At 43.7% G+C, this 57,671-nt stretch carries 51 protein-coding genes and 1 pseudogene (2 of these 52 only partly in view); 38 read left to right on the top strand and 14 right to left on the bottom strand.

Going from position 1 to position 57,671, the window contains the following annotated elements; translation table 11 throughout:
* From lolB1 to AABK40_RS01285, 10 genes are all read left to right on the top strand, one after another.
* Positions 1–703, top strand: partial view of a lipoprotein insertase outer membrane protein LolB1 gene (lolB1, locus tag AABK40_RS01240; RefSeq protein ID WP_479681202.1) — the 3' portion only. Its footprint begins 149 nt before the window's first position; only the last 703 of its 852 coding nucleotides appear in the window; its start codon lies off the left edge, out of view; the stop codon is at positions 701–703.
* Positions 690–1,922: a murein hydrolase activator EnvC family protein gene (locus AABK40_RS01245; RefSeq protein WP_332919824.1), complete on the top strand. Its 1,233-nt coding sequence runs from the start codon at positions 690–692 to the stop codon at positions 1,920–1,922. The genes lolB1 and AABK40_RS01245 overlap by 14 nt, the downstream gene beginning before the upstream one ends.
* A 97-nt stretch (positions 1,923–2,019) precedes the next feature.
* Positions 2,020–2,199 carry a Sec-independent protein translocase subunit TatA/TatB gene (locus tag AABK40_RS01250; RefSeq protein WP_332919823.1) on the top strand — a complete coding sequence of 60 codons (180 nt, stop codon included), beginning with the start codon at positions 2,020–2,022 and terminating at the stop codon, positions 2,197–2,199.
* Between the two features lie 405 nt (positions 2,200–2,604).
* Positions 2,605–4,035 (top strand): lytic transglycosylase domain-containing protein, encoded by a 1,431-nt coding sequence (locus AABK40_RS01255; protein WP_338397433.1) that lies wholly within the window; start codon positions 2,605–2,607, stop codon positions 4,033–4,035.
* A gap of 159 nt (positions 4,036–4,194) precedes the next feature.
* Positions 4,195–5,319, top strand: coding sequence for a DUF4837 family protein (locus AABK40_RS01260; RefSeq protein WP_332919821.1), 1,125 nt, complete (start codon positions 4,195–4,197; stop codon positions 5,317–5,319).
* Positions 5,320–5,555: 236 nt separating this feature from the next.
* Entirely contained in the window at positions 5,556–7,817 is a 2,262-nt protein-coding gene (locus tag AABK40_RS01265) for an NADP-dependent malic enzyme (protein ID WP_338397434.1), read from the top strand.
* A gap of 253 nt (positions 7,818–8,070) precedes the next feature.
* Entirely contained in the window at positions 8,071–9,681 is a 1,611-nt protein-coding gene (nadB, locus tag AABK40_RS01270) for an L-aspartate oxidase (protein ID WP_332919819.1), read from the top strand.
* A 248-nt stretch (positions 9,682–9,929) separates the two neighbouring features.
* Positions 9,930–10,709 (top strand): septal ring lytic transglycosylase RlpA family protein, encoded by a 780-nt coding sequence (locus tag AABK40_RS01275; protein WP_338397435.1) that lies wholly within the window; start codon positions 9,930–9,932, stop codon positions 10,707–10,709.
* Between the two features lie 152 nt (positions 10,710–10,861).
* Entirely contained in the window at positions 10,862–11,098 is a 237-nt protein-coding gene (locus AABK40_RS01280; protein WP_338397436.1) for a cysteine-rich CWC family protein, read from the top strand.
* A gap of 51 nt (positions 11,099–11,149) precedes the next feature.
* Positions 11,150–12,829, top strand: coding sequence for an FAD-dependent oxidoreductase (locus AABK40_RS01285; RefSeq protein ID WP_338397437.1), 1,680 nt, complete (start codon positions 11,150–11,152; stop codon positions 12,827–12,829).
* Positions 12,830–12,890: 61 nt separating this feature from the next.
* Here AABK40_RS01285 and AABK40_RS01290 read toward each other — a convergent pair whose 3' ends face one another.
* Positions 12,891–14,021 carry a serine hydrolase domain-containing protein gene (locus AABK40_RS01290; RefSeq protein ID WP_338397438.1) on the bottom strand — a complete coding sequence of 377 codons (1,131 nt, stop codon included), beginning with the start codon at positions 14,019–14,021 and terminating at the stop codon, positions 12,891–12,893.
* A 175-nt stretch (positions 14,022–14,196) separates the two neighbouring features.
* On the opposite strand from AABK40_RS01290, the gene AABK40_RS01295 reads away from it, so the two are divergent.
* The 3 genes from AABK40_RS01295 to AABK40_RS01305 all read left to right on the top strand — a co-directional run bounded on the left by AABK40_RS01295 (position 14,197) and on the right by AABK40_RS01305 (position 18,242).
* Complete coding sequence (locus AABK40_RS01295) at positions 14,197–15,120, top strand: ABC transporter ATP-binding protein (RefSeq protein WP_338397439.1); 924 nt, start codon at positions 14,197–14,199, stop codon at positions 15,118–15,120.
* Entirely contained in the window at positions 15,120–16,421 is a 1,302-nt protein-coding gene (locus AABK40_RS01300; protein WP_338397440.1) for an ABC transporter permease, read from the top strand. The genes AABK40_RS01295 and AABK40_RS01300 overlap by 1 nt, the downstream gene beginning before the upstream one ends.
* 486 nt (positions 16,422–16,907) lie before the next feature.
* Positions 16,908–18,242 carry a DDE transposase gene (locus tag AABK40_RS01305; RefSeq protein WP_338397441.1) on the top strand — a complete coding sequence of 445 codons (1,335 nt, stop codon included), beginning with the start codon at positions 16,908–16,910 and terminating at the stop codon, positions 18,240–18,242.
* 305 nt (positions 18,243–18,547) lie between these two features.
* Here the strand turns inward: AABK40_RS01305 and dnaJ are convergent, their stop codons facing one another.
* From dnaJ to hpt, 5 genes are all read right to left on the bottom strand, one after another.
* A complete protein-coding gene (dnaJ, locus tag AABK40_RS01310) occupies positions 18,548–19,702 on the bottom strand; it encodes a molecular chaperone DnaJ (protein WP_338397442.1) in 1,155 nt (384 codons plus the stop codon).
* Between the two features lie 101 nt (positions 19,703–19,803).
* Complete coding sequence (locus AABK40_RS01315) at positions 19,804–20,406, bottom strand: nucleotide exchange factor GrpE (protein WP_332919811.1); 603 nt, start codon at positions 20,404–20,406, stop codon at positions 19,804–19,806.
* A gap of 110 nt (positions 20,407–20,516) precedes the next feature.
* A complete protein-coding gene (gene obgE / locus AABK40_RS01320; protein WP_332919810.1) occupies positions 20,517–21,524 on the bottom strand; it encodes a GTPase ObgE in 1,008 nt (335 codons plus the stop codon).
* 234 nt (positions 21,525–21,758) lie between these two features.
* A complete protein-coding gene (locus AABK40_RS01325; RefSeq protein ID WP_332919809.1) occupies positions 21,759–22,334 on the bottom strand; it encodes an adenylate kinase in 576 nt (191 codons plus the stop codon).
* A gap of 87 nt (positions 22,335–22,421) precedes the next feature.
* The gene (gene hpt / locus AABK40_RS01330; RefSeq protein ID WP_332919808.1) at positions 22,422–22,949 is read right to left on the bottom strand and encodes a hypoxanthine phosphoribosyltransferase; all 528 of its coding nucleotides are present in this window, start codon (positions 22,947–22,949) and stop codon (positions 22,422–22,424) included.
* A gap of 386 nt (positions 22,950–23,335) precedes the next feature.
* Between hpt and upp the strand changes: the two genes are divergently transcribed.
* From upp to AABK40_RS01345, 3 genes are all read left to right on the top strand, one after another.
* Positions 23,336–23,992: a uracil phosphoribosyltransferase gene (upp, locus tag AABK40_RS01335; RefSeq protein ID WP_332919807.1), complete on the top strand. Its 657-nt coding sequence runs from the start codon at positions 23,336–23,338 to the stop codon at positions 23,990–23,992.
* 147 nt (positions 23,993–24,139) lie between these two features.
* On the top strand, positions 24,140–25,093 hold the full coding sequence (locus tag AABK40_RS01340; protein ID WP_332919806.1) for a calcium/sodium antiporter: 954 nt from the start codon (positions 24,140–24,142) through the stop codon (positions 25,091–25,093).
* 122 nt (positions 25,094–25,215) lie between these two features.
* Positions 25,216–25,632 carry a small multi-drug export protein gene (locus tag AABK40_RS01345; RefSeq protein ID WP_332919805.1) on the top strand — a complete coding sequence of 139 codons (417 nt, stop codon included), beginning with the start codon at positions 25,216–25,218 and terminating at the stop codon, positions 25,630–25,632.
* 244 nt (positions 25,633–25,876) lie between these two features.
* On the opposite strand, the gene ispF is transcribed toward AABK40_RS01345, so the two are convergent.
* Entirely contained in the window at positions 25,877–26,356 is a 480-nt protein-coding gene (gene ispF, locus AABK40_RS01350) for a 2-C-methyl-D-erythritol 2,4-cyclodiphosphate synthase (RefSeq protein WP_421953294.1), read from the bottom strand.
* Between the two features lie 143 nt (positions 26,357–26,499).
* Between ispF and AABK40_RS01355 the strand changes: the two genes are divergently transcribed.
* Complete coding sequence (locus tag AABK40_RS01355; protein ID WP_332919804.1) at positions 26,500–27,846, top strand: YihY/virulence factor BrkB family protein; 1,347 nt, start codon at positions 26,500–26,502, stop codon at positions 27,844–27,846.
* 90 nt (positions 27,847–27,936) lie between these two features.
* Here the strand turns inward: AABK40_RS01355 and AABK40_RS23820 are convergent, their stop codons facing one another.
* Together AABK40_RS23820 and AABK40_RS23825 are read right to left on the bottom strand one after the other, a co-directional pair.
* Complete coding sequence (locus AABK40_RS23820) at positions 27,937–28,665, bottom strand: M16 family metallopeptidase (protein WP_421953303.1); 729 nt, start codon at positions 28,663–28,665, stop codon at positions 27,937–27,939.
* 135 nt (positions 28,666–28,800) lie between these two features.
* A pseudogene (locus tag AABK40_RS23825) lies at positions 28,801–29,232 on the bottom strand (M16 family metallopeptidase); the annotation flags it as partial.
* Between the two features lie 181 nt (positions 29,233–29,413).
* Here AABK40_RS23825 and AABK40_RS01365 point away from each other — a divergent pair.
* From AABK40_RS01365 to coaE, 6 genes are all read left to right on the top strand, one after another.
* Complete coding sequence (locus AABK40_RS01365; RefSeq protein ID WP_338397444.1) at positions 29,414–32,029, top strand: hypothetical protein; 2,616 nt, start codon at positions 29,414–29,416, stop codon at positions 32,027–32,029.
* 21 nt (positions 32,030–32,050) lie between these two features.
* Positions 32,051–32,386, top strand: a complete 336-nt coding sequence (ytxJ, locus tag AABK40_RS01370) for a bacillithiol system redox-active protein YtxJ (RefSeq protein ID WP_332919801.1) — start codon at positions 32,051–32,053, stop codon at positions 32,384–32,386.
* Between the two features lie 97 nt (positions 32,387–32,483).
* The gene (locus AABK40_RS01375) at positions 32,484–33,215 is read left to right on the top strand and encodes a hypothetical protein (protein ID WP_332919800.1); all 732 of its coding nucleotides are present in this window, start codon (positions 32,484–32,486) and stop codon (positions 33,213–33,215) included.
* Positions 33,216–33,437: 222 nt separating this feature from the next.
* The gene (gene lipA / locus AABK40_RS01380) at positions 33,438–34,334 is read left to right on the top strand and encodes a lipoyl synthase (RefSeq protein ID WP_332919799.1); all 897 of its coding nucleotides are present in this window, start codon (positions 33,438–33,440) and stop codon (positions 34,332–34,334) included.
* Between the two features lie 217 nt (positions 34,335–34,551).
* Positions 34,552–35,475 carry a YbbR-like domain-containing protein gene (locus tag AABK40_RS01385; RefSeq protein ID WP_332919798.1) on the top strand — a complete coding sequence of 308 codons (924 nt, stop codon included), beginning with the start codon at positions 34,552–34,554 and terminating at the stop codon, positions 35,473–35,475.
* Position 35,476: 1 nt separating this feature from the next.
* Positions 35,477–36,082 (top strand): dephospho-CoA kinase, encoded by a 606-nt coding sequence (gene coaE / locus AABK40_RS01390; protein ID WP_338397445.1) that lies wholly within the window; start codon positions 35,477–35,479, stop codon positions 36,080–36,082.
* Between the two features lie 389 nt (positions 36,083–36,471).
* Here the strand turns inward: coaE and AABK40_RS01395 are convergent, their stop codons facing one another.
* Complete coding sequence (locus tag AABK40_RS01395) at positions 36,472–38,064, bottom strand: sodium:proton antiporter (protein ID WP_338397446.1); 1,593 nt, start codon at positions 38,062–38,064, stop codon at positions 36,472–36,474.
* Positions 38,065–38,543: 479 nt separating this feature from the next.
* Here AABK40_RS01395 and AABK40_RS01400 point away from each other — a divergent pair, with 479 nt between their 5' ends.
* From AABK40_RS01400 to AABK40_RS01430, 7 genes are all read left to right on the top strand, one after another.
* Positions 38,544–39,293, top strand: a complete 750-nt coding sequence (locus tag AABK40_RS01400; RefSeq protein ID WP_338397447.1) for a type III pantothenate kinase — start codon at positions 38,544–38,546, stop codon at positions 39,291–39,293.
* On the top strand, positions 39,274–40,635 hold the full coding sequence (bamG, locus tag AABK40_RS01405) for a BamG family beta-barrel-assembly machinery protein (protein WP_338397448.1): 1,362 nt from the start codon (positions 39,274–39,276) through the stop codon (positions 40,633–40,635). The genes AABK40_RS01400 and bamG overlap by 20 nt, the downstream gene beginning before the upstream one ends.
* A gap of 12 nt (positions 40,636–40,647) precedes the next feature.
* Entirely contained in the window at positions 40,648–41,955 is a 1,308-nt protein-coding gene (locus AABK40_RS01410) for a hypothetical protein (RefSeq protein ID WP_338397449.1), read from the top strand.
* A 92-nt stretch (positions 41,956–42,047) separates the two neighbouring features.
* Positions 42,048–42,638, top strand: a complete 591-nt coding sequence (gene lptC / locus AABK40_RS01415) for an LPS export ABC transporter periplasmic protein LptC (protein WP_332919791.1) — start codon at positions 42,048–42,050, stop codon at positions 42,636–42,638.
* Positions 42,639–42,892: 254 nt separating this feature from the next.
* Entirely contained in the window at positions 42,893–44,170 is a 1,278-nt protein-coding gene (locus AABK40_RS01420; RefSeq protein WP_338397450.1) for a hemolysin family protein, read from the top strand.
* Positions 44,171–44,515: 345 nt separating this feature from the next.
* Positions 44,516–46,624 carry a peptidylprolyl isomerase gene (locus AABK40_RS01425; RefSeq protein ID WP_332919788.1) on the top strand — a complete coding sequence of 703 codons (2,109 nt, stop codon included), beginning with the start codon at positions 44,516–44,518 and terminating at the stop codon, positions 46,622–46,624.
* Positions 46,625–46,768: 144 nt separating this feature from the next.
* Entirely contained in the window at positions 46,769–47,041 is a 273-nt protein-coding gene (locus AABK40_RS01430) for a DUF493 family protein (RefSeq protein WP_332919787.1), read from the top strand.
* A gap of 76 nt (positions 47,042–47,117) precedes the next feature.
* On the opposite strand, the gene metK is transcribed toward AABK40_RS01430, so the two are convergent.
* The 4 genes from metK to AABK40_RS01450 all read right to left on the bottom strand — a co-directional run bounded on the left by metK (position 47,118) and on the right by AABK40_RS01450 (position 50,822).
* Positions 47,118–48,374 (bottom strand): methionine adenosyltransferase, encoded by a 1,257-nt coding sequence (gene metK, locus AABK40_RS01435; protein ID WP_332919786.1) that lies wholly within the window; start codon positions 48,372–48,374, stop codon positions 47,118–47,120.
* 147 nt (positions 48,375–48,521) lie between these two features.
* Complete coding sequence (locus AABK40_RS01440; protein ID WP_338397451.1) at positions 48,522–49,235, bottom strand: SAM-dependent methyltransferase; 714 nt, start codon at positions 49,233–49,235, stop codon at positions 48,522–48,524.
* The gene (locus AABK40_RS01445; protein ID WP_338397452.1) at positions 49,236–49,991 is read right to left on the bottom strand and encodes an alpha/beta fold hydrolase; all 756 of its coding nucleotides are present in this window, start codon (positions 49,989–49,991) and stop codon (positions 49,236–49,238) included.
* A gap of 117 nt (positions 49,992–50,108) precedes the next feature.
* Positions 50,109–50,822, bottom strand: a complete 714-nt coding sequence (locus AABK40_RS01450) for a pyridoxine 5'-phosphate synthase (protein WP_332919783.1) — start codon at positions 50,820–50,822, stop codon at positions 50,109–50,111.
* Positions 50,823–50,958: 136 nt separating this feature from the next.
* Here AABK40_RS01450 and AABK40_RS01455 point away from each other — a divergent pair, with 136 nt between their 5' ends.
* From AABK40_RS01455 to AABK40_RS01490, 8 genes are all read left to right on the top strand, one after another.
* Complete coding sequence (locus AABK40_RS01455) at positions 50,959–51,411, top strand: GatB/YqeY domain-containing protein (protein ID WP_332919782.1); 453 nt, start codon at positions 50,959–50,961, stop codon at positions 51,409–51,411.
* Positions 51,412–51,420: 9 nt separating this feature from the next.
* The gene (locus tag AABK40_RS01460) at positions 51,421–51,927 is read left to right on the top strand and encodes a CvpA family protein (RefSeq protein WP_332919781.1); all 507 of its coding nucleotides are present in this window, start codon (positions 51,421–51,423) and stop codon (positions 51,925–51,927) included.
* A gap of 1 nt (position 51,928) precedes the next feature.
* Positions 51,929–52,498, top strand: coding sequence for an anthranilate synthase component II (locus tag AABK40_RS01465; protein WP_338397453.1), 570 nt, complete (start codon positions 51,929–51,931; stop codon positions 52,496–52,498).
* Positions 52,499–53,078: 580 nt separating this feature from the next.
* A complete protein-coding gene (locus tag AABK40_RS01470; protein WP_332919779.1) occupies positions 53,079–53,744 on the top strand; it encodes a CBS domain-containing protein in 666 nt (221 codons plus the stop codon).
* 86 nt (positions 53,745–53,830) lie between these two features.
* Positions 53,831–54,703 (top strand): NAD kinase, encoded by an 873-nt coding sequence (locus AABK40_RS01475; protein ID WP_338397454.1) that lies wholly within the window; start codon positions 53,831–53,833, stop codon positions 54,701–54,703.
* 157 nt (positions 54,704–54,860) lie between these two features.
* A complete protein-coding gene (gene porG, locus AABK40_RS01480; RefSeq protein ID WP_338397455.1) occupies positions 54,861–55,661 on the top strand; it encodes a type IX secretion system protein PorG in 801 nt (266 codons plus the stop codon).
* A 77-nt stretch (positions 55,662–55,738) separates the two neighbouring features.
* Positions 55,739–56,485: an isoprenyl transferase gene (locus tag AABK40_RS01485; protein ID WP_332919776.1), complete on the top strand. Its 747-nt coding sequence runs from the start codon at positions 55,739–55,741 to the stop codon at positions 56,483–56,485.
* Positions 56,482–57,671 carry the 5' portion of a BamA/OMP85 family outer membrane protein gene (locus tag AABK40_RS01490; RefSeq protein ID WP_332919775.1) on the top strand. 1,510 nt of this gene lie beyond the right edge of the window, so 1,190 of the gene's 2,700 nt are visible here — the first part of the coding sequence; it begins with the start codon at positions 56,482–56,484; its stop codon lies beyond the right edge, outside the window. Before AABK40_RS01485 ends, AABK40_RS01490 begins: the two co-directional genes overlap by 4 nt.

Genomic DNA, 57,671 nt, shown 5'->3' on the forward strand with positions numbered 1-57,671 from the left:
GGTTGGCTTCTCCGATGGCGACAAAGAAATCGGGGCGACGGTCAATCTTCGGATGAAAGCCGATTCCATTATCTGGATGTCGGTTTCTCCAGGCTTGGGCGTAGAGGTGATGCGTGCGCAGTTTACCCCAGATACCATCATGATTATCAATAAACTGAAAAAGGAGGTATATGCCCTCTCCTATTCACAATTAAGCGAACGCTATAAAGTAACACTGGATTTCCACACCCTGCAATCTATTATTGTAGGGGATTTGGTGGAAGATAAAATGCCCAAAGACCGTGTGAAACGGGAAAGCAGTTATTTTTTGCTCGATCAGCAGCGTGATAAAATGCGCTACCAGTCGCAGGTTGATCCACTGACTTACCGAATCGTACAGACACAGGCCTTGCAGCCTACAACGGGCAACAGCCTGACCCTTCAGTATGCGGACTTTCAGGACATCAAGAGTAAAATCAAGAAAAAACAGCATAAGAAAGAATACAAGGAAAGTAAAAATACAGATAACCCGATGATGAAGCTGAGCCGTCGGGAGCGAAAATCTGATATTTTTCCTTTTGAGAATACCGTGGACTTGGTATTTTATGACCAATCTGGACGTACCCTTTCTACCAAGGTGAAAATGCACTTCCAGAAGGTTGATATTAATGAAAAGAAGCTGAGCTTCCCTTTTAAAGTTTCCTCGCGGTATGTCATTAAATAAGTTATTTTTCAGCATCCTTTTTTCGCTCTTTGTTTTCACCTGCCTCCCGCAGGTTACTTTTGCGCAGCGCAATAAACAGCAACTCGAGCGTGAGCGTGAGCAAAACAAAAAGAAGATTGCCGAAACCGCCAGAATCCTTTCTCAGAATGCCAAGACCACCAAAGCGACGGTCGGGGAGTTGAATGCACTAAATGAGCAGATAAAAACCCGACAGGAGATGATGTCTTCGATTACACAGGAGGTAGACGTGCTCAATGGTCGTGTAGAGGAGCTTGGTGAGGTGATCGAAAGCATGAGCAATGACCTTGAAGGGCTGAAGAAAGAATATGCTAAAATGGCGCATACGGCTTATAAGTCGCAGCTCAGTCAGAATAATCTCCTCTTTTTGTTTTCCGCAAAAACATTTCACGACTTCGTGATGCGGGTGCAATATATGCGGCAGTACTCCAAGGCGCGTAAAAACCAGATTGAAATGATTCTTTCCGTTCGCCAGACACTCGAAGATCAGCAGCAGGCGATCAATGAGGCCAAGCAGGAAAAAGATCAGTTGCTGGTGGCAAAAATGGGAGAGTTTCAGGAGCTCGAAGCCTTGCGTAAAAAACAGGGCAGCGTATTAGCTGAGCTGAAAAAGAGCAGCCGAAAACTAAAGAAAGAACTGAAAAAGCGGAAGCAGGCTGATGCGCATTTGGCCACCCTGATTGCCGATGTTATTCGGGAGGAAATGGCCAAGGCGAAAGCATCAAGCAAGACCTCAAAAGCGAAGAAATCTGCTAAGGTAAGTAAAGCGAATGTGGCCTTCATTGGTGCGGATTTCTCGAAATTCAGAAAAAAATTGGATTGGCCCGTAAATTCTGGCTTTGTGAGTCAAAGCTTTGGAAAGCACCCTCACCCTGCCCTGAAGGGGGTAATGATTGAAAACCCTGGCGTTGATATTCAAACTAAATCAAAAGAAATCGTTCGGGCAGTACACAAAGGGGTTGTAAAAACTGTTGCACATGTACCTGGGGAGATGAATACGGTCATTATTGTACAGCATGGGGAATACTTTACGGTTTACGCCAAGCTGAAGCAAAGCACGGTGAAAGTAGGGCAAGTGGTCGAAGATAAAGACCCGATCGGGATTGTAAGTACCGATGCTGATGGAAAATCGGAACTTCAGTTTCAGGTTTGGAAGCAGCGCGAGAAACTGAATCCGCAATCTTGGTTGCGAAGTCGTTAGCTGTCATTAATTTGAAATGAAATTTGTGTTTTGTCGTCGCAGTCGGATTGTGTATATTTGTTTATAGAACAAGAAATTATATTTAAAGATTAGTGATATGTTTAATATGGGTGGCTCAGAATGGATAATTATTATTCTGTTTGTTGTAGTGTTTTTCGGAGCAAAGAAAATTCCTGAATTGGCGCGTGGCTTAGGAAAAGGAATTCGCGAGTTCAAAGATGCGACCAAAGAGATTAAAGATGAAATTGACGATGCAGGTAAAGAGATCAAAAAATAACGCTTGATCTTCTACATAGGGCCGCCGCAAGCTGCGAAGGCTAAAAAATAATAAAGACTCCTACTTAAATCGTAGGAGTTCTTTTTTTGCAATTCCTGAAAATAAAGCAGCTAAACTTTCCTTTTGACCCCTATATCTCGAAAAAAATCGTCATTAAGTCATACAATTGTAAGGGTAATCTGTATTTTTGCATCTAATATCCTTATTAACAGTCTTTTAGTGCGGTAATGGTTTTGCGGGTAGAATATAGGCTGGGATGTAATTAAATAAGTTGGTGCAAATTCAGGTTTGGAATCAGCCTTTGGTCTCCTCTTTGTACGAGGCAAGAGTTGATAGCCTGAGCTGCAGGTGCCTTGATGGCAATCACCGCATAAAGCGTGATTTTGCGTTGGAAGAAGAATGATTATGAAGAAAACAATAGGATTGGTGAGCTTGATGTTGGCCCTAACCGCAACAGTTAAAGCTGAGCATACTGATAATAACAAAGTTACCCCCGATCATGAGGTGTCGATGCCGATGGTATCACCAGATTATGATTATGAATATATCCCAGATCCTGGTTATAAGGTGGTTGGTGAGCGTATGGCATTGTTGGATGCCGAGCAGCGCATTCCAATGCATTATAACGAAAAGGTGAAGAATTTTATTGACTACTTCACCCTGCGTAACCGTGGCTATACCAAGGAAATCATTCGAAAATCACATATGTATTTCCCGATTTTTGAAAAAACACTGGCGCAGTATAATCTTCCCGATGAGTTAAAATACCTTTCTATTGTAGAATCAGGGCTGAGGCCTGCAGCAAGGTCGCACGCAGGGGCGATGGGGCTTTGGCAATTTATGTATTTTACAGGTCGTGAATATGGGTTGCAGCGCACCTCCTATTATGACGACCGAGTGAATCCTGTGAAAGCCACAGAGGCCGCCTGTAAAATGTTTACCAGTTTGTACAGTCAGTTCAATGACTGGGAATTGGCCTTGGCAGCCTACAACTGTGGGCCAGGAAATGTGCGTAAAGCCATTCGTCGATCAGGAAAAAAGACCTTCTGGGGAATTTACAATTACCTCCCGCGCGAAACCCGCTCCTATGTACCGCAGTTTGCGGCGGTCGTTTATACCATGAAATATGCTGAAGAGCATAATTTGTATGTCGATGACCCGGCCTATTTGCCAGATTTTCGAGAGGTGCTGGTAAGTCAGTTTACCAACCTGAAAGTGTTGGCCAATCAGTTGGAGATTTGCCCTGAGGACCTTCGCAAGCTCAACCCATCATTAAAGCACGATGCTATCCCTCCTTTTGCAAAATCTTACCCATTGATTTTGCCTGTGGAAGCTGCGGAGCGGTTTACTGCCGATGCTGAAATTTTACTGGATTCAGCAACTTACGGTCAGAAGGAAATCGACATGATCGCGCGAAATATTCCTGGCAGTGTATACGGACGTGAGCGTATTCGTCACAGAGTACGGTCAGGGGATGTGCTTGGCAAGATTGCCCGACGGTATGGGGTTCGGGTTTCGGATGTCCGTGAGTGGAACAACATTCGAGGCAACATGATTCGGGTCGGTCAGCGTCTTGATATTTGGGTGAAACCATCGTATTTCGACCATCAGGCAAAAAAATATAACCGTCAGCATTCCGCAAAGAAAACAAGCTCTTCGAAGAGGTCAACAGCTAAAAGCAAACCAATTTCAGGCAAAATTTATGTCGTTAAATCTGGGGATAGCCTTTGGAGCATCTGTAAAGAAATTGACGGCCTAACGGTCAGTCAGCTGAAAAAATGGAATGGGCTGAGATCTAATCACCTCAAGGTGGGCCAAAAACTTAAAGTAGGATAACAACTGCTGAATAGAACCGAGCAAATGCTCGGTTTTTATTTTTTAGGGGGATCTTGGGCTTTTCATTCGGTAGGATAAATTGAAATTTATAACTTGGAGCTTGGAACGTTTCGCTTCCTATTTTAATTGCTTTATCCGCCAACAAAATCCGTAATCATAATGAAAAATATGTTGAAGTCCGCAGGGGCTGTTTTTGTACTGTTACTTTTAATTTTAAGTTCTTGTGATACCGATTCTTCAGGCCGTCGCAAAAAAGAATACCTTCCCGCGGCTACAGGTCAGTTTGGGCAGATCATTCTTGTGATGGACTCTGTAGCGATGAAAGGGGCCGTTGGTGAGGCAATTGAAGATGTGATTGAGAGCAATTACCCCGTGCTCCCACAGCCTGAACCCCGCTTCAAGGTGATTCACGTTACTCCAAAAACTTTCACGGCTTCTTTATTGCACCAGGCAACGATCATTAGGGTTTACACCTCAGATAATAAAAGCCGAGGCAACGCACTGACTAAAAAGGCTGTTCCAGCGAGCATCAAAAATAAGCTGGACAATGCGAACCCAGGCGACTATATGTCTGTGGCCAAAGATGTTTATGCGCGCGGTCAGGAAGTGGTTTTCTTCTATGGTAAGACACAGGAAGAATTGGCAGGGAAAATTATGGTGAATGCTGAAGTGATTCAAAATTACCTGAACAATCGCGTGAAGAAGCGTGTGATCAGGGATTTGTACACCAAGGAATCAAAAGTAGAGGCCTTTAACATCACTAAAAAATTCGGGGCGAGTATGCGCGTTCCTTTTGGTTACAAAAAAGCGGAAGAGGCGGAAGATTTCTTGTGGTTCCGTAACCCAGGGCAGAAAATTGATAAAAACTTCTTTATGGCCTCCATACCATTCACTGATGAGTCACAGCTTGAGCCTGATGCTATTGTTGCCTGGCGTGACCGCCTTTGCAAGCAGCATGTTTTGGGCAGCGATGACCCGAACTCTTATATGGAAACCCAAAAAATCCTGAAGCCAGAATCAAGGGTGGTGGATTTTAATGGGAAATATGCCGTAGAGATTCGAGGCTTGTGGCGATTGCACGAGATTGCCATGGGTGGAACTTATGTGGGGTACGCTATTGTGGATGAAGCCCAAAAGAAACTGTTTTATATTGAAGGCTTTTTGTATCGCCCAGGTGGCAACAAAAGAGAAATGATGCGTGAGTTGGAAACGATCCTTTGGACCTTCAGAACCTCTGACCAATTGCCTAAAGGAAATACAGCCACAAAACCTCAAAGTAAGTAAACAGTTATAAATACCTGATCATATTCAATTCATGGCTTGTTGAAGGACTTATTTTATATGAGAAAGACTTCGGGCCTGAGTAAAGGAAGCTGGTGTTTTGTGCCTGATGACGGAGAGAAAATCGGTCGTGTGTCAGTTACAAATCACCCGTTCTTTTAATAGGTTGAATATGATGATTCGCTGATCACCCACCTCTCCTATAGATCCCTTACGACTCTAAAAATTAACAATAATATATGTCAGACAAATTAAAGCGAGATGCCTTAGCTTACCATCAGCAAGGCACTCCAGGAAAGATTGAGGTTGTTCCTACCAAACCAGTAAGTACCCAGTTGGATTTGGCCTTGGCTTACTCTCCAGGGGTAGCAGAGCCATGTCTTGAAATTGCTAAAGACAAAAGCAATTCCTTCAAATATACCGCCAAGGGGAACCTTGTAGGGGTAATTTCCAATGGTACAGCCGTTTTGGGCTTAGGAAACATCGGTGCAGAAGCCTCCAAGCCTGTGATGGAAGGGAAAGGTGTCCTTTTCAAAAAATTCGCAGGGATTGATGTCTTCGATATTGAAATCGATGAGGAAGATCCTGACAAATTTATTCAGATTGTAAAAGCCATGGAGCCCACCTTCGGGGGGGTAAACCTTGAGGATATCAAGGCACCAGAAAGCTTTAAAATTGAGCAGACGCTGATCAAGGAAATGAACATTCCTGTGATGCACGATGACCAGCATGGTACAGCCATCATCTCCTCCGCAGCATTGTTGAATGCCATGGAGATTGTTGGCAAGAAAATCGAAGAAATGAAGTTTGTGGTGAATGGCGCAGGAGCATCTGCAATCGCCTGTACCAAATTGTACGTTTCTTTGGGAGCAAAAAAGGAAAACATCCTGATGCTCGACTCCAAGGGTGTGATTAAAAACGACCGAGAAAACCTGGACGAAAGTAAGGCGATGTTTGCCACAGACCGCCGAGATGTTTCAACACTCGAGGAGGCGATCAAAGGGGCTGATATGTTCCTTGGCTTATCGCGTGCCAATGTGCTTTCTTCAGAAGCGGTGAAGTCCATGGCTGAAAACCCGATTGTTTTTGCTTTGGCAAATCCTGACCCAGAGATTCCTTATGAAGAGGCAATGGCTTCCCGTAAGGATATTATCATGGCGACTGGCCGTTCTGATCACCCCAACCAGGTGAACAACGTGCTGGGCTTCCCTTATATTTTCCGTGGAGCGCTTGATGTACAGGCAACCACCATCAATGAAGAAATGAAACTTGCCGCTGTTCGTGCTTTGGCAGAGATGACCAAAGAGTCTGTTCCTGAAATGGTGAAGCAGGCTTACGGAGAGCAGGCTATCAGCTTTGGGCGCGAGTATTTGATTCCTAAGCCACTGGATCCACGCCTGATCAGCAGGATTTCCCCTGCAGTAGCCAAAGCAGCGATTGATTCTGGTGTAGCACGCACGCACATCGATGATTGGGATGCTTATCGTGTGGAACTCGAAGAGCGTATAGGTATTCACCAAAGCTTGATTCGCGATGTAATTGCCACGGCCAAAAGTCAGCCAAAGCGCATTGTAATGATTGATGGCGAGTCTTCGAAAATGATTCAGGCGGCCTTCAGTATTATGGATGAAGCTATCGGTACACCTATTCTTTTAGGGAACGAGGAACTGATCCGCAGCCGAATTGCAGCATTGCAGCTGGAAATGCCTGAGGTGGAAATCATCAATCCGATGAGAAGAAACGATGAGCGCGAGGAATTCGGAGCTCAGCTCTGGGAAACGCGCAAGCGCAAGGGCATGACGTTGAAACAATGTGTGAAATCCATGCGCGATCGCAGTAACTATGCCGCAATGATGGTTGAAAATGGCCAGGCAGATGTGGTGCTGGGTGGCGTTACGCAGGATTATCCTAATGCACTTTTGCCAAGTTTACAGGTGATCGGCAAGCGCGCTGATGTAAATCGTGTAGCGGGAATGAACATCGTTACGGCCAATAATAATCCGTACTTTTTTGCAGATACAACGGTTAATGTGAACCCTTCGGCAGAAGAGCTGGCGGGAATTATCGAGCTGACAGCCGAGCGTGTGCGTTCCTTCAATATCGAACCTCGTATTGCGGTATTATCTTACTCTAACTTTGGCTCTGCTAAAGGAGAGGTACCAGCAAAGGTGCAGCAGGCCGTTGAGATCGTTAAGGGCAATCAGCCAGAATTGGTAGTGGAAGGAGACATTCAGGCCAATGTAGCGGTAAATTCTGAACTTCAGCAGGAGGTTTACCCTTTCAGTGCTTTGGCAGAGAAAGGGGCCAACACTTTTGTATTCCCTGATTTGGCTTCGGGTAATATTGCCTACAAATTACTGATGGAACTTGGCGGTGCAGAATCTGTCGGACCAATTTTGCTGGGCATGAACAAGCCAGTACAGATCTTGCAGCTGGGAGCCTCTGTTCGTGAGATTGTCCAATTGGCGGCGATTGGCGTTGTGGAAGCACAAAATAATTAATTGCTGGCAGGAAGATATTTGGTGTATTGACCAACTTCAATGTTTAAAGTTTTGATAAGAAAGTAATTAAATCCGTGGTCTTTGGCCATGGATTTTTTGCTTTGTGTAGTGCTGGGGCTGTATTCCCTTTAGTTTTTATTGTTTACCGCTTGAATTAAAGCGAAATCATTTAGCTTTGTGTAAATTGAATTGGTGGCAGAAATGGATTCAGAAATGACCTGTTGCCCTTTTTACAAAGCTTAGTTGAATAGTTATGCCGATCGTAAAGTCAGACTTTTTAGTCTTGGGCTCTGGAATTGCTGGATTATCATTTGCCCTGAAAGTTGCTGAACATGGTAAAGTCAATATTGTAACCAAATCCGAACCGAGGGAGTCAAATACCCGCTATGCACAGGGCGGAGTTGCGGGAGTCTGGGATAAATCAGATGATGTTGAACTGCATTACAAAGACACCCTTATTGCAGGGGCAGGCCTTTGCCATCCCGATGCCGTGAAGGTATTGGTGCAGGAAGGCCCAGACCGACTGCAGGAGCTGATTGATATGGGCTGTAACTTTGACCAGAATGAGGACGGTAGCTATAATTTGGCCAAAGAAGGAGGACATTCCCGTCACCGAATTTTACATTGTGCCGACCTTACAGGGGCTGAAGTAGAACGCGCATTATTGGAACGCGCGGAGGCACACCCGAACATCACGATCTTTGATCATCACATGGGTGTGGACCTCATCACTGAACACCATGTGCTGGGCAATCTGCGGGCAGATTTCAATATGTGTTTTGGGGCCTATATCCTTGATATCAATTCAAGGCGGGTACTTCCTTTTCAGGCAGATTTCACCATGCTGGCCACAGGTGGTGCATCGCAAGCTTATCAGCATACCACCAACCCTGAGGTAGCCACAGGCGATGGCCTCGCAATGGCCTACCGTGCTGGGGTGCGGATCGCAAATATGGAATTCATCCAGTTTCACCCGACCTGCCTTTACAATCCGGGGAAAAAACCATTTTTGATTACCGAAGCCATGCGTGGACACGGAGCATATTTGGTGAATGAGCGAGGGGAACGTTTCATGCATAAATATGATGAGCGCCTGGAACTTGCCCCACGTGATATTGTGGCAAGAGCGATTGATACGGAGATGAAACAATTGCGCAGTGAATGTGTATTCCTTGATGTGTCACATATTGAAAAAGAAGATTTACTGAAGCACTTCCCCAATATCTATCAGCACTGTAAAAAACACCTCAAGATAGATATTGCCCATGATAGGATTCCTGTAACCCCTGCCGCCCACTATGTTTGTGGAGGGGTAATGACCAACCTGAATGCCCTGACCTCCATGCAAAACCTCTATGCCGCAGGAGAAACCGCACATTCGGGGATTCACGGGGGAAATCGCCTGGCTTCAAATTCACTTTTGGAAGCTTTGGTGTTTACGCATCGTGCTGCAGAGAAAATCATTTCCAAACGATTGAAAAACCGCCGAGATTTCTCCAATATCGTGATTCCTTCGTGGGATGATTCTGGCGCGAAAAATAAAGAAGAATGGTTTTTGATCCGAAGCAATCTTTCGCAAATCAAGCATGTTATGTGGGATTATGTTGGGATTGTTCGTTCGACAATCCACCTCAAGAGTGCTTATAAGCGTATGTCGGTGTATCTGAAAGAAATTGAGGACTACTACAAGCGCACCCGTATTTCGCCAGAGCTTTTGCAGTTGCGTAATTGTGCTGCCGTAGGCGATATGATTATACAGTCTGCTTTGAGGCGACATGAAAGCCGTGGGGCACATTACATGACCGACTACCCCTCTACGCGGGAAAGTTGTAAAAAAGACACAATTATCGTCGGGAAAATCTAAGCCCGACCATTTCCTTTCAAGATCAACCTTTATTTTTTAATGGATTCAACGGGAGCTTTATGGCCGCATTTTGGGCAATAAAGCTTTTTTTGTTCGACAATCTGAAAGTCAGCAATACTCCACCATTGTGCACAGGCGCCGCATCTGAAGTGATACAATTGCTCGATGCTATACTGATGAGCAACAGGGAGGGTGTTTTTTTTCTGATCCATTGGTTTGAATAAATTATTCCACTACAAAAATAAAAAATGATGACAAAGACCATACTGCGTGCTTTACTATTCCTGGCGGTGCCATTGCTCATGTTCAGCAATAATGCCCAGGCACAGAAAATGGGGCAACACCTGCACGGTAAAGTCTCTTATTATGCCAATAAATTTAACGGGAGAAAAACCGCCAGCGGTGAACGCTTCAGTAACAAAAAACTGACTTGCGCACACCGTACCTTTGCCTTTGGCACCCAACTGAAAGTAACCAATAAAGCGACAGGGCAATCGGTTATTGTCCGAGTAAATGACCGCGGCCCTTATGCGAAGGGACGTGTAGTTGACCTATCAAGGAAAGCCATGGAAGAGATCGGGGGAATAAAAACGGGCGTGATCGACGCGACTGTCGAGGTGGTTGGCCTGGCAGGAGGTGCCGCTGAGTCAAGGCCGATCGTAGCACCTGAAGCGACTGCAGCTCCAAAATCAGCCCCGAATAAACCCTTGAATGCTTCCGTAAAAACAATCCAACAACCTGCCCTCATTCATACTTTTGAGCTGAATGTTCAGCCAGCCACTTTAAGCAGTGGCTTTGTTATTCAGTGTGGCAATTATCAGTCTACCGATTTTTTGCTTCAAAAGCTGGCCACAATACCGCCTTTGGGCAAACAACAAGTTCAGGTAATAAGGGCAGGAGGCCAAACACAGTACCGCTTGCTGATTGGGGAGTTTTCCAGCCGCAAACAGGCAGAAAAAGCATTGACTGAGGTGAAAAAATCTTTTTCCACTGCATTCGTCATTGCGATCCAAAAATTGAAAGCCTAAGTTGCCGAAGTATTCCCTCTTGAATACCATTTTATTTACCCGTGGAAGGCTTGTGTAACAAAAGTCATATAACGCCACCCACAATTGTATTTCATTTGTAACAGAATCAGTCGTCAGTGGAGATGATACCTGATTCAATTCCTGAAAAGAAGATGATCCAGAAACACGAAGCCAAGACATGCCAAAGATGTGGCAACAATTTTGAATGTAAGGTAGGTAACATCACTGAATGCCAGTGTAACGCAGTTACATTTACGCAAGAGGAAAAGGATTTCATCAAGGAAAAAGCATACAGCGACTGTATTTGTGTGCAATGTATGCGGGAATTGAAACAGGAATATCAGGACTTCAGGCGGCAGCAACAGATGAAAAACATTAAGCAACGATAACGCGCCAACTGTGGAGGGGGACTCACCCTTTCAAAGAGCGCAGGGTATAATATGGAAAATCAAGAAACAATCATCATCGTCGGTGGCTTATCTGCTGGCCCATCAGCAGCAGCTAAAGCAAGAAGAATGAACGAAAATGCGCGCATTCTTCTATTTGAAAAAACGGATTACATCAGTTATGCGACCTGTGGTATTCCTTATGCTTTTTCAAATACCATCAAGCAACGTGAAAAATTGTTGGTGATTAAGCCTGCATTGCTGGAAAACCGTTTTGCCGTTGAGATGCACTTGAACGAACCCGTGCTTGACATTCTCCCAGATCAGCACCTCGTGGTTACCCCTGAAGGGAACTATACTTATGATAAGTTGATTTTTGCCACAGGAGCCCGCCCTTTTGTTCCTGAAATCCCTAATTTGGTAGAAGCCTCCAACTGGTCGAATGTGCGGAATCAGGCAGATTTCGATAAAATTTACGATCACCTCTCGGAGATGAAGGATATTGTTATTCTTGGCGGAGGACTGATAGGTGTGGAGTCTGCTGAGAACCTCTGTAAGGCGGGCAAGAATGTTACCCTTGTAGAATTGGCACCTACGATACTGGCCACCTGGGACGAGAAATTTGGTCACCTTGCAGGAGAGGCATTGCGCGCTGGAGGCGTCGAGGTGATTACTGGAGTCGGAGTTTCTGAAGCAGTGGTGGAAGATGGCCGCCTGATCGCCGTAAAAGTAGGCGATAAAATCATAAAAGCGGATTATTTGATGACTGCCGTGGGTGGCCGTCCAAATACTGAAATACTGAAAGACAAAGGCGCTGATACCATCGGAAATGGGGCGTTGGTGGTCAATAGCCGAATGGAAACCAGCCTGCCAGATATTTATGCCGCTGGGGATAATGTGTCCATTAAAAACATCATTAACAATGAGGCGGGTTACTTCCCTATGGGGACGCACTCCAACAAGGGAGGTCGGGTAGCTGGTGCAAATGCAGCAGGGGGAAATGAGCAGTTCCCTGGCGCATACGGTACGGCTATCGTTAAGGTGTTTGATTATACCATGGCGCGGACAGGCTTCAATGAGCATGCTCTTGAGCAGCGGAATATCCCCTTCAAAAGTACGCTGATTATTGCGGCATCTACTCCGGGATTTTATCCTGACCCGAAAGATTTATTTGTGGAACTGTTTTATGAACCACAGTCAGGTCGACTGTTGGGGGCAGAAGTGTTTGGCGAAAAGGGTGCTGATAAGCGTATTGATGTGTTGGCGACAGCCATTTACGCAAAGCTTACCGTACAAGACCTGCCCAATCTTGATCTGGCCTATGCGCCTCCATTTTCACCCGCAAAGGATCCTGTTGTGGTTGCTGGTTATACAGCCTCGAATACCATGAAATTCGCCCATGAGGAAATCAGCCCAAGAGACCTGGTACAATACCTTGAAACGGTAGATTCCACCTCCTATCAGCTCCTTGATGTCCGTAACCCTGTGGAATTGCAACAACAGGGGCAAATTCCTGAGGCTATTAATATTCCTTTGGATCAGCTGAGAGATCGAATAGAAGAACTGGATGCGGAAAAAACACAGCTCATTTATTGCCAAAAAGGACTACGGGGCTATTTGGCAAGCATGATTTTAGTAAACAATGGTTTTACCAAAGTAAAAAATATGCAGGGTGGTTTTCTGCTTTACAGTAAGTCGGCCTTGCCAATTGTCCCTGTTAGCGTACAGGGCTAAGCAAAATACCCCCAAAATAAAAGAATCCTGTACTTTAAAGCGTACAGGATTTTTTTTGTTCCTAATGTTTATCCTGCGGATCAAGCTTATCTGCAATATTGATGACGGGACTGTAGGCGCTGGCCTGGGAATCATTGCTCACCCAAATCACAACAATATTTTTTTCAGGAATAATGCCTGCAAAGGCATTAAAACCGAAAGTCTGACCGCTATGCCCATAAATATTAAAAAGGTGCATGTTCGCTAAGCCATATTGGCCAATGGAGCCTGTGCCGACAAAGCTGCTGTTCCGCAACAGCTGGGTGGTTTCAGCTTTGCTGAAGAAGTCCCCCTGCCACCACGCACGAATAAACTTTACCATATCAGGCATTGTACTGACGATCTCCCCTGCCGCACCAGCCAGGTAAAACGACATTTGTATCTTCTGACCATTAAAGTACCCCTGCATTTTTGTCTTTGCCTGTTGTTCGGTCATATTTGTTCCGAAGTAGGTTTGGGTCAGGTTGGCAGGCTGAAGAATATGTGTCCGAATGTATTGCTGATAATTTTGCCCACTGACCTTTTCAATCAAAATCCCCAGGGCCTGATAGCCTGTGTTGCTGTATCGCCATTTTTTGTTCGGAGGGCCGTAACTGCCCCGCGTGTTGGAGGTGCGAATAATCTCCCGAGGGCTAATCTTCAGCCTTCCCTGATAGCCATATTTTTCAATCGTAGCCTCGTCAGAGCCATCATCAAGGTAATCATAAATTCCCGCCGTGTGGTTCATTACGCTGCGGATACTAATCGAATCACTCCAGTCTTTTTTATTAAAGCGATTCAGGTTTTTCACCCAGGGCTCATCAATATATTTACTGATCGGCTTATTGATATCGAGCAAGCCCTGCTCATGAAGCTGCAAAATAGCCGTGGCAATAAACATCTTGGTCATACTGCCAATCTCAAAGCTGTAATTGGCAATTGCAGGGACATTCTGAGCCTTGTTGGCATAGCCCGCCACGGCAATCCACTGGTTTTTATTGGGGAAATCCACCATGCACAGCGTACCGGCATTATCGTGGGTTTCTGAGGAAACCTTCACCATTTTATTGAGCCACTCAGGTGGGCGGTTACCCTGCGCAAAGGCATTACAGTTCAACAACAGGCAAAGCAGGAGTCCTTGCAACGGGTATTTAAAAATTGAAGGAAAAGACATCAATTTATATTTTTTTAAAATGGTAGGTAAAACAAAACTTTGTCAATCTATTGATCTCGACGAATTTTTTCAATCAATTCAACGAAAATATCCATGTGTTGCAATGATAATTAGAAGATCTCCCTTAGATTTCGTACCTATTTATGATTGCTGTCAAAATGATTAAAACCTGTTTATGAGTTTAATAGAAATAGATCAAGTTTGTAAATCCTACGAAAACCATCAGGCCCTGAAAAGCTTATCCCTTAGTGTTCCCAAAGGGAGCATTTATGGTTTGCTCGGCCCTAACGGTGCGGGAAAATCGACTTTGATCCGAATAATAAATCAGATTATATATGCCGACAGTGGCACAATTCTGTTTGATGGTGAGCGGTTGCAGCCACATCATATTTCAAAAATTGGCTACCTGCCCGAAGAACGGGGGCTGTATAAAAAGATGAAAATTGGCGAGCAGCTGATGTACCTTGCACGGCTGAAAGGCTTGAGTAAGCACGATGCCGCACAAAAAATCAACTATTGGCTCGAGAAACTGGAGCTGAAGACCTGGATCGATAAAGCGGTGGAGGACCTCTCCAAAGGGATGGCGCAAAAAGTACAGTTTATCTCGACGGTGATTCATGAACCAGAATTCCTGATCCTCGATGAGCCCTTCTCTGGCTTTGACCCCGTAAATGCCAACCTGATTCGGGATGAAATACTGGGCTTGCGTGACCGAGGCTGTACCGTAATGCTTTCAACCCACCGCATGGAGTCGGTGGAGGAATTATGTGATGATATTGCACTGATCAATAAGTCGGAAAAGGTATTGGAAGGCAACAAGTGGGAGGTGAAGAAAGCCCATAAGGGCAACCGTTATCAGTTGATTACCGAGAGCCCCGTACAATTGACGAGCCCTTTTGAGGTGCTTCATCAGCAACCTTTAGCGCATGGGCAGCATGAAACATTGTTTCAGCTTAAGGAGGAACAAAAAGGCAATGATTTGCTGAAACTGGTCATTGACCAGGTGCCCGTGGTACATTTCGAGGAAATCATTCCTTCGATGAGTGAAATATTTATTCAACACGTTAGCCCTGCTTCGGCTAATGAAAAATCGGTCTAATGGATAAGGTATTGTTAATTATAAAGCGGGAATATCTGACCCGTGTGCGGAAAAAGTCTTTTGTGGTGATGACCCTCTTGGGGCCGTTGTTGTTTGTAGCCATGTGGGCAGTGCCGATTTGGTTGGCACAAAGCGGACCGGAAAGCAAGACGGTGCATGTGATTGATCAATCGGGTATGTTTGCGCAGGCTTTCACGGAAAATAAATCAAGTGATGTGGCGTTTGTCTATGAAAAGTTGAGTGTGGAGGATGCCAAGGAAGAGCTTGAAGCGGGTGATTATGACGGATTATTGTTGATTCCAAGGCTTGCTAAGGGCGAGGATGTGAACCTGATGTATTTCTCTGAAGTGAATCCTGGTATTTCTTTGAAGCAGCAAATCCGCAAGGTGGTTTCGCAGAAATTGCAGGAAGAGAAGCTGAAAGAATCGGGCTTGTCAAAGGAGTGGCTGGCGAAGTTGAATCCTTCGGTAGGTATCCGAACGGTGAATGTTACCCCTGATGGTGATGAAGCCGAAAGCCATTCGGAGGCGGCAACGGTGATTGGTTATATCGGTGCTTTCATGATTTACTTCTTCATCTTTCTGTATGGAACGCAGGTGATGCGTGGGGTGATTGAAGAGAAGTCCAATCGTATTGTGGAGGTGATCATCTCTTCTGTGCGACCTTTTCAACTGATGATGGGGAAAATTATTGGGGTAGCAGGCGTGGTGCTTACCCAGTTTTTGATCTGGATCGTGCTTTCCTTCGGGCTGACCACCCTGATTGCCATCCTGACGGGTGTGAGCGTAGGGCCAAGTGCTCCCGCGATGGCCGACCCTGCCATGGTGGCTGCAACAGCTGATGGTGTGCCGCAAATGATGGATGCACTCATGACGATGAACTTTGGATTGATCGCCTTCTCCTTTATCTTCTATTTCCTTGGTGGCTACCTGCTATACGCCGCATTGTTCGCCGCAGTAGGTTCTACCGTAGATCAGGATGGTGACTATCAGCAATTCATGTTTCCGCTGAGTATGCCTTTGCTGTTCGCTATTATTTCTCTGACGGTCGTGATTCAGGATCCGCACGGCACTTTTGCTTTTTGGATGTCGATGATCCCTTTCACCTCACCGATCGTGATGATGATGCGCGTTCCTTTTGGCGTACCAATCTGGCAATTGGCCCTTTCAATGATTTTACTCGTTGGCGGTTTTATATTCACCACCTGGTTGGCTGCCCGCATTTACCGCATCGGAATTCTGATGAACGGCTCAAAAGTGAATTATCGGGTATTGCTCAAATGGGCACGGATGAAGTATTGATTTTGAGTTTTGATTAAATACAAAAAAGGCTACTTTCGGTTTTGAAGGTAGCCTTTTTTCGTTCTATATCAGTTCCGGTTTTTAATAGTAATGTGCCACCGGAGACATATAATGAAGATCCCACCCATCTTCTTTGGCTTGTCTGATAATTTCTAATTGTTGATCTGTAGACATAAATGTATGATTTAATTTGTCAACGTAGTAACTCTTCGGGTGTCTATGTGGCTCGTCGCACGAGTTTAACACTAAAGGAAGTGCAATACCTAATAGGATAATCAAATTTTTCATATGTAGAATTAAGTTTTGTTGATAGGACAAACTTAGTGGGGAGTAGTGCAGTCAAAGTGCGTTTTGAAATTCGGTCTATCTGAAAACATCTAACTAATAGATATTCAGTGGTTTTAAGTCAGTAAAAGACAAAAAATAACCCCAAATCTCGTCAAAAATGGCGATTTTTGGGGTATTCTTTTTTAAACTGATTTAAAGATGCCAAATAAATATCATCAAACCTCAATTTTTCCCAAAGAATTAACTTTATCCCCAAGGTGGTGGATTTTTAAAGATTCCAAGCTTGGTCAAATTCATCAAGAACTACCATTTGATGAGTTAGCTTCACTTTTACCGGATCCTGAGCATCAAACTGGCCGGCCGGCGCACCTTTCTAAGAAAGGAATGATCGCCTTGGTTTTTCTGAGTTCATGCATGAATGGTATGTCTGACAAGCAACTTCGTGAACGGATAAATACAGATTGGGCTTTGCAGATGTTCTGCTTTCGCCAGTTTTCTGATAACTACACAATCAAAGAACACGGCTATGTTTCTCGGGTGAAAAAGATAGTTGGAGAGCATATTGATTTTGATCTTTTACAGCAGAATATGCTTAGTTCATTCAAAGATGACCTTGAAAATGTAGGAGCAATTCTAATGGATGCCACCTGTTATGAAGTTAAAATCAAAAATCCTACAAGAGTCAAATTGCTCTGGGACACAATATGTTGGGTTCATAATCAGATGAAGTTATGGTGTAAAGCCCTGAAGATTCCTATGCCTCGAAGTCGGTTCAATGATCAGCGGAAGAAACAACTCAACTATCAGAAAAAGAAGAAAAGATCTCATAAGAAAAACCTAAAACGCAGGCGAAGCTTGGTTTACCTGTTGGAGAAATTATTGGGGCAATTTCTAATTATTAGGACTGAAAATAGTGGAACGAAACTTTTGGCTGACCGCGAAACAGCCATTTTTAATATGTGCCAACGAATACTAAAGGAGCAAAAACACTTCTTATCAAACCCTCCTTCGAGTATTCCCGATCGAATTGTAAGCTTCGCTCAGCCACATATTCGTCCGATCGTTCGAGGCAAGGAAAATAAGCCCGTCGAGTATGGTCTGAAAGTTCATATGGTTTCAGTATCAGGTATCAGCTATATCGAACATATGGATTTCTGCGCTTTCCATGAAGGTGTCCGATATCAAAAGACCATTCAGAAGCATACAGCGTTTTTTGGGGAGGTGAATTGCGCTGGTGCCGATAAGCTATATGCTAATAATAAAAACAGGACTTACAGTACGAACAAGGGTATTATCACCTGCTTTCCGAGGAAAGGTCCTAAACCAAAAGACCCTGACAAGCAAAAAGATACATTGGTGAAAGCCTTATCTAATGCGCGGAATACCGTCATGGAGGGAGCATTTGGTAACCATAAAGAAAGCTATGCATTGAAGAAGATTACAGCTCGAAACCCACAGATCCAAATGCTGATGGTTTACACAGGGGTCTTCGCTTCGAATGCCCGCTATTTAAGTCAAAATAAGGTAGCCTAATTGAATTTTATTTTAAGATCGAACAAGCTGTAAAAAGCTTGAAGGGGATTGCTATGCTTATACTTTTTTAACCACCTGATTTATAATGTATTAACCCGGTAATTCTACACAAATGTAGGTTTACCAACTTGTGAATTGTACTATTATTAGAAAGTTAGAAAAAACAAAATCCACCATAACCAAATTTTATTCTGATCGTGGTGGATTTAGGGTGTTTACAGACGAACCGGAAATTCATTACATAAAAAAACAGCCCTTACAACTAAATGTAAGGGCTGTTTTGTATTTCTATTGATCAGTTTCTATTAAAAGAACTCACGCATTCTTTCGAAGAAGCCTTTTTCTTTCTTGCCTGGGTCTGGCTGGAAGTTGTCGGCAGTGCGCAGTTTTTCAAGCATCTCTTTTTCCTCTTTAGACAAATGCTGAGGTGTCCAGACATTAACATGAATCAACTGATCGCCTGTGCCATAGCCATTGATGTCGCGGAAACCTTTACCTCTCAGGCGAAGAATCTTGCCTGATTGTGTGCCTTCCTCGATCTTGATCTTCACTTTACCATCAATCGTTGGTACTTCAACGTGTGTTCCCAAAGCAGCATCAGCGAAGTTCACGTACAATTCATAAACAACATTGTTACCTTCACGCTTCAGTGACTCATGTGGAATCTCTTCGATTACGATCAGTAAATCACCAGGAATTCCACCACCTTTAGGCGCATTACCTTTGCCGCTCATGGACAATTGCATTCCTTCAGAAACCCCTGCAGGGATTTTTACCGTGATGACCTCCTCTTTGGTTTCAACACCTGCCCCACGACAACTGTCGCAGTGCTGATCTACCATTTGTCCCGAGCCGTTACAGTTCGGACAAGTAGATGCTGAACGCATTTGCCCCAACATGGTATTGACGATCTTCTGAACCTGTCCCGTACCCTGACAGGTAGGACAAGTGCGAAGTGATGAGCCATTCTTTGACCCGTTACCGCCACAGCTGTTACATGCATCCTGGCGCTTCACCTTGATTTTCTTCTCTACACCATGTGCCATCTCTTCAAGCGTTAGCTTGAGTTTGATGCGCAAGTTGGTGCCACGACGCTGACGAGGACGTCCGCCTCCGCCACCACCGCCACCGAAGAAGCTGTCGAATGGGCTGCCACCGCCGCCACCGAAGATGTCTCCGAATTGCGAGAAGATGTCGTCCATATTCATGCCTCCGCCACCGCCGAAGCCTCCGCCACCCATTCCCTGGTGGCCGAACTGGTCGTAACGCTGACGTTTCTGAGCATCACTAAGGACTTCATAAGCCTCAGCTGCTTCCTTAAATTTTTCTTCTGCCTCTGGGTTATCAGGGTTTTTATCAGGGTGATACTTGATCGCTACCTTGCGGTATGCTTTCTTGATTTCCGCTTCGGAAGCGCCCTTTTGCAGCCCTAATACCTCGTAATAATCTCTTTTGGCCATTTGCTAAATATGGATTAAAGCGTAAGTGGTGCATTTCAGGGCAAAGGATATTGACCCTGTGCCCTGAAGTGCAACCGACTAAAACTCGATTCTTTTTAAATTTATTTTGCGCCCACAACAACCTTCGCGAAGCGAATGACCTTGTCGTTAAGCTTATATCCTTTACCAACTACGTCGAAAACCTTGCCTTTTAGCTCCTCTTCGGGAACAGGAATTTCCGTAATCGCATCATGAATGTCCGTATCGAAGGCGTCGCCCTTCTCCGTTTCAATGGGAGTCAGTCCGAACTTTTCCAAGATTGATTTCAAATTTTTAGAGATCAATACTGCACCTTCATGAACAGATTTGGCATCCATTTCTTCGTTGAAATTGTCGTTTGCACGATCAAAGTTATCAACAACAGACAACAGCTCACCGATCAATTTTTCGTTGGCATTTTGTACCAAGTCCAATTTTTCTTTTGCCGTACGGCGGCGGAAGTTGTCAAATTCAGAATACAGACGCAAATACTTGTCTTTTTGCTCCTGAACCTCGGCCTTTAAAGCATCGACTTCAGCAACTTCTTCTTGTACTTCCTCTTGAGGTGCTTCAGTGTTTTCCTCTTGAGTGGTTTCGTTTTCCGCTACAGGTTGCTCTACTTGCTCCTTTGTAGTTTCTTCGCCCTGTACGTTTTTTTCCTCTTCGTTTACAGTATTTTCTGCCATTACTAAAAAATGGTTAAATTATCTACATGAATTCTTATCTCAATTAATTTGCCAATTGGAGAAATATGTCAAATTGTCTAAAATGACTGACATAAATCTGCCAAAATGAGCTATTTGTCATCTTCAGGAGCATTCAGCCCTTGCCAGATAGCATCTTTTAATTGATCTAAGTTAGTTTGTGTAATTGATGAAATAAAGAGTGTTTTTACTCCTTCAGGAAGATCTTCTTTGAATTCCTCCATCATTTCCTCATCCAGCATATCGGTTTTGGTGATGGCCAGAATGTGGTGTTTATCCAGCAGTTCTGGGTTGTACTGCTCAAGTTCACCACGCAATACGCGGTACTCTTCTTGCACATCCTCGGTATCTGCAGGAATCATGAACAACAGCATGGAGTTACGCTCAATATGGCGTAAAAATCGCAAGCCAAGCCCTTTTCCTTCTGCCGCTCCTTCGATAATTCCAGGAATATCGGCCATTACAAATGAGCGGTTGTCGTAATAAGAAACCACCCCAAGGTTAGGCACCAAAGTGGTAAATGGGTAGTCTGCAATCTCAGGGCGCGCGGCTGAAATACTGGAAAGAAGGGTGGATTTTCCGGCATTTGGGAAGCCTACAAGGCCCACATCAGCCAAAAGTTTCAGCTCCAAAACCAGCCACTCTTCCATTCCTGGTTCGCCAGGCTGTGCAAAGCGTGGAGTTTGATTTACTGCCGTTTTGAAATTCTCGTTGCCGAGGCCACCTCGCCCACCGGGGGTAATGATGATTTCCTCATCATGTTCGGTGATTTCTGCACGGATTTCATTGGTTTCAGCATCACGGATGATCGTCCCCAATGGTACTTCGATGATTTCATCTTTTCCCTGAGCTCCACTAGAACGCATGCCTCCGCCAGATTCTCCAACTCCAGCGATAATGTGCTTGCGGTAACGCAAATGCAGCAATGTCCATAATTGGGAGTTTCCCCGAACGATAACGTGACCACCACGGCCACCATTACCACCATCTGGTCCCCCGCGGGGAACGTGTTTTTCTCTACGGAAACTTATTGCACCGGAACCGCCTTTGCCGGAACGGGAGCATAATCGAACGTGATCGATAAAGTTTGAAGCTGACATATATGTATAACTAAGTGCTTTTTCTTGATTTGATACGCTCAGCCGTTGCAGAACGCATAATTAACCCGCAAGTTACCAAAATTTCGGTGATCTTCCCTGTTTGGTCACCTGCTTTGTTGCTAACTATTTTAAGGGTAATGTTTTATCAGAATCAAAAACTGTTCCGCAAAAAAAAACAGCCCTATCCACTAAGGAAAGGGCTGTAAAGTCAGCAATGTTTATTTCTGACGGAAATTATTGAAGTTTTTCAACCGCTTCGCAGATGTTGCCAAAGATAGACTCAATAGAGCCAACACCATTGATGCTTGCCAATTTGCCTTGCTTGTTGTAATACTCGGCAACGGGCAAAGTCTCCGCTTTATATACACTGATGCGATTGTTAATTTTATCAATGCTTTGATCATCCGCGCGTCCTGAAGATTTACCACGCTCCAAAATGCGGTTTCTCAATTCTTGATCTTCTACCTCCAAGGCGATCATCCCGCTGATAGGCGTGTTTTTGCCATTCATCAGCGTATCCAATGCTTCTGCCTGTGCCACAGTACGCGGGAAGCCATCAAAGATGATTCCTTTAGCGTCCGTTACCTCTTTCAGGCGATCATCAACCATATCAATCACTACTTTATCAGGAACAAGGTTACCGTTGTCCATGTAGCTTTTGGCCAATTTGCCCAGTTCAGTTCCTTCGCCTAAGTGTTTGCGGAAAAGGTCTCCTGTAGAGATGTGTAACAAACCATATTTTTCAATCATTAACTCTGACTGAGTTCCTTTACCTGCACCAGGAGGGCCGAACAGAACGATATTAAGCATAAGTGTAAAAATTTAAATTATGAAATTGTTATTTCGGTATGAAGTTAAAAATCTCTCGGAGATTAACTCCTTAAAAAAATGAATTTTTTATTCCGCAAGCTGATAAATAGCTGGGAGGTTACGTCCCAGGCCATCGTAATCCAGACCATATCCAACCACAAATTTGTTGGGGATCTCGAATGCGGCATATTTTACAGGAATATCTTTTTTGTAAGCTTCAGGCTTATAAAGCAGCGTGGCGATCTCAGCAGATTTCACTCCTTTGTCATTCAAAAGGTTCATGATATGCTCCAAGGTGTTGCCAGTGTCTACGATATCTTCGATGATCACTACATCTTCTCCTTTAAGAGAACCTTGCAAACCCACCAATTCTTTAATAGAACCTGTAGAGTTCATGCTCTCGTAAGAGGCCAGCTTAATAAATGATATTGTAGATTCTAAATTTGTTTGACGATACAAGTCGGCAGCAAACATGAAAGACCCGTTCAGTACTGCCAAGAAAATAGGCTTTCTGCCCTCGTAGTCCTTATTGATTTGTTGCGCTAATTTCTCGATGCCTTGAGCCAATTGCTCCTCATCTATAAACATCTTGAATGCCTTGTCTTTTACAATCATCACCTTGAAATTTTTATAAAATAAAAAAGCCCTTAATGAGCTTAAGGGCAAGCAAATATAATAGCTTCATTTCAGTATTGAAACCCTGCACCGATAAAAAGCTGTTTTTTTTGATAAAGTGAATCATTGCTTGATCTATCCTTTAGGCTTGTTATTCAATCATTAAGATGCTTTTGTTTGCTGATATATATCATGTTATTCAGTTGAATTTTTATTTTTGAGCAGTGAATTGATATAATTAACAGGAATTTTAATAATTATTACAGATTTTGTGAATGATTCTGATTCTTAAAATCTTTCAATTTATGATTAGAAACAGCTGAGTGTAAATCAAGTTAAATAGCTATATTTGCAAAGGATTTAATGATAAAATAAATACGCTTGTTTTGAAGATTTTTAGATTAAATAGTGAATCGTCGGTTGCCAACCATTTTCTGGCAGAGATGCGTGATGAAAATATTCAGAAGGATACCATGCGCTTCCGCAGAAATATTGAACGCCTTGGGGAATTGATGGCCTATGAGGTTTCCAAAGACCTGCCGTATGTTACCAAGACGGTCAAAACACCATTGGGTGAGAGCGAGATACCGATGCTGGAAAAGCAGCCTATCCTAATGACCGTGCTTCGTGCAGGCCTGCCGTTTTACAATGGTTTTATGAATATCCTCGACCAGGCCTCGAGTGGTTTTATTGGTGCATACCGTACACCAAACCCTGATGCCGAAGATGGTTTCGAGATTGATTTGGGCTATGCGGCTTACCCTAACCTGGAAGGTCGTGATTTGATTATCGTAGACCCAATGCTTGCAACGGGCCGTTCGCTGGTAGATTCGATCGAGAAAGCGATTGAAAAGGGAAATCCTCGATCAATTCATATTGTTGCGATTATTGCCGCACCTGAAGGGGTTGCTTATGTGAAAGAGCGTATGGGTGACCGTTGCTCGGTATGGTTATGTGCAGAGGACAGCCACCTGAATGAAAAATCTTACATTATCCCTGGTTTGGGAGACGCAGGCGATTTGGCATTCGGGTCCAAGGATTAAGCCTTTAAAAAAGGTGATTTTTAAGAAAAAGCAGATTGATGGTCGCACATCGGTCTGCTTTTTTTTATTCACTGCATTGCTCTTCGCTTTAAGGTCTTTTTACTAATATTGTAGTCTTATACAACCGTATTACTTTTTAGGTTTTCTATGAATCCAATGTTAATCAATATTTTATCCTTGATCGGAGGGCTGGTATTACTGATCGCCGGAGGGCATTACCTGGTTAAAGGAGGCTCTACTTTGGCATTACGCTACAAGATTTCGCCGATGGTCGTTGGGCTGACGGTCATTGCCTTTGGCACCTCAGCACCCGAGTTGCTGGTCTCTGTGCAGGCGGCATTCCGTGGCAGTCCCGATTTAGCGATGGGAAATGTGGTGGGCTCCAATATTTGTAACCTGGCATTGGTTTTGGGAATTACCGCCCTGATCAGTCCGATTATGGTGGATAAAAAGACCATGAGAATCGATTGGCCCGTAACCTTTGTCGCTTCTTTACTGCTTTTTGTACTGGTGCATGGTGGCATGCTGAGCCTGGTGGAGGGCGCTGTTCTTTTTGCAGGCCTGATCGCCTATTTAGCCTATCAGATGGTGGATGCAAAACGAAACCCACACGTTCCTGAGGAAGTGGCTGAAGTACTGGAGCAGGGAATTACGGGCAGTATATTTACGGATCTTATGTGGATACTCGTCGGTGGAATTGGCTTGTATTTTGGGTCAGATTTCTTTGTGGGTGGTGCGCAGGCGATTGCATTGTACTTTGAAGTGCCCGAGCGGGTTGTTGGACTGACCGTAGTGGCGCTGGGAACGAGCCTGCCCGAGTTGGTGACCTCAGTTATTGCCGCACGCAAGCAGCAGGTTGACCTGGCTTTGGGGAATTTACTGGGCTCCAATATTTTCAATATTCTTTGTATCCTCGGGATCACTTCCATGATTCACCCGATTCATGTACAGCAGGCTTTTATTTCCAACGACATGATTTGGATGCTGGCCATTACCCTGGTGGTTTTGCCGATGATGTGGCTGGGCAAAAAAATCAGCCGTGTGGATGGCGCTATTCTGCTGGGGTTATATATTACTTATACCGTTTTGGTGTTGGTATAAATTGCGGTAAACGAAGATCAAAAAGGCCGTTTCTCATGATTTTTTTCAAACTGTCCGATTAATCGACATAGGGATAACCAATCCTGAGTTGTGGCCGTTGTGATCATGTGGAGATTGTAGCAATGAGTAAGTATATACCTGTCTATCTGATCAGTATGATCAAGTTTATTGGTGGGCCCGCCCTGGGTTCAACACTTGGCCTGACTTATTGGGAAACCGTTGCCTTGAGTGTACTCGGGATGATGACCTCCGTCGTGATTATTTCCTTTTTCGGATTGCAGCTGCGCAGATTTATGCAGCGAAAAAAACTCCTTGGCAAGAAAAAATTCTCACCGAGGAGTCGTCGTTTTGTCTTCATCTGGAAGACCTTCGGGCTTTGGGGTGTTGCTTTCCTTACCCCCGTATTTTTCAGCCCAATAGTTGGTACTTTACTTGCTGCGCTGATGGGTGCCTCGCGCCCAAAACTATGGGCCTACATGTTTATTTCATCCGTATTTTGGAGCCTGAGTCTCAGTTATGTGGTGCACAGTCTGCTTTAGGGTGGAAGATGGCAGGCACACAACAGTGTTTGCAATTTATTACACCAAATAAAATTTGCGCTCGCCTATTTTGACCATAGAATGAATTCCAGGTCTATTGCAAAAAGCCTTTTCATGACTTATGGGCTGAAGACACATCTTTTAATAGCTTCGGGTTTTAACCCGATGGATATATGTAACGGGAAAAAATTTGGATACTGATTCTCCATTGACCGTTATGCAACAGCCTCCGTATTTAGGTCAATTAAGCCTTCTGAATCAGTACCGTCGCGTAAGCAGAGATTCCCTCCTCACGGCCTACAAAACTCATCTTTTCAGTCGTTGTTGCCTTAATCGAAAGGTCTTCCTCTTCTATGCCCATCACTTCGGCAAGCACTTTTTGCATTTCAAGAATATGCGGGTTGACTTTCGGTTGCTCCAAACAGATGGTCGAGTCAATGTTACCAATTTCATAACCCTTTTCCCTGATGAGCTTCATGACTTCAGCTAAAAGAATCTTGCTGTCAATTCCTTTGTATTTCGGGTCTTTATCGGAAAAGTGGTAACCAATATCACGCAAGTTCGCTGCGCCAAGCAGGGCATCGCAAATTACATGTACCAGCACGTCGGCATCAGAATGGCCTACCGATCCTTTGGTGTGAGGGATCTTGATGCCTCCCAGCCATAAATCATATCCTTCTTTTAATTGATGGACATCATAACCGAATCCTACTCGAATTTTCATAATTTAATAATATCTTAGTTTCTTTAAAGATAAGGGAACATTAGGGTGCTACCAAATGAAACAACCTGCTCCTATTCTCTATTGTATGGGTACAAAAATATTAAAACATCGGGCATCAGCCGAATATTTCTTAAGAAAGGCGAATGAATATTTTACAGTTTGATTACAAAAAATTTTTAGAAGAGGACATCTGGAATGTTCAGCTGAAACACATGCCTCTGGGCAAAAAGATCGGGTACCGCAGTTTGCGGGTGCTTACTTTGGCATTCAATGGGTATGTTAAGAATACCATTCCCCTGCGTGCGGCGGCGCTTACTTACTATACGTTACTGTCGATTGTTCCTGTGCTGGCGCTGGCATTTGGTGTGGCCAAGGGTTTTGACCTCGACCAAAAGCTGGAGGCCATTATCTACGATGCGCTAAAAGGTCAGCAGGAAGTGGCTACGCAGCTGGTGGAATTTTCGGAGAAGATGCTCTCCAACGCCAAAGGTGGCGTGGTGGCAGGAATTGGTTTTTTGGTACTTTTTTACTCCGTAATGAAGTTGGTTTACAGTATTGAAACAAGCTTTAACGATATCTGGCAAGTGAAGCAGCTGCGGTCTGTGGCACGTAAATTTACCGATTACACAACCATGATCATCATAGCCCCCATCCTGGTGATCATATCTTCCTCTTTGAATGTCATGGTGGTTTCTAAACTGCAAGAGCTGACCAGTGAAGTGGATAATTCCTTTGTGAATGAGTACCTCAGTCAGGGGGTAACCATGGCCGCTACCCTGTCGCCATATATTATGCTGATGTTGCTCTTTACGGTGGTTTACCTGATTATGCCTTACACCAAGGTTCCTGTAAAGTATGCGATAGTGGCGGGCGTAATCGCTGGTTTTTTTGTGCAGACTTTGCAATGGATTTATCTTGATCTGCAAATTGGCGTATCGAGCTATAATGCGATTTATGGTAGTTTTGCCGCCTTGCCACTGTTAATGATTTTCTTTCAGCTGAGCTGGCTTGTGGTGCTGTTGGGAGGGCAGTTGGCGTATTCATTGCAATCCGTGAGGGAGCATACCCGAACCATGCGACTGGGCCGAATACCTCACCGTAACTTGCGGACTGTCGGGCTGATGGTATGCCGTGAGGTGGCCCGTGATTTCATCTCCGAGAAAACACCACCTTCCATCAACGACCTCGAAGAGCGACTTGATGTTCCCTTTTTCTATCTTGACGATGCGGTATCGAAATTGAAGAATGCGCACCTGATTGTGGCGGTGCACGAGGGAGAGGAATCGGATGAGCGTTCGGGCTTGGTGCCTGCAATCCCGATGGAGCATTTGACGGTTTTACGGGTTGTAAAAGCTTTGGAAAAAGTGGGGGTTTCTGATCAGGCATTAAAACAGTCTTCAGATTTTATGCAGTTGCAAAACCGCCTTGAACAGATGCACGAAGCTTTAATTGAGCATGACCTCAACGAGCGAATTATTGATATTCTATAAAAGTAAAAATCCCCATTCCAATAGCAGGAGTGGGGATTTTAATTTAAAGACCCTATCGATACAGGCAGCATTCAGCCTGAGGCGTCTGGTTTATTTTTTTGCTTTGTAGTGCATCGTTGTACAGCTATTATTTACGAGGTATTTATTGGCTACCGATTTAATGTCATAAGCCGTTACTTGGTCGATTTTCGCCAGTTCCTCATTGATCATGTTCGCGTCGCCCAAAACATCGCCCATCGCAAGGAACATCGCACGGTTGAGCAACTCAATTTCAGAGAAGGCATGAGATGCCTGTGCCTGATTTTTGGTCTTTTCTATGGCGGTATCATTAATGCCCGCTTTCATATTGTCCAATACCTCAGTAATGCGAGATTCGGCATAGTCCAGCGTAACCCCCTCATTCAGTTTTCCGCCAACGACAATCAAACCTGGGTCAAAAGAACCTGAAGCATAAGCACTGATAGAGTTAAATACCTGATCCTGCTTAACGAGGTCATTGTACAGCATGGACGATCGCCCTTTGCCCAAAATATCATTCATCAGGTCAATGGCATAATAGTCCGAATGCAGGCGCTCAGGCATACGGAAAACCTTGTAAATGGCATCCAGCGGAACGTCAGCTTCAATTTCCAGGCGTCGTTCTACCAATTGCGCAGGCTCAACAGGCAATAAGCGCTGATTTTTCGGCCCTGCAGGAATACCGCCAAACCATTTTTCACTCAGCCTTTTCACCTGCTCCACGGTAACCTGTCCTGCAACCACTAATGTCGCATTGTTTGGTCGGTAGAATTTATAAAAGAACTCCTCGACATCCGCCATTGTAGCTTGCTCAATGTGGGAAATGTCCTTTCCAATCGTTGGCCAGCTGTAAGGGTGCGAGGTATAAACTACTGGGCGCAGCTTCAGCCATAGGTCGCCATAAGGCTGATTGAGGTAACGCTGTTTGAATTCCTCAATAACTACTGAGCGCTGTACTTCAAGAACTTTGGGGTCGAAAGAGAGACTCAGCATCCGATCTGACTCCAGCCAAAAAGCAGTTTCCAGATTTACAGCGGGCAAGTTGATGTAGTAATTTGTGATGTCGGGGGTCGTGAAGGCGTTATTATCGCCTCCAACCAATTGCAGTGGGGTATCGAACTGCGGAATATTTTTTGATCCGCCAAACATCAGGTGCTCAAAGAGGTGCGCAAAGCCTGTTTTATCTTCAGACTCATCCCTTGAACCTACATCGTAAAGCAAGTTAACCGCCGCCATGGGAGTACTATGATCTTCATGTACAATGACTTTAAGGCCATTTTCTAATTGAAAGCTTTCAAATTTTATCATATTAGTTTTTGAGCAGATGTAGGATGCACAAGGAGCGGAGTCGCTTCTGCATTGGAACATATTTTATAATGGAAGTGTAAAAATAGTAAAAAACCATTAGTAAAATTAAGTATTGGGGAGTTGTTCACTTCAATTAGTGATGAATATTGCACATCTTTGAAAAGAATCCTTTTTTTAGCGAAAAAGATTCTTTTTTTTGAGGAAATATCGTTTGCTAACCCATTGTGCCTCACCTAAAGTGATGGAATTAATTTGGCCTGCTGCTTTGCGCATGAATTTTATAAAAAATCTACATAAAACATTTGACCGCATCATCCCACTATTCTTTGTGGCGATACTAACGGCTTTTTTGCCGTTGGGAACTGCTGTGGCTCAAAATAAAATCCCTTCTTCTTCCGATGCCATCATGTACCAGTCTGGAAAACAAAAGTCCAGTCAGGGGTCTAATTATCTTCGCCGGCAGGCTAAAGAACGGGAAAAATCCTCCAGAAATGCTCAACAGGGACTGAAAAAGATGAAGCGCTCCCAGCAGCTCGAGTCCAAGTACATGTCCCGTGAGATGAAGAAGTTTAAAGGGAATCGCAAGCGAAAGAACCGGAAGGCGGTTTATAAAAAATCTTCCCGCAAGGCGCGTAAAGGTGGCGGCGGAATGACGCAGGCTACTCCCGAGCGATTTAACCGACAGGTACCACAGCGTGGAGAAAATATGACCACAGAGAAGCCTTTGGTTGCGGAACGCTTTAAGGAACGTCCATCGAACTTTGATAAATACCGTGGCGGTAAGGGGCACAATGTGGCCTATGATGCTGGCGGAGGAGTTACAGGAAAACACCGTTCGCAGGAATTAAAAAAGCAGGGGCAATTTAGGTCTTCGGCAGACATTTCTAAGAAATACCTTTCAAGGAAGCAGTCGGGAAGCTATGGGGCGCCAGGACAGCGTCGTCAGGTAAAGAACAAACGGGCGGTGTATAAGTATGCCTCGAAAAAGCAGATGAATAACCGTGGGGAGTATAAACTGACTGCCGAACGTTTCAAGACCTACCCGAACCGCGATAAGTTTAATCCTGGGAAAATGGATCGCGTCAGCCCAAATGCGGAAAAGCGGAAGCGGGCAGACAAAGCTGGGGAGGCGCAGTTTCAGGGTATGGCGAAATCCTCGAAGCAGCTTGAACAACGTCGATATACTGGCCACTCTTCTTATAGTGGTGATTTGCGTCGCCGCCAGACGGCCAACAGTTATGAACAGCGAAAATACAAGTCCTCCGAGGCACTGAGCCAGGGGATGTCAAAAACAAAGCGACAGAATGATCGCCGCCTAACTTCGAATTCGACGGGGCAGTCAAGATATAGTGGTGATTTGCGTCGCCGCCAAACGACGAACAGTTATGAGCAGCGAAAATATAAATCTTCCGAGGCACTGAGCCAGGGGATGTCGAGATCGCAAGGTACTATGGCTGATCGTTCAGCACGGAAATTTGTAGCAACACAGTCGTCAAACTATACGGGTGATCTTCGGAAGAAGCGCGCCAATAAATATCAGATGATGGCCCAAAAATCATCGGAGGCTCAGCGTCAGGGTGGTTGGAAAGGTTCGGCTGCGGATATTTATTTGGGAAGGCAGTTATCGGCGAGGAAGCATAATAAATTCAGCGGAACTCAGCGACAAGAATCTTTCCGTCAGAAAAACTCCAAGATGGAAAAAAGCTCAGACCGACTGCAGAAGCAGGGGCTGACCCTCGGAAAGCCGATGGATTCGAGGGCTTTGGAAACTGCCTTTATTACGCGGTCTTATCATCAGCAGAAAATTATGAAAGGGGGCGAGAGCCGCGACCAGCGTAAAGCTCGGATGATGGCCAAATCGGCAGAAATTCAGTCGCAGGGCATGACGAAAGTGCGGACAAAGAACAGTCAGTTTGAACAATATAAGTACAAGTCTGGAGAAGGATTGAAACAGGGTATGACGGTGGTGGATACTCAGCGGGAGAAAATGAAGCGTTATGAGTTTCAGTCGGAACACCGGCAGCGTTTTACTGGGACTTTTGTTCAGCAGAATAAAGTAACGAAGTATCAGGATAAGTCTGCGGAAGCTCAGGGTCAGGGGATGTTTATCGTCGATACGCACCGCCAGAAGATGGCGCGTTATGAGGCGATGTCGAAGTTGGCGCATCAGTATGAGGGCGATCGCATACAGCGAAATAAGGTAACGAAGTATCAGGATAAGTCTGCGGAAGCTCAGGGTCAGGGGATGTTTATTGTCGATACGCACCGCCAGAAGATGGCGCGTTATGAGGCGATGTCGAAGTTGGCACATCAGTATGAGGGCGATCGAATTCAGCAAAATAAAGTCGCTAAATACCAGGATAAGTCAGCAGAAGCTCAGGGTCAGGGAATGTTTATTGTCGATACTCATAAGCAGAAGATGGCACGTTATGAAGCGATGTCGAAGTTAGCGCATCAGTATGAGGGGAATATGGTATATCGTAATAAAGTAAGTTACTTTCAGGATAAATCAGCAGAGGGGCTCAAGCAGGGCTTGTATGTGCCTGACCAAACGAAAACGAAGCAAAAATACTATCAGCAAAAATCTAAAGAGGCGCATTTGTATGCAGGGAACCTTCCTGCCAGAAAGTACTATGGACAGGTGCAGGGCCGCCGACAACTCATGGCCTCACGGATGTTGAGGTACAGTGGAGAGCCGCATGCGGAAGTAAGCCGACTGGGCTACTGGTGGAAGGACCTCTGGAGTAACGATAATGAAATGAAAGCCGTTAGAGTAAAAAAGAAAAAGCCAGGTTACAACTCCCGTGAAGCCGAGATTTGGGAGACGGAACGTCCTTTTGGAAATATTAACAATTAGCCTTTTATAACTCAATAGAAAATGAATTGGAATACATTAGATAGTGTTGATCAGCTGGATCAAATTGCGCAGGAATCTTTCGAACAGCCAGTAGTTTTGTTTAAACATTCTACCCGTTGCCCGACGAGCGCAATGTCATTACGTTTTTTTGAAAATGGCTTTAAGGAAGAGGCAGGAATCAAACCTTACTTTTTGGATTTGATCGTTCACCGAGACGTGAGTAACGAAATTGCCGTGAAATTCGGCGTCTTGCATCAGTCTCCACAGGTTATTTTACTGAAAGACGGCAAGGCGGTTTTTGATGCCTCGCATCATGAAATAAATTTCGCACACCTTCCCAAAGCACTACAAGCATAAATTTTCAGGTGAGTGATCATCAATAATGGTTACTCACCAAAACCTACAAACATTCGCACCTGCCAGAAGTAATATCCCCAACAAAAACCATCACCTCATGAGGCTTAAACTACACATCGTATTATTTTTTTTGGTTGCCTGGGCAGCTCCTACCCTTTCCAATGCCCAAGAACTTGATGACGACCTCTATCTTTCTCAATTTGTATGGGGGGTAAATAAAGCCTCAAATTCTGGCCTGATCGGTGGGTTCATGTTTCGGTACAGCAAAATGAAGAATGAGAAAACCTATCAGTCCTATGGGCTTGAAATAGTGAATATCAAACACGCTAAGGAACGCAGGGAATCAACCCTTACAGGTAGCTCTTATATTTTTGGGAAATCAAACTACCTGTACAATTTCAGATTTCAATATGGGCTGGAGCGCCGCCTATTCAGAAAAGCAGCTCAGCAAGGGGTTCAGATAAATTTCCTGACCTCCATTGGTCCTTCGATTGGTTTGGTAACGCCCTATTATATTGAGGTGGCAGGGGATGATGCTTCGGGAAATCGGCAACAATACGATCCCAACAACCCTGCCCATCAGAGGGGTTCAATTCTTGGCCCAGGGGGCATCTTTCAGGGAGTTCCAGAATCATCCTTTGCATTTGGGGGGAACCTCAAGGCCGCAATGACCTTCGAGTTTGGCGGCAGCAAAAAAAATATTGCGGGGATTGAGGTTGGCGCATTGATAGATGTATTCGCTCAAAAGGTGATCATCATGCCTAATGCAGAGAACAGTGCATTCTACCCGAATGTCTACATCACCTTTTACTACGGAAGCCAACGGTAAAAAATTAAAAACGATCTTCATCCACAAAGCATCTTTTCTATAAAGGATGCTTTTTTATTGCCTAAGAATAATGAAGATTAGCCCTATAGATAGTGATATAGGCGAAATTTATTGATACTCACCCTTCTATTTAACTTTTAATTTTGACCATTTTAATTACATTTGTGAATGATATTCATCAATAATGTGAATGTCAAACCTAAAACGTAAGCGTTTTTTTCTATGATTGATTTACCAGTAATAACCAGTGTTCCTAACGAAACAACAGCAGATGGCCGGACAAAAAAACCGTCATGGTTAAGGGTCAAGTTGCCTGTTGGAAAGGATTATAAGAATGTTAGGGATATTGTTGATAAGCATAAATTACATACCATCTGCCAAAGTGGTAATTGTCCCAATATGGGAGAGTGCTGGGGTGCAGGAACCGCCACTTTCATGATTTTAGGAAATGTGTGTACCCGTTCGTGTACTTTTTGCGCCGTATCTACGGGGCGACCACCTGAGTATGATGATGCAGAACCTCGCCGTGTAGCGGAGGCGATCACTAAAATGAAAGTGAAGCACGCTGTGATTACTTCGGTGAACCGTGATGAACTGAAGGATCGTGGTGCAGAGATTTGGTATCAGACGGTAAAGCTGACCAAAGAGATGAGCCCGTTAACAACGATTGAAACCCTGATTCCTGATGTGAAAGGCACTTGGTCTGCTTTGGAACGTATGGTTGAAGGTGGACAGGAAGTGGTTTCTCACAATATGGAAACGGTAGAGGAGTTATATCGCCAGGTGCGACCTCAAGCCAAATATGCCCGAAGCCTTGAGCAAATCCGCAGGACGAAAGAATTGGGGATGCGTACCAAAACGGGTATTATGCTTGGTTTGGGAGAAAAGCCAGAGCAGGTATTGAAAGCGATTGATGATTTAGCGGCAAATGGTTGTGATATCCTGACCCTTGGGCAGTACCTGCAACCGACCCACCGCCACCATGAGGTGATCGAGTTTATTACCCCTGAGATGTTTGAATATTACAAGCAGGAGGGTGAGCGACGAGGCATCAAGTATGTGGAGTCTGGGCCATTGGTTCGGTCGTCTTATCATGCTGAGCGCCATGTTAATGTATAGTAAGAAAAAAATCAATAGAAGGGGTAATGTTTTACATTACTCCTTTTTTTATACCTTTTGGTGGATAAAAGTTGGTTAATATTTAAAATTCAGAAATCAAATCATATTTTTGGGTAATCGCTTCACTCTAATTTTTGACTGGTTGAAAAAGTTAAAGAAAATTATAGCCTTGATAAGGAAATATGCGCCCTCGTCAGATCCTGCGCGCCTCAAAATTATGGGGATTTGTTTCTTGTCAGCTTTTGGCTTTTGGTTACTTACCGCACTGCAAAAAACAGATCATCGGATGGTGATCAAGGTGCCTATTGGCTATCGGTATAACCAAAGTGAGTTGAGTGTGATGAAACCTCTGCCCGCTTATGTACAAGTGGAGGTTTCTGGTGAGGGGTGGAACTTGCTGAAGCAGTATTCTCCTATTTCCGATACCCCGATAGAGATTATTTTGCCTTCAGATGCCTCGCGGAAGTATATTACCTCCTATGGTTTGAACAATGATGTCCATGAATTTCTGAGAGAGAGAGAACTCCACCTTGAGCGGATTTTAACAGATACCCTTCGATTTGATATTGATAAAAAGGTCAGAAAAAAAGTGAAACTCGCGGTGGAAATTGATTCCATAAGTCTTGCGCCTGGTTATCGGATATTATCAGCGATCAGTACTTTTCCCGATAGTCTTGAACTTCTTGGCCCAGCGCATTTACTGAAAAAGCAACCAGATGTATTTCATGTGAAGCTTCCGTTGAATAACATTGAAGGGGAAGTGAATGAACAGATTGATATTGCGGCGCAACTCAAGCCGTATATCAGTATTTTTCCTTCCAAGGTAAGGGTGGCTTTCGATGTCGATCACCTGGTGACTGTCAATCGAAAAATTAAAATGGAGCTGAAGCACTTTGACCCTAAAGGAGCCTGGTTCATCAACGACAGCAGCACCTATATTCAGTATGATATCCGTAGCAGAGATAAAGACCTTGACCTCCCTTTTCGTGTAGGGCTTGATTTTTGGCAACTCGATCGGGACTCGATGGTTATGCCCGATGTAATTTCCATTCCTAAACATGTAGAGAATGTTCATTTGGATTCTGGGGCCATAAAAATCCTGTTTAAGCAACCTGTAGTAAAGGAAGGTTCCAAAAAGTAAAATGAAGATGAAAGTAGGCATTACTGGGGGGATTGGCGCGGGAAAATCTGCCGTTTGTAAATATGTGGAAGTTTTGGGCTATCCCGTTTATTATGCAGACGATCGCGCCAAGGAGATCATCGTCGCGCATCAGACTGTTCGGGCACGGATTATAGCTTTGCTGGGACAGGAGGCTTACACCTCTGAAGGGTATAACCGCGCATGGGTAAGCCGTCAGGTATTTTCTTCACCCGAAAAGCTGGCGAAGCTTAATAGTATTGTGCACCCTGCCGTAAAGGAGGATTTCAGCTTATGGGCATCGGCTCAGACGGCCCCCATAATTTTCAAGGAAGCGGCAATTATGCTTGAGCAAAGTGCTGCCGAGCGGAATGTTGATGTTGTGGTGGCGGTCATGGCACCTCGTGCAGAGCGGTTGATTCGTATTCAGCAAAGGGATCCACAACGCAGTGCATCAGAGATTCAGAAAATTATTGACCGACAAATGCCTGAAGCGCAAATGACTGCCCTGGCAGATGTGATCATTAATAATGGCGATCACGATGCCCTCATCCCACAGATCAATGATTTGATTGCTCATTTAAGTAAATCAGTAGGAAAATTAATTTGATCGGTGTAGAACTTGGTTCTTTTATGTTTTGGGTCGAACAGCTCAAACTGGTCGATCATATCAAGCCGTGGATTGTAAAATACTTCCACATAAAAATCATGCACCAGATATAAATTGACTTTGTGCCTGTAGTACCGGATAGAGACAATGAAAGTCCCGTGAAAATACAAGGTCTTAATTTTATCCCGATATGTTAATTGTCTGAAGTCTTCAAAAGTTTCTAAATGCATCATAACCCGTCTTTACCCGTTGGCACATGATCTGTTAAACGGCTGAAGGGCATTTCTGTTAATAGTCGATCGTGATTGCGCAGGGGCAATGGGTAGGTATGGACAAAAAAAACAGCCTCAGGAATTTCCTGAGGCTGTTTTTATATCAGTAAACTAAAATCAAAATACTTGATAGTAGAAGAATAGCACCCATACCAATACCAGGATTGGGAACAGGATAGGCAATGAGTAACGAATGATGTAACCGAAGAATGAAGGCATCTTGATTCCCTCTTGCTCCGCAATCGATTTTACCATAAAGTTTGGCCCGTTACCAATATACGTCATCGCGCCAAAGAATACGGCGGCAACCGAGATGGCGGTCAGCTCAAAAATACTTGATTCGCCCACATGTAATGTACCTGCAGCAAAGGCCTGAACATCAGCTTGGCTTGAAAGCTCAACACCTTTAGAAGCCATAGAGGCCGCAAGGAAGTTCAGGTAAGTTGGCGCATTGTCCAGGAATCCTGAAAGTGCACCTGTTCCCCAATAAAGAGTGTTGTGGTTGATCATGGCTTGTCCCGCAGGAGACTTAGCAAAGTTTCCTACCAATTCCAGTGCAGGCATCATGGTACCAAAAATACCAATGAAAATAAAGGCAACCTCACGGATCGGTTCGAAATTGAAACCATTACCTTCCAGAGCTTTTTTGTCAGCGAATTTATAAGAGAAGAAAGCTGCAGCCAGCATAATGATCTCTCTTATGAAAGACATTTTTTGTCCATCGTAATGAATTGCAGGAACCCAGTCGAATACGTTAGGATCCAAAAATACTGCGGCAACAACAACAAACAACCAAGCAAAGTTTTTCGAACCAGTGAAGGTGATTTTACCTGAATATACCTGCTTTTTGTTTCCAGTAGTTACGGTAGTCGTTGTGGCATCGCCACCATTAATTGTTTCTTCATTGTAAGCCATTTCAGCTTCCAATTCATTCTTGCTGTTGTTATGACGGTCGAAGAAGTAGAATACGCCTGCCAACAAAATAATCGCAAATGCCCAGGTATCGAAGTTGTTGGTCATGGTCCAGAAGAACGGAACACCTTTCAAGAAACCTAAGAACAATGGAGGATCACCGATTGGCGTCAGGCAACCACCTACGTTGGATACCATGAAAATAAAGAACACAATGTGATATGGCTGAATACGTTGTTTGTTCAATCTCATGAATGGACGAATCAACAACATAGAAGCACCTGTAGTACCGATAATATTGGCGATCACAGCACCCACAAGCAATAAAGCTGTATTGGCCAGCGGAGTGCCTTTTCGGTCTACATTGATCATGATCCCGCCAGAGGCAACATAAAGCCCTGTCAGTAGAGCAATAAACTGCACATACTCAAAAAAGGCGTGTACAGGCCCGTGGGTATTTCCCATAACCAATAAGTAGTAACCGACCACCAGAGCGGCCAACCCTACCGCTACCTTTGGGTAATGGTGGTGCCAGAAATGTTCATAAAATAAAGGACCTGTTGCAATCATCAACAACAATAAAACGAATGGAATCACCGTCCATGCTGGTGCCTGATGGTGATCGGCTTCATGATGACCATCGTCGGCGCTCACCGTCTGATGATCGTCGTGTTGGTGGGCATCAGCAGTAATGGTCGTTGCTGCCGAATTTGGGGCTGATGTAGCGAACGCCTGCTGACTAACGGCCCCCGCAACTGTTAGCACAGAGACTAACAGGAAAACAATAAATTTCTTCATAATCTGCTTTAATCAACTCAAAAAATCCCTCATAATGAATTACAGAGCATGCGTTGATCCTTAATTTAGTTTTAAGTTAAATTATTCCTGATCTTGGAGTTGTAGGTGTTTTTGGAATGTGTACCATTGGCTTTCATCTCAAAAAGTACCTTTAGTACAATAGCGTAAAAAAAAAGCCTTAAGCTATTCTATTATTCTATTTTTAATAAAATAACTCTTTTTTTATTAACGGCACATAAATTTGACGGATTCTAATAAACATTTGCAAGGTAGGAAAAAATCACATTAGCAATCAATTAAAATTTTAACCAGTGATAAAATTCAAATTCATTTGATTGGAACTAAAAGTCTTTATGTACCGGTTGCATGTTGTGTATTATTAAAATTACAGCAAAAAAGACGCCATAAGCTATTTTAGGATGCTTAAAGTCACAAGTTTTTGCATCTTTGTCTAAACAAAATCAAAAGATTCTTAGCGGATGAAAACCGATGAAATGATTAATATTGTATTGGACGTTGGCAACACACGTGCAAAGTTAGGCGTTTTTTTTGCTAATAAATTGATAAAAATCAGTAACAAAGTTGATCGTTTTTCGATTGATCAGCTTTTGGGCGAATACCCGAAGGCCAATATTATTTATAGTAGCGTTGGGCAATTCGATCAAGCGTTGTTCCATGAACTCAAAAAAAGAGCCCACTATTTGGTGGAATTAAAATCATCCACCTCAGTGCCTTTCATCAACAAATATCACAGCCCTCAAACGCTTGGAGTAGATCGGGTAGCAGGTGTGTGTGGTGCCCAGCAGTTGTTTTCTGGCAGACCAGTACTGGTCATCGATGCAGGAAGTTGTGTTACTTATGATCTGATTGACGCCCATAAGGTGTACCATGGCGGGGGGATTTCCCCAGGTTGGAAAATGCGACTCAAAGCCATGCATGAGTTTACCGCAAAATTACCCGATTTGGCGGCCGAAGTGCCAAGTGATATTTTAGGCAAAAATACGGTTGAATGTATGCAAAGCGGTGCTTTTTATGGACTTTTGTCAGAAATGCGTGAAATTATTAGCCACTATCACACGAAATTTAATAACTTGCAAGTCATCATGTGTGGAGGAGATGCTTCCGTGTTTCAATCACATCTCGGTAATTTAAACAATTTTGTGGAGCCTGATTTAGTGTTAATCGGTCTTAATGCAATATTACATCATAATGTCAAAGAAAAGAATTAGTGTTGTAAGCCTTGTGCTTTTATGGATTGCCTGCTCCTTTCAAGCAGCAGCGCAAATGGCTCAAACCCCCTACTCCTCTATGGGGATTGGTAGTCTGAATCCACAGGGATTTGCATCAAATCAGGGGAAAGCAGGCGTTGGAATCGCACAGAGCTCTCCTTGGTTTATCAACAACCTCAACCCCGCGCTGTTGTCAAATGTTAATCTAACCCTTATAGAAGTTGGAGGAAGCTATGATGGCCGAACTGTTCATGACGAGCAATATTCTCAGTTTTCAGGTTCAGGAAACTTGAGCTATATTTCGATTGCTTTTCCAATTATGGCCGGGAAATGGACCATGAACTTTGGTTTTAACCCATATTCAAATATTAATTACCGCATTAATCAAGGTACAAGCCCTGTAATGACGGGTCCTTTGGCGCCAGACGGATCAGCTTATATTTACCGATCGCAGTCACTTCAGGGTGAGGGAGGATTACGAACAGCCTATTGGTCAAATGGGGTTCGACTAAATAAAAATTTCAGTATTGGGCTTAAGGCATCATATTTGTTTGGATTTTATACGAGGGAACAAATTAGTAGCTACCGCGATGAGCGTGCGTTCGATTTGGATCCGAGTGTAGCCGAGGAAGCCTTTAGATTTAGCTATCTGACGGCCTATCAGGATAAAATATCGGTAAGCGACCTTGCTGTTCAGCTTGGTGGGCGATACCGTGGCAAGATTGGCGAGAAAAAATGGTTGAATATTGGTTTGACCTATGATGTTCAAGCCGATTTGTCGGGTTCTCGTGAGATTGCGCTTGAGCGCCGTGTGAGCACTGGTAACCCCTATGCTCCTGAGGTGATCCGTCAGCCGATTTTAGATGACCCAGGTTATACAACTGACCTGCCTGCTAAGTTAGGGGTTGGCCTTGCTTTTGAAAAGGAATATAAATACTCGATCGCCCTGGATTTTACGCAACAGGATTGGAGTAATCATTTGCAAAATTCAGGATCTGATGCTTACTCGTTGGGGAATGCCTATAAGTTAGCACTTGGTGGAGAATTTACACCAGACATGTTCTCGGTGAGAAGCTATTTCTCGCGTGTGGCTTACCGCGCAGGGCTTTCATTTGAACAAACGCCTTATCTAATTCTTAATGATAATGGTGGTTCTACAAATGTTACCGAAATGGCAGTGTCTGCAGGAGCATCGTTTCCTGTAGGTTATAACTTCCTCTCCGTAGCAGGAGCTGCAGGTGTCCGCGATGGCGGAGATAATGCTTTCAGGGAAAATTACTTCCAGATAACGTTGGGAGTAACCTTCAGTGAAAGATGGTTTATTAGAAGAAAATACGACTAATCAATAATAACTATGAAGATCAAATCACTTTTGAGTGTTCTTCTTGTCGCTGGTAGCGTGAGTGCTTCTTATGCACAAGCGGGCTGGAACTGGCCACAAGGGAAAGAGGAAATCGCACAGGAAAAGAACGTAATTTACACCGACAACATGAAGGCGAAAAATTACGAGGCATGTCGTGCGCCTTTAAACTGGTTGATTGTAAATGCACCAGACTTGAACAAATCGCTTTACCAAAATGGAGCGAAAATCTATGACCAATTGGCGCGCAGATCGAAAGATAAAGCGGCTAAGGCAATGTTGCAGGATTCAGCAATGATCACTTATGATTTGCGTATCAAGCATTTTGGTCAAAGAGGTACAGTGCTTGATCGTAAGGCATATTATGCTTATTCATATTACAAAGATCAGCCAGAAAAATATCCTGAGGTTTACGCTATGTTCCAGGAGTCTTTCAAGATTAACGGTGCCAAGGTGCTTGATAATAACTGTTTGGCTTATATGGATTTGGTTCGCCGCTATAAAGAGCAAAGTCCAGATGCCATTACTGACGAACAAGCAACCGTGATTTATGAAGAAATCAGTGCGGTACTTGATCAGAAAGACGCAAAAGGGACGAATGCTGAGAAGTTAGAAGGTATTCGTGAAACAGTTGATAAGCTGTTCACAACGGTTGTAGAAGTAGATTGTGATTTTATCGCAAACACTTTAGGACCAAAATTAGAGCAAGATCCTACAGACTTGAAATTGGCAAAGAACATTTTCAAATTGTCGTTGGCGGGTCGTTGTATGGAAGCACCAATCTTTTTGACTGCTGCAAAGATCATGTTGAAGCAAGAGCCTGATTTCGGTATTGCTAAATTGATCGGTATGAAAGAAAAGCAAGCAGGGAATTACAACGATGCTATGGAGTTCTATAACCAAGCATTGACATTGACTGATGATGGTACCAAAAAAGCACAAATCTATTTGGATATGGCTGGGGTATATGCAAAACAACACTCTAATGCTATGGCACGTGAGTATGCATTGAAAGCCGTTCAGGCAGATCCTTCAAAGAAAGATGCTTATAACATCATTGGTGGATTGTACTTCTCTTCTTTCGAGAAGTGTCGTCAGAACAAAAACAAAGTAGAAGACCGCGCAGTATTTATTGCCGCTTACGAAATGTACCAAAAAGCAGGAAACAAAGGTGGAATGAGCAGTGCTAAAGCGCAGTTCCCATCAATGGAAGATATCTTTACTTATGACATGAACGTTGGTGATCCAGTGAAAATTGGATGTTGGATCAACAAGACTGTCTTGGTTAAAAAGCGTGACTAATCATCAGGCTTGATACAATCAATGAAGCGACCAATATTTTATTGGTCGCTTTTTTTATATCTTTGGGCTATTAAGTATTTTATCATTCCTATATGAGTAGATTTCATTCTTCGACTTTTATTGTGTTGTTGCTGGCAGTTATCGGGTTAAGCGCCTGTCATAAAAAAGATGCCGAAGTAAACCACTTTGTCAAGTATGAAGGCCCCATGATGGAGGCTGACAGTATCCTGACTTATTACAGCGATTCCGCAAGGCTCGTGCTTTCCCTTAATGCTGATAAGCAATTGGAGTATGAAACGGGCGACCGTGAATTTCCCGAAGGCCTGTATCTGGAGTTTTTTAATAAAACTGGGGAAATTGAAGCTACGCTGCGTTGCGATTACTGCTATTACGACAAAGAAAAAACAGAATACAAAGCGCAGGGCGATGTGGTGGTTAAGAATGCGATTTCTGGAGAAAAGCTGAATACTGAAGAGTTGTACTGGAACCCTAAAACCAAAAAGGTTTATACCGATAAATTTGTCCGTATAGAATCTGATGGGCAGATTTTGATGGGGGAAGGACTTGATGCCGACCAGGATTTTACAGAATACCGAATTCGATCCCCTAAAGGGACCATCCTGCTTGATCAGGAAAATGACAGTACCGCAGATTCAACCAACAACACCCGATCAACATTTTAGCATGTTTTCGAAAGCCCTTTTTACCCAGATTATTTTCGCAATTTGCGTGGCCACATTTATAATTGGTGTACATCAACTCATGACCGTCGGTTTTGAGCAATCCTATTTTATCTTTATGTTTAGTGTAGCAAGTTTTTTCGGCTACCTACTTTTGAAAGGAAGAGCGACGGCACCGGAAGATAAATCAGCATCAAAAAATATTCAACAGCCCAAACGTAAAGGGCGAAAAAAATCCAAGCGATAGCCTTTAACTCATGATTGATTCATTAGAACAGCCCATAATCATTGTCATCATTTCCTTGCTTGCCTCTGCCCTGTTTTCTGGTGTAGAGATAGCGTTCGTTTCTGCCGATAAACTGCAGTTTCAGCTCGATGCAAAAAAGGGAATGTTTTCAGGCCGCATATACTCTAAATTCCTGAAGAAGCAAAGTCAGTTTGTGGCCACTATGCTGATCGGTAATACATTTACATTGATGATCTATACGGTGTTTATGTCGCAGATTATCAACGGGCTGAATGATATTTACCACATCATGCCTATTGACAACCCCTTGCTGTTGTTTTTTCTCGAAACAGTCATCTCGACGGTAATCGTTTTGTTTTTGGCAGAGTTTACCCCTAAATCGGTTTTTTTAATTGATCCCAATGGGGTGCTTAAATTATTGGTCATTCCTGTTTGGCTGGTATATCACATCAGCAAGCCTGTCGTAACGACCGTGATGTACCTTTCCCGTTTGTTTATTATTCACATCATGCGTTTGCCCTACAATGAAGAAACAGGCGTACTTGGGCGCACAGAGCTGAGTCAGTTTGTGAGTAACCTCAAAGAGGGTTATGCAGACGAACAGGAGGTCGATTCACGGATCATCAATAATGCACTTGAGTTCAAAACCATTCAGGTGCGGGACTGCCTGATCCCACGGACGGATATTGTGGCTGTGGAACAGAATGATGATATTGAAACTCTCAAGGCCGCTTTTATGGACAGTGGGCACTCCAAAGTATTGGTTTATCGTGATACCATCGATGATATTATTGGTTACTGCCACTCGGCAGACCTTTTCAGAAAGCCCAAAAGTATAAAGGAAAACATGATGGATATTCCCATCGTGACCCAAACCATGCTGGCAAGCGACCTGCTGTTTCTGTTCGTGACCAAGCAAAAGAGTATCGCTGTAGTTGTTGATGAATTCGGTGGTACGGCAGGGATCGTGAGTGTTGAAGATGTGATTGAGGAGATATTGGGGGATATTCGCGATGAGCATGATGAAGAATACCTGGTGGAAGAGGTTCTTGAGGATGATAAATTCATCCTGTCTGCCCGATTGGACATTGATTACCTTAATGATAAATACGACTGGGATATTCCCGAAGGTGAGTATGATACACTGGGCGGATTCATCTTTGCTGAAGCCCAAAAGATCCCTGAGGAGCAAGAGGAAATATTCACCTCTATTGGTGTTGTTTTTATTGAATCCAAGAAAGACAATGGCATCGATGTGATCCGATTGGATCGCTCGGCAATGGACTAATGCAAAAATATGTTTGCATTCTCAAAATAATAAAAAATATAATTTGGTAAATATTCTTTTATTTTGGCTTATCTTCGAAGATCGTTAAACTGAATTTTGGATGTTAAACGCTTGAATTAAGTGCGAAATATCCACCGAATAGGCCCTTGATCGTAATTTTTTGACAATACGATACAGAAAAGGTTTATTTTCAATGGTTTTTTACCGATATTTCGAACCAAAATTTTTTAGAGAGGAAGATGGCTTGGTGTAGGTTGGGATTTGTTTTTTTGCCTATTTGGTCCTTCTCAATATTGAAATAAATAAGAAATAATATTCGTTGCGCTTTTTAGATTGTGTTAAACAATGGCTTTAATTAACAAAATACGTGAAAAATCGGGCGTCGCTGTGGGTGTAATCGCAGTGGGCCTATTAGTTTTTATTGTTGGTGGAGACCTGATGGGTCCTAAGTCTGGTCAGAAGGACGAACGGAATGTGGGGGAAATCGCAGGAAACACCATCCCACTGGACGTTTATCAGAAACAGATAGAAGACCTCAAGTACAACTTCACTAACAGCTATGGTCGCTTCCCTACGGAAACAGAGATGAACTCTATCCGTCAGCAAGCATGGGACCTTATGGTTGTAAAAGAATCCTTCAAACAAGAATATGACGCTGTTGGCGTGAATGTTTCTGATGAAGAATTGGTGGACATGGTACAGGGTAAAAACATCAGCCCTCAGATCCGTGCCTCATTTACTGATCCTAAAACAGGGCAGTTTGATAAAGGTGCAATTGTTCAGTTCTTGAGCCGTTTGGGCCAAATGCCTGCTCAGCAACGTACACAATGGAATGCTTTTGAAGCTTCTTTGATCCCTGCGCGTAAGCGTATCAAATTCGATCATTTGTTGCAAGGTGCCAACTACATTACAGATGCAGAAGCACAACAACAATACCGAGCAGAGAACGAAGTTGCTGAGGCTAAATATTTGTACATCCCTTACTATTCTGTAAGTGATTCAGCGGTTGCGGTATCTGACAGCGAGTTGTCAAGCTACTTGAATGACCACCAGAAGCAATATCAAACAGATGCTTACCGCTCTTTGGAGTATGTAACATTCCCTATTGTTCCTTCTGCGGCAGATTCAGCAGATTTCTTCAAAGATATGCAAGCTTTCAAAGCTGAAATGGCAACGGTGCCTTCAGTAGAGGAAGATTCGATTTATGCTTCGGCTAACACCGATTCTAAAGCACCTTCTTTCGGTACTTATACCGTAGATCAATTGCCGATCATCTTGCAGTCCAATGAGAAAATCTTGAAAAAAGGTGACATCTTGGGACCATACAACGATGGTGGTTTCTATACATTATATAAGATCTCTGACGTTGCTACTGATGGAGCAAAATCAGCTCGTGCATCGCACATCCTGATTCGTGCTGAAGACAGCACACCAGCAGCTAAAGCAAAAGCAAAGAAAAAAGCAGAAGGTATCCTTCGTGCGATCAAGCGTGGTGCTTCATTTGAAAAAGAAGCTCGCGAAAATTCAGCAGATCCTTCAGCATCACGTGGTGGTGACTTGGGTTGGTTCTCTGAAGGCCGTATGGTGAAGCCTTTTGAAGATGCTGTATTCTCTATGAAAAAATCGGGTGTTTATGCTAAAGTGGTAGAAACACAATTCGGTTTCCATATCATCAAAGTAACTGAAGCGCCGATTGCTAAATCGTTTAAAGTAGCGACTGTTCAGCGTGAGATGATCGCTTCTGATGAAACACGTGATAAAATCTTCCGTCAGGCAGATAGCTTTACTGCTTCAGCAGGTGACTTGAACGAGTTCCAGGCGGCAGCGAAAGAAAAAGGATACCGTATCCAGACAGCACCAACTGTAAATGCTAACGATCGTCGTTTGGGTGCTATCGCTGATGCACGCACAGTAGTTAGCTGGGCATTCCGTGATGCAGCTATGGAAGAAGTTTCTGATGCTAAAGAGGCGGGCGATAATTACATTGTTGCAGCATTGACTGGCGTTGTTGAGAAAGGTACTGCTCCATTGTCTACCGTGAAAGCGGAGATCACTGATAAAGTGAAGAAAGAGAAGCAAGCTGAAGTTATCATGAAAAAGCTGAAAGGTGGTTCATTGGATGAAATGGCAACTGCTTACGGTTCGGATGCTAAAGTTTACGAAGCATCAGACTTGAAAATCTCTTCTAACATTTTGCCATCTGTTGGTTTCGCTCCAGAGGCTGTAGGTACTATCTTCGGATTGAAAAATGGTGAGATTTCTAAGCCTGTAAAAACAGACAACGGTATCTTGGTTGTTCAGACAATCGCTAAAACTGAAGCTCCTGAAATTGCAGATTACAGCAAGTTCAAGAAAGAGTTGGAAGCAAAATTGGATAACCGTGTATCTTTCAACATCAGCGAATCTTTGAAAGAGGCTGCCAATGTTAAAGATCAACGTTACCTATACTACTAAGAATTAAAGACAGCCACGGCTGTTAAAATATAATAAAACAGCCTGCTGATCTTTATCGGCAGGCTGTTTGTATTTAGATGCAAAATGGAACCGAGGGGTGCCTAATTGCCGTACAAGACGTATAATTAGATAAAAAGGAATATTATGGCAGATGATTCGTTTTCGTTCGAAGACTTTAAGGATAAGCTGGAGCAACAGTATGATTTCCCGACAAAATATACATTTAAGTTTATTGTGCCAGTAGCGCAGGTAGATCGCTTCTTTGAAGAGGTTTTCCCTAAGAAGATGGTGGAAGAAAAGCAGTCCAAGACAGGCAAGTTCTCGTCGTTTACGGCCCGTTTTTCTGTTCGTTCTTCTGATGAAGTCATTGAAATTTACAAGAAAGCTACCGTAGTACCAGGGCTTATTTCTTTATAAGCGGCAGGTTTTAATGAGTAGGTATAAAAAAAAGGCATCCGATATGGATGCCTTTTTTCATTGGTATGATCAATAATTAAAGACCGAATTCCGCCTTAATTTTATCTACATAATCTAATTTTTCCCAAGTGAAGGTTTCCACTTCTACCTCTACATCATCAGTGTATGGGCTTGGGAAAACAACTTTCTTCACCTCTGGCGTACGTCCCATGTGTCCGTAAGCTGCCGTTTCCTGATAGATTGGGTTACGAAGCTTCAAGCGTTCTTCAATCGCAAAAGGACGAAGGTCGAAAATGCCTTCAATTTTACGAGCGATCTCGCCGTCCGACAAGTCAACTTTTGCTGTTCCGTAAGTGTTCAGGTAAACGCCTGTCGGGCGTGCAACGCCAATGGCATAAGATACCTGCACCAAAACTTCTTCAGCAATGCCTGCCGCTACCATGTTCTTAGCGATATGGCGTGTCGCATAAGCTGCTGAACGGTCCACTTTGGAAGGGTCTTTTCCTGAGAATGCACCACCACCATGAGCGCCTTTTCCTCCGTAAGTATCTACGATAATCTTACGGCCAGTTAGTCCTGTATCGCCGTGAGGGCCACCAATCACAAACTTCCCTGTTGGGTTGATATGATATTTGATGTCGTCACCGAACAATGCCTGAATGTCTTCAGGGAAGCTGGCCAATACGCGAGGAATCAAAATGGTTTTGATGTCCTGTTCGATTTTCGCCAACATTTCCTCATCTGAATCAGCAAACTCATCGTGCTGTGTAGAGACGACAATCGCCTCGATACGCTCTGGTTTGTTGTCGTCAGAATACTGTACAGTTACCTGAGATTTTGCATCAGGACGAAGGTAAGGGATTTCCGTTTCTTCACGGCGGAGATCAGCCAACACGCGCAACAAGCGGTGAGAGATTTCCAACGCCAACGGCATGTAGTTTTCTGTTTCGTTGGTCGCGTAGCCAAACATCATTCCTTGGTCTCCCGCTCCCTGGTTTTCACGATCTTCACGATCAACACCACGGTTGATATCATCAGACTGCTCGTGAATGGCAGAGATTACCCCACAGGAGTTACCATCAAACTGGTATTCACCTTTGGTATAGCCTATTTTATTAATAACATTACGGGCGATATGCTGAACATCCAAATAAGCTTGGGATTTCACCTCTCCCGCCAATACAACCTGTCCTGTCGTAACCAAAGTTTCACAAGCTACTTTGGAGTTTTTATCGAACGCTAAGAAGTGATCGATGAGTGCGTCAGAAATTTGATCGGCAACTTTGTCAGGGTGTCCTTCAGACACAGACTCTGACGTAAAGAAATATGACATAATAATTATGATTTTAGGATTTTTTGAACTCGGCACGGGGACCAAAATCGCCTTGGATTCTCACCAAGAAAAACACTCCCACACAAAGAACATTAAAGTTTTTTCCAAAACATAAAGGTAAGTAAAATTGCAGTTACTCAATACCTTTTATGCACTTAATACAAAAATTGTCGGGAACTTACCAATTGATAGCTTTACCTTTTTCCATTCAGCAATGGTTTTGGTCATGATCATTTCGTCTTGTCCCGAAACATCTTTGGCGATACAGAGCTTTACATTGGCGCTGCAGGTTTTTACGAGATCAGCAAACAGATGATCGTTCCGATAGGGCGTCTCCATAAAAATTTGCGTCTGATATTTTTCGCGTGCAGTAAGTTCCAGTTTTTTGATGGCATCAATGCGGCGCTTTTTATCAATCGGCAGGTAGCCACTGAAAGCAAAGTGCTGCCCAGAGAAGCCCGAGCTCATCAGGGCCATAAATAAGGACGATGGCCCTACCAATGGTACCACCCTGATGCCGTGTTTGTGGGCGTATTCTACTGCCAGAGCGCCAGGATCTGCAATGCCAGGGCAACCTGATTCTGAAATAATGCCGACATCTCTGCCGTCCATTACAGGCTTCATCAGCTGCGCCAGTGCGGCATCTTTGGTCTTTTTGTCCAATACTTCCAATTCCAGCGCTTCAATGGTCAGTCCAAGCTTGAGGCTTGAGATGTAGCGCCTTGCAGTGCGAAGATTTTCTACGAGATAATAAGAAGTATTTTTGACGATATCCCGAACCTGTGGGGCAATCATTGCTTCGGCGGTGCCGTCAGCAATTACATTGGGAATCAGGAATAGTGTACCTTTATTTTTTGACATTTATATAAATTTTTGAATCGCTTTAAGAAAAGCTTCGGGCTGTTCGGCATGAATCCAGTGCCCAGCATTTTCTATTGTTACAACGTGTGCTTCAGGAAATTGATTTTTGATCAGGGCAGTATCTTTTTCCATGATATAATTGGAAAGTGCGCCCCGAATAAACAGGCTTTGGCCGTCGTAACCCAATTGTGGGTCGAGGGCCGCAACAACATTTTCGATCTGGTCTTTAAGTACCTCCAAATTGAATTTCCAGCGAAAGCCTTCTTTACTTCGGGCAAGGCCTTTGAGTAAAAATTGGCGAACACCGATATCCTTCAGGGACATTTGAAGCGCTGCGTCGGCCTCTCCCCTGCTTTTCAGGGCTGTCAAGTCCACACGCTCCAGGGCTTCAATAATTTCGTGATGATGCACAGGATATTGCTTTGGGGCAATATCTACCACCACCAGCTTTACAACTTTATCAGGATTTTCTGCCGCAAACTGCATGGCTGTTTTTCCTCCCATGGAATGACCTATGATTTTGGCTTCTTCAATGTTGTGTTCTTCGAAAAAGGCAAGCAGGTCATCTGCCATTGCTTCATAGTTATGATCTTGTGCGTGGGGGGAATTTCCGTGGTTGCGTTGATCTACAAGGTAAACGGTATGCTGTTCAGCCATTACTTTGGCGAACGTCATCCAGTTATCAAGTGAACCAAAAAGGCCGTGCAGGATAATCAGCTTTGGCCCCTGCCCCAATTTTTTAAAGTTGAGTTGCATGGAAAAGGTGGGTTTTAGGGTTGTGTCAAAATTTGAAGTGGGTGATCAGTGATTTCGTCAGCCATTGATTGTCCGCTTTGGCTCCTTGTACATCACCGATCACGATAAGTAAAGACCTTATTTAAGTTGTCTCAGGTAAATTTGGATGGTATTTTCCAGTCCCTGGTAAAGGGCATCGCAGATTAGCGCGTGGCCAATAGAGACTTCATCAAGCTGTGGAAGCTTTTCTTTCAAAAATTTCAGGTTTTCAGCATCAAGGTCGTGCCCAGCATTTATACCAAGCCCCAGGGCTACTGCTTTTTCTGCCGCCTGAACGTAATCAGCAACGGCCTTGTCGCGATCGGCCTGATAGTTGGCCGCATAAGGTTCGGTGTACAGCTCAATGCGGTCTGCTCCACAAGCTTTGGCACCTTCGACCATTTTAGGGTCTGGATCAACAAAAATAGAAACCCTGACACCTGCGGCTTTGATCTCAGCGCAAATTTCTTTGAGAAAATCCTGATGAGTGAGGGTGTCCCATCCTGCATTCGAAGTGATGGCAGTCGGTGGATCGGGTACCAAGGTGGCCTGTGCAGGTTTTACACGGTGAATGATTTCCATGAAACGGGCGTCAGGGTAGCCTTCAATATTAAATTCAGTGGTCACCACCTCGTTCAGGTCCAATACATCTTGATAGGTGATATGGCGTTCGTCTGGTCGTGGGTGGACCGTGATGCCTTCCGCACCGAATCTTTCTGCATCCAAAGCAGTTTTGACTACATTGGGATTATCCGCCCCACGGGAATTGCGAAGGGTGGCGATTTTATTGATATTTACGCTAAGCTTAGTCATATCCTTGGCTTAATTATTTAATTTGCGGCAATTTACTACTTTTAAGTATAGTTTATTCTAAAATTGTAAAGTCAAAAAAGGGAATTCCCCCCTGAAGGACTTCAGATTGTATTAATCACATAAAAATATTGAAATTATGAGCCTAAAGCTAAAGATCAACGACGACATCAAAACAGCAATGAAAGCAAAGCAAAAAGATGATTTACGTGCCTTGAGAGCGATTAAATCCATGATTTTGCTGGCTGAAACTGCTGATGGCAGCACTTCGGAACTGACCGAGGAGCAGGAAATTAAAATGCTTCAGAAAGCGGTGAAGCAGCGTAAGGAATCTGCGCAGGTTTATAAAGAGCAAGGACGCGAGGATTTGGCGGAAGTTGAATTGGTAGAAGTGGCTGTGATTGAGAAGTATTTGCCTGCACAAATGGGCGAAGAAGAATTACAGGCGAAAATTGCTGAAATTATTGCTCAGGTAGGCGCTGAAGGCCCTAAAGATATGGGTAAAGTGATGGGTGCAGCCTCAAAAGCTTTGGCAGGACAGGCTGACGGGAAGTCGATTTCCACGGTTGTCAAATCATTGTTGAACAAATAAGCTGAAGCTTTGGCAATATTTGATATTTGCGTCATACTGCTCATTGGCTATGGCGCTTATAATGGATTTAAAAAAGGGCTGATCGTCAGTATTGTAACGACCTTCAGCCTTTTTATAGCGTTATGGGGTGCCGTGAAATTTCAGGAACCTGCCACGAAAATTTTGTCGCCCCTCATCAATACTGACCCGCATCTAACCCCTTATTTGGTATTTATTTTGCTGTTTATCGCTTTTGTAGTAGGCGTGCACCTGATAGGTACCTTGCTCAAAAAGTTTGTAAACATGACCCTGCTCGGAAGCCTGGATACCTTTGCTGGAGGCATACTTGGTGTACTGAAAAATGCCGCTTTTGTAACGGTGCTTGTTTTCGGAATGACCAAAATTGCACCCGAAATGGCAGAGCGACTTTCCAAAGACAGTGTGTCATTTCCTTATTTCGAGAAAGCAGTAAAGGAAGTAGCTAAAGTGGTCCCTGCGATCGACTTTAAAGTTCCTGACATAAAAAAAATGGTTTAGATTGATTTTACTGATAGATAATTACGACTCCTTCACTTACAACCTGGTGGATTATTTTCAGCAATTGGGGGTAAACTGTAAGGTGGTCAGAAATCACTGCCCTATCGAGGAATTGCCTGAAGGTATCCGTGGGGTAGTGCTTTCTCCAGGGCCTGGTCGTCCGCAGGAGGCTGGCCGACTCATGCAATATATAGAACACTTTCACGACAAACTGCCCATGCTTGGCATCTGTCTGGGGCATCAGGCCCTGGGGATGTATTTCGGTGCCCCTTTGGCACTGGCGCCTACACCTATGCATGGGAAAATCAGCGAAATTTCCCTTGACAACACTTCCGTTCCATTTCTAAAGTTGCCAAAAAAAGTCAAGGTAACGCGCTACCACTCCCTGATCCTTTCGCAAATGCCTGAAAACCTGAAAGCCACCGCATATACTGATGATGGCCTGGTGATGGCCATGCAGCATCAGCATTTGCCGATCTATGGGCTGCAATTTCACCCTGAAGCAATTTGCACAGCCGAAGGACTCCAAATGCTTGAAAATTGGGTGCAAAGTATAGGTTACCGCCCTTAGCATGATGGGCGTTCAGTCCAAAGTATTTTAAAATAGGATTGGTGGTCAGCGGTGTGAAAGGGGAAGTATTTTCCCCTCAGTAGCTGCCTGTTATTTTCCTCTTTGACTCCTCCGACCTCTCCAATCATCATCAATTATAGCATATGCCCCACTATTTAGAGAAGGTGCTTCCGTATTCTGAAAATGGAAGAACTCGGGATTTTGCAGGATGAAAATGAGCATCGAATTTAAAGCTTGGCTGATATTTATTTTTGGCGATGAAAATTATCCTCGACGAATCGGTGGAGAAGTTTCCGAAAGCCAATAAAATATCACTATATTAAAGTAATGTGTGCCGTGGCGGAGCATCCTTCAGTTTGTGAGTATCGTTTGAAGTAAATGAGCAGGCTTCGCCATGAACAACAAACTTTTATTGGTCACAATTACTTGTTATAATGTGCTTGAGCTTTTGCAGGACTGTTTTCTGCCCGATAAGTTTATGTTGGGGAACCAATCCCGCACTTTAACTATTGATTTGGACTTGGATTTCCGTGTTGAATCAATACTTTTAGATAACCGATTTCTGAGTTAAAATTAAGATATGATCGCTGAATCTCTTATAAATCATTCTATTCCACCGTTAAAATCCTCTGACAACTCTCAGAAGGCATTATTGTGGATGGAGGAATTGCGAATGAATCAATTGCCTGTTGTTGACAAGCGAATCTTTAAGGGAATGATCTCTGAAGAACTGATTCTGGAAAACAATAATATTGAAGCCCTGGTCGGGGATTATGACCTGCTGGCGGAAAATTGCTACGTTCAAAAAGAACAGCACCTGCTGGATGTGATCAAGCTCTCGACCGACTATAATGTTGATATTGTAAGTGTAGTGAATGAAAAAGGGCACTTTCAGGGCATTATTACGCTCAACGACACCATCAAAGCATTGTCTCAGCTTTCGGCAATCCGTAGCCCTGGAGGGATTATCATCCTGTCGATGCGCCAGATAGATTACTCCCTTGCTGAAATCACCAGGCTGATTGAGGAAAACCACGTGAAGATTCTCAGCACTTATGTATATGATGATCCCGACGATCCGAGTAACTTACACCTGACCATCAAGCTGAATTCTCAGGAAATCACGCGGGTGATTGCAACGCTCGAGCGCTTTAATTATCAGATCGAAGCCCGTTTTGAAGAAACCACAAACATCTCCAATGAGCAGGAGCGTTTCGATATTTTGATGAAATATCTCAATATTTAGGTAATCTGTCCTTAAATTGTCCACAATTCCGAGTGAGTGAAGGCTTTCGTCGGAAGTTTGTGTTCAATTTTTTCAAAAAAGATAGTATGCGCGTCGCCTTACACGGTAAAAATTTCTCTGAACAAAGCAGTCCTGTAATGAAATCGATCTTTGATCTGGTTATTCGTTACAGCAGTAAAATATTTCTTACTGACCGTTATGCTAAGGTGTTGAGTTACCGCCAAATTCAGTTGCCTGCTTCAGGGACTTTCAGCAGAGGGCATCTGCCAGAAGTGGATGTGGTGATTACGCTTGGCGGTGATGGTACCTTGCTTGACACCCTAACCTATATCGGGAACAGGGAGACGCCAATTTTGGGAATTAACACTGGACGTCTGGGTTTTTTGGCAACAATTCCTATTCAGAAGTTTGCGGAAACTTTTCGTCGTGTTCAAGAAGGCGAATATAAAATTGACCGTCGAAGTCTGATCTCCCTTCAAACTAAGGAAGGTTTCTTTAACCGACAGAATTTTGCATTGAATGAGTTTACGGTTACCAAGAAGGACAGCTCCTCCATGATCACCGTCAGGGCGTTTATCGACAATGAATACGTGAACAGCTACTGGGCCGATGGGCTGATTGTCTCGACCCCAACAGGCTCTACAGGTTATTCAATGAGTTGTGGTGGCCCGTTGATGCACCCAGGCACGGGGAATTTCATCATCACACCTGTGAGTCCGCACCACCTTAATGTGCGCCCGATGATTGTACCTGATAGCTCTATTGTGAAATTGGAGATTGAAAGCCGCTCGAGAAATGTCTTGATTTCCCTGGATTCCAGATCGCAAAGTATCCCATACCAAACTGAAATTATCCTACAAAAGGAAAAATTTGATGCCCACCTGATTCATATGCCAGATTATAGCTTTTATGATACACTGAGGCATAAGCTAAATTGGGGCATGGACCTTAGAAATTAAAGAATATTTGTATCTTAGGAAATCCTTTCAATATAAATACTCAATGCCTATTCAATAAATCACTACGCTGTAAATTATTTCTCCCTTTTTGCCCTGTGCAATTAACTGATTTAGCATTGAACAAATAATGGTGCCCCAAATTATTATAAAAAAACACTTGCTTAGGCTCCTGCTATTGCTGCCCTTACTTTCCTGTTTTTCGATAGGTGCAAATGCACAGTTTCGTGAACTGGGCTTTGGTATTGGCGGTATGACCCTTTCAGGAGATATCAACCCTAACTTTTCTTTCAGGGAAACACTGCCTGCAGCGATGGTTACCTATCGTAAAAATTACCCCTTTGGCTTCAGCCTGCGTTATGAGTTACTCGTGGGTGGAATTCAGGGGGCAGACAGCCGCACCCAAAGAGATGATTTTGCCGTGCAAAGAAACGCCTCTTTTTCAGCGGTCAATGCTGAACTGGGTGCACTCCTTGAATATAATTTTATGGATTTCCGCAGTGGTAAATCGGGCTTCCCCTGGACGCCTTACCTGTTTATGGGGGCCGCACTGAATTACTATCAGGGAACGGCAGAGATTGCTCCACCAGCACCTTTTCCCAGCACGAAATACAACTTCAATACTCTTGGGTTTCGGGCTACAGAGTCCGATGGGACCGTTTATGACCAATCGTATACGCCTTTCCCATTGGTGATTCCCCTGGGCTTTGGTTTTAAATATGCCTTAAATACTTATTGGACAATGAACCTCGAATTTGGGGCAAGGCTTACTTTTACGGATCGTATGGACATGCTTTCAGAGGATATTCAACAGGTGAATAAGCCTGTTCCGAGCCCGCAGCTCAACCCACAAAGAGATTACTACTATCCGCATGATACCAAGGCAGATGTTTACTATTATTTCGGAATTTCCTTTAGTTATGGTTTTTTTAGTGTGCCTTGTCCTCATGATTTTTATTAAAGGAATGCCAAACTTTTTTATTCTTAAAAATTTAAAGCAACTTTACAGGCTATCGAGATAGAGAATGGTTAATTCGCATGAAGGAACATATTAATCCAAATAATATACCTCAACACATCGCCGTAATTATGGACGGAAATGGTCGTTGGGCAAAAAAACAAGGGGCCGCAAGAATCTTCGGCCACCGAAATGCTTTAAAAGCGGTACGTGATACCGTTGAGGGTTGTATCGATATTGGGGTACAACACCTAACGTTATATACTTTTTCTACTGAAAACTGGAATCGCCCAAAACTGGAGGTGGATGCTCTAATGCAACTCCTGGTGACAACCATCAGAAAAGAAACCCCAGACTTGCACAAAAATAACGTACGGATCTGTACGATTGGTGATTTCTCGGCATTGCCAAAAAACTGCCAGAAAGAGATGCAGGAAGCGATTGACCAGACCAAGAATAATACTGGCCTGACGCTTAATTTAGCCTTGAGCTACAGCGGAAGGGAAGAGCTCTGTCAAGCCATGAAAAAAATTGCGCAGGGTATTGAAAAAGGCTTGATTAAAAGTGAGCAGATCACCGAAGAATTTATCGGCGCGAACCTTTATACCGCAGCCCTGCCAGACCCCGAATTATTGATTAGAACCAGCGGAGAACAGCGCATCAGCAACTTTCTCCTTTGGCAAATTGCCTATACTGAACTACATATTACTGATACCCTCTGGCCTGACTTCAGAAGAAAACATTTGTTTGAAGCGATCATTGCGTATCAACAACGAGAAAGAAGATTTGGAAAAATTAGTGAACAGCTTCAAGCCCAAAACTCATGAAATTGCATAGAATAATCCGATTTGCCACCATCCTATGCTTCGCGCTGACGCTTATCCAAGAGGCACATGCCCAATTTAGAATGGGGGTGGGGCGAAGATTGGACAACTCCATTAAGCTCGACTACGGAAACCCTAAAGAGTACGAAATTGCCGAAATTGATGTGAAGGGCATTGAAACCCTGAACAAATCTGCCTTGCTTTCCCTTACGGGCCTGAAAGTAGGCGATAAAGTACGCATACCAGGTGATGATATCAGTAATGCCATCCGTAAGTTATGGAAACACGGAATTATTGGTGATGTATCTATTCTGGTGAATAAATTAGAAGACGGACAAGCGTATCTGACACTCCAGCTTAAGGAGCGCCCACGTTTGACACGCTTCGAGTTTGATGGTATTGGCAAGAGCCAGGCCAAAGAACTTGGCGATAAAATTAAACTGATTCGTGGCCGTGTATTGACGGATGCGATCATCAAAAATGCGGAGCTTTCCATCCGTGATTTTTACATTGACAAGGGTTACCTGAATGTAAATGTGAAAACCAAGCAGATTGAAGACACACTGGTTACCAGTGGTGTTCGTCTGAAATTTTTGGTGGACAGAAAGAGTAAAGTGCGCATAGACCAGATCAACGTTTATGGCGCTGATGAAATCTCTGCACAAACTGTTAAAGGGAAAATGAAGAAGACCAATGAGAATCTTCGTTTCCATTTGCCAAACCAGTTGGCGACAGACCTTGTGCATGTGCTGCGCCCAAAAAATCTTAAATATTGGCTTACACACAAAGATACGTCGGGTGTGGCGAGTATAAAGAAATATTTGAATGATAATGTGAAGATGAACTTCTTCAAAACCACCAAGTTTATCCGAAAGGATTATAACGAAGACTTGAAAAAGGTGGTGGATTACTATAACGCCAAGGGATTCCGCGATGCGCAGGTTCTTGAAGACTCTGTATATGCATCAGGAAAAAACCGCATCAATGTGGATTTACATATTGAAGAAGGGCAAAAGTATTATTTCAGAAATATTGATTGGGTAGGTAACTATGTTTACTCTGATAAAGTCATGAACGGTATCCTCGGTGTGAAAAAAGGGGATATCTATGATATGGACTTGATTCAGAAGAAACTGACCTTTAATCCAAACGGTAAAGATATTAACGGACAGTACATGGATTTTGGTTA

This window comes from Persicobacter psychrovividus (assembly GCF_036492425.1).
Classification (GTDB): Bacteria; Bacteroidota; Bacteroidia; order Cytophagales; family Cyclobacteriaceae; genus Persicobacter; species Persicobacter psychrovividus.

Bases quoted from the DNA above. Each gene is read 5' to 3' on its own strand.
- AABK40_RS01375 (WP_332919800.1), top strand. From the start codon at position 32,484: ATGAGGCTTAAACTACACATCGTATTATTTTTTTTGGTTGCCTGGGCA.
- AABK40_RS23820 (WP_421953303.1), bottom strand. From the start codon at position 28,665: ATGGCGGATGTCGAGGAGTTCTTTTATAAATTCTACCGACCAAACAAT.
- AABK40_RS01295 (WP_338397439.1), top strand. From the start codon at position 14,197: ATGAGTTTAATAGAAATAGATCAAGTTTGTAAATCCTACGAAAACCAT.
- AABK40_RS01255 (WP_338397433.1), top strand. From the start codon at position 2,605: ATGAAGAAAACAATAGGATTGGTGAGCTTGATGTTGGCCCTAACCGCA.
- ispF (WP_421953294.1), bottom strand. From the start codon at position 26,356: ATGAAAATTCGAGTAGGATTCGGTTATGATGTCCATCAATTAAAAGAA.
- bamG (WP_338397448.1), top strand. From the start codon at position 39,274: ATGTCAAAGAAAAGAATTAGTGTTGTAAGCCTTGTGCTTTTATGGATT.
- AABK40_RS01355 (WP_332919804.1), top strand. From the start codon at position 26,500: ATGAATATTTTACAGTTTGATTACAAAAAATTTTTAGAAGAGGACATC.
- AABK40_RS01340 (WP_332919806.1), top strand. From the start codon at position 24,140: ATGAATCCAATGTTAATCAATATTTTATCCTTGATCGGAGGGCTGGTA.
- AABK40_RS01325 (WP_332919809.1), bottom strand. From the start codon at position 22,334: ATGCTTAATATCGTTCTGTTCGGCCCTCCTGGTGCAGGTAAAGGAACT.
- metK (WP_332919786.1), bottom strand. From the start codon at position 48,374: ATGTCATATTTCTTTACGTCAGAGTCTGTGTCTGAAGGACACCCTGAC.
- AABK40_RS01385 (WP_332919798.1), top strand. From the start codon at position 34,552: ATGGGGATTTGTTTCTTGTCAGCTTTTGGCTTTTGGTTACTTACCGCA.
- AABK40_RS01265 (WP_338397434.1), top strand. From the start codon at position 5,556: ATGTCAGACAAATTAAAGCGAGATGCCTTAGCTTACCATCAGCAAGGC.
- lptC (WP_332919791.1), top strand. From the start codon at position 42,048: ATGAGTAGATTTCATTCTTCGACTTTTATTGTGTTGTTGCTGGCAGTT.
- AABK40_RS01395 (WP_338397446.1), bottom strand. From the start codon at position 38,064: ATGAAGAAATTTATTGTTTTCCTGTTAGTCTCTGTGCTAACAGTTGCG.
- ytxJ (WP_332919801.1), top strand. From the start codon at position 32,051: ATGAATTGGAATACATTAGATAGTGTTGATCAGCTGGATCAAATTGCG.
- AABK40_RS01400 (WP_338397447.1), top strand. From the start codon at position 38,544: ATGAAAACCGATGAAATGATTAATATTGTATTGGACGTTGGCAACACA.
- AABK40_RS01445 (WP_338397452.1), bottom strand. From the start codon at position 49,991: ATGCAACTCAACTTTAAAAAATTGGGGCAGGGGCCAAAGCTGATTATC.
- AABK40_RS01365 (WP_338397444.1), top strand. From the start codon at position 29,414: ATGGAATTAATTTGGCCTGCTGCTTTGCGCATGAATTTTATAAAAAAT.
- AABK40_RS01250 (WP_332919823.1), top strand. From the start codon at position 2,020: ATGTTTAATATGGGTGGCTCAGAATGGATAATTATTATTCTGTTTGTT.
- AABK40_RS01425 (WP_332919788.1), top strand. From the start codon at position 44,516: ATGGCTTTAATTAACAAAATACGTGAAAAATCGGGCGTCGCTGTGGGT.
- lipA (WP_332919799.1), top strand. From the start codon at position 33,438: ATGATTGATTTACCAGTAATAACCAGTGTTCCTAACGAAACAACAGCA.
- nadB (WP_332919819.1), top strand. From the start codon at position 8,071: ATGCCGATCGTAAAGTCAGACTTTTTAGTCTTGGGCTCTGGAATTGCT.
- AABK40_RS01440 (WP_338397451.1), bottom strand. From the start codon at position 49,235: ATGTCAAAAAATAAAGGTACACTATTCCTGATTCCCAATGTAATTGCT.
- AABK40_RS01315 (WP_332919811.1), bottom strand. From the start codon at position 20,406: ATGGCAGAAAATACTGTAAACGAAGAGGAAAAAAACGTACAGGGCGAA.
- AABK40_RS01470 (WP_332919779.1), top strand. From the start codon at position 53,079: ATGATCGCTGAATCTCTTATAAATCATTCTATTCCACCGTTAAAATCC.
- AABK40_RS01245 (WP_332919824.1), top strand. From the start codon at position 690: ATGTCATTAAATAAGTTATTTTTCAGCATCCTTTTTTCGCTCTTTGTT.
- AABK40_RS01275 (WP_338397435.1), top strand. From the start codon at position 9,930: ATGATGACAAAGACCATACTGCGTGCTTTACTATTCCTGGCGGTGCCA.
- AABK40_RS01305 (WP_338397441.1), top strand. From the start codon at position 16,908: ATGCCAAATAAATATCATCAAACCTCAATTTTTCCCAAAGAATTAACT.
- AABK40_RS01475 (WP_338397454.1), top strand. From the start codon at position 53,831: ATGCGCGTCGCCTTACACGGTAAAAATTTCTCTGAACAAAGCAGTCCT.
- AABK40_RS01290 (WP_338397438.1), bottom strand. From the start codon at position 14,021: ATGTCTTTTCCTTCAATTTTTAAATACCCGTTGCAAGGACTCCTGCTT.
- coaE (WP_338397445.1), top strand. From the start codon at position 35,477: ATGAAGATGAAAGTAGGCATTACTGGGGGGATTGGCGCGGGAAAATCT.
- AABK40_RS01345 (WP_332919805.1), top strand. From the start codon at position 25,216: ATGAGTAAGTATATACCTGTCTATCTGATCAGTATGATCAAGTTTATT.
- obgE (WP_332919810.1), bottom strand. From the start codon at position 21,524: ATGTCAGCTTCAAACTTTATCGATCACGTTCGATTATGCTCCCGTTCC.
- AABK40_RS01430 (WP_332919787.1), top strand. From the start codon at position 46,769: ATGGCAGATGATTCGTTTTCGTTCGAAGACTTTAAGGATAAGCTGGAG.
- hpt (WP_332919808.1), bottom strand. From the start codon at position 22,949: ATGATTGTAAAAGACAAGGCATTCAAGATGTTTATAGATGAGGAGCAA.
- AABK40_RS01420 (WP_338397450.1), top strand. From the start codon at position 42,893: ATGATTGATTCATTAGAACAGCCCATAATCATTGTCATCATTTCCTTG.
- AABK40_RS01450 (WP_332919783.1), bottom strand. From the start codon at position 50,822: ATGACTAAGCTTAGCGTAAATATCAATAAAATCGCCACCCTTCGCAAT.
- AABK40_RS01455 (WP_332919782.1), top strand. From the start codon at position 50,959: ATGAGCCTAAAGCTAAAGATCAACGACGACATCAAAACAGCAATGAAA.
- AABK40_RS01300 (WP_338397440.1), top strand. From the start codon at position 15,120: ATGGATAAGGTATTGTTAATTATAAAGCGGGAATATCTGACCCGTGTG.
- AABK40_RS01410 (WP_338397449.1), top strand. From the start codon at position 40,648: ATGAAGATCAAATCACTTTTGAGTGTTCTTCTTGTCGCTGGTAGCGTG.
- dnaJ (WP_338397442.1), bottom strand. From the start codon at position 19,702: ATGGCCAAAAGAGATTATTACGAGGTATTAGGGCTGCAAAAGGGCGCT.
- AABK40_RS01260 (WP_332919821.1), top strand. From the start codon at position 4,195: ATGAAAAATATGTTGAAGTCCGCAGGGGCTGTTTTTGTACTGTTACTT.
- AABK40_RS01280 (WP_338397436.1), top strand. From the start codon at position 10,862: ATGATCCAGAAACACGAAGCCAAGACATGCCAAAGATGTGGCAACAAT.
- AABK40_RS01485 (WP_332919776.1), top strand. From the start codon at position 55,739: ATGAAGGAACATATTAATCCAAATAATATACCTCAACACATCGCCGTA.
- AABK40_RS01285 (WP_338397437.1), top strand. From the start codon at position 11,150: ATGGAAAATCAAGAAACAATCATCATCGTCGGTGGCTTATCTGCTGGC.